Here is a 57,049-nt window from a genome sequence, read left to right on the forward strand (position 1 = left end):
GATATGCAGGATGGTCTTGAACGGCTTACCCGTCGCGCCGACGATCTGACCGCTGCGGATACCATCGGCGTAAGCCTTCATGGCGTCGCGCGCTGTCTTGACGTCGGCGGTGATCTCCGCGCCGCGCAGGCGGGCGTTTTCGCCGTCGGAATCGCGCAGCGCGACGTGCAGCACGGCGCGGTTTTCCGAGACGTTGATCGCCTGACCCGTCCACATGCGCTCACGCGCGGCCGGCAGGTCGGCGGCTTCGAACAGCTTCAGCGCCGCCTGAAAGCCCGCGTCAGACCACGACTGCTTCGACACATCGACATAGAGCCCGGCCACCGACAGGGACTGCGCCCCCAGACGGTCGGCTTCGTATTCAAAATGCGCCACGATGGGGGTTTTGGCGTCGATGGCGGCCTGGGTTTTGAGGGCGGTAAAGGCTTCGGAAAGGCTCATTTCGGGCTCCGTAGGTCCAGGCCGCGCCGCAGGATCAGGCGCAGGTCCCAGCTAAATTGAGATAATAAATCGGTTGAACGCAAAAGACGGGTACTTTGTAATTGGTGGCGGTCCCGCATCACCGCGCCCAAGCCGCCAATGGCTTCCCTCAGGGCGCGACCGACGACCGGGCCGCGTCCCTTCAATACATCCTTCAGCGCCCCTGACAAGCTAAACAAGAGGTGCGGCACCAGCATCAGCCACAGGACGGGCGCGGGCGTGTTCTTGACGAACAGCCACAGCCGGTTGCGATAGCCGTGGAACAGGGCGAAGTCCGAGCGCGCGCCCAGCGTGGCCGAGCCGATATGATCGACGCGCGCCTGCGGGATCAGCAGCGTGCGCTCTCGCCGCAGCCGCGCGCGATAGCCCAGATCGGCGTCTTCGCAATACATGAAAAAGCGCTCGTAAAAGCCGCCCAGCGCCTCAAACAGTGAGCGTTTGATGAGGAAGGCGGCACCGCAGGGCGAGAACACCTCACTGACCGGAATGTGCGCGGGGCGCGCGGCGCGATAGCCCATGCGGAAGGGAAAGCCAAAGAAGCTCATGCCGTCGCCGGCCCCGTCCAGTACGCCCTGATCCTGCGGGTCCAGTTGCAGGGAGGTGAAAATGTGCGTGTGCGGATAATCCTGAATAGCCTGCGCCATTTCACTGAGCCAGTGGGCGTGTACAAACACATCCGGATTGATAAAGCCCAGCCATTCGCCCTTGGCAAAGCGCACGGCGGCATTGTTACCGGCGGCGAAACCCAGATTGCCGCCATTCTGGATCAGGCGCACCTGCGGAAATTTCGCCACCACGGCCTCCGGCGCGCCATCGGTTGAGGCATTGTCGGCCAGCAGGATTTCAATATCATCCGTAGTCTGAGCAAGTAGCGCCTCTATACAGCGCTCAAGATAGGCACCGCTCTGATAGGACAGGACGATGAGCGAAAACCTAGGCGACATGGCGGCTCCATTCGCTCCACACGTCGGGATCGTCCTCCTGCGGCAGGTGCTGCGCGCGCAGGGCCCGGAAGTCTTCGGCGCTCAGGCCGCGCGACAAAGCCCAGACGGCGGAACCGCGCACCACCGGGCTGTCGTGGTTGAGGTTGCGCGTTAAAACCGCGACCTTGTCCGGGTCCACCAGATCATCAAAGCTGTTGCCCAGCGCATAGTGCACATTGCGCAGGAAGGTGGCCAGACCGATGCGCTTGATCGGCGACTTGCTGAACAGGGTGCGGAACGCCGCGTCATCCAGTTGCGCCAGTTCGACCAAAGACAGGGCGTTGAACCCTTCGCGCGCTTTCAGCTTGGCTTCGGAGGCCTCCACCGCGAACTTGTTCCACGGACAGGCGGCCAGACAGTCATCGCAGCCATAGACACGGTTGCCCATGGCGGCGCGGAAGCGGTCGGGCCAGTGGCCGCGAAATTCGATGGTCAGATAGGACAGACATTCGCGGGCATCCAACTGATAAGGCCCAACAAAGGCGTCGGTGGGGCAGGCGTCGAGGCAGGCCCGGCACGAACCGCAATGGTCGCGTTCGGTCAGGCTCTGCGGCAGCTCCATATCGGTCAGAATACTGCCCAGAAACAGCCAGGAGCCAAATTCGCGCGAGACGAGGTTGGTGTGCTTGCCCTGCCAGCCAAGCCCGGCCAGTTGCGCCAGCGGCTTTTCCATCAAAGGCGCGGTATCGACAAACACCTTCAGCTCGCAGCCATAGGCGGCCACGATGTCGCTGGCCAGTTGCTTGAGCTTTTTCTTGATGACGTCGTGATAGTCGTCGCCGCGCGCATAGACGCTGATATTGGCCAGATCGCGCTCGGAAAGCCCCAGAAGCGGGTCGCTGTCGGGGCCGTAGTTGAAGCCCAGCACGATGGCGCTTTTGGCGCCGTTCCACATGTTTTGCGGGTGCAGACGCCGCTCCAGCGTCTCTTCCATCCACGTCATTTCGCCGTGAAAGCCGGCGGCGATAAAGGCCTTCAGGCGCTGCGCCGCGTCCCAGGCCTGCGGCAGGTTGGTAAAGCCGACGCTGGAAAAGCCGAGCGCCTTTGCGCGCGCCGTGATGTCTGCCTTAAACCCCGTCTCCCTGTGCGCGGCGGGGTTGTCGGGTGGCGCGTCCATCAAAAATCCAGTTCGCGGTAGTGCGCCGACGGGGCCACGCCCGGCAGGGTGTCGGCCAAAAGCGGCCGGAAGGCCGGGCGCGACTTGACCACCATGTACCAGGTTTTCAGGTGCTTATAGCGGTCCCAGTTCATCTCATCGACGTAATCAATGACGCTGAGGTGCGAGGCCAGCGCGAAATCGGCATAGGACATGTGCCGCCCGGACAGCCAGTTGCGCGCCTCAAGCAGGCTTTCGAAATAGAGCAGGTGGTCGCGCAGCGCGTCGCGCCCGGCGCGCAGGGCTGACAGATTCGGGGCCCCCATGCCCATCAGGCGCTTTTCCATCTTTTCGTGCAGCAGAAGCGCGTTGACCTCGTAATCAAACTTGCGCTCGAACCAGCCGACCAGACGCCTTGCCTCACCGCGCTCCTGCGGGTCGGTGGGCCACAGCCGCACCTCGGACGCAGTCTCATCGAGGTGTTCGAGGATGGCGCGGTTCTCACACAGGGTGACGTTGCGCCCGTGGTCGTAGCTTTCGACCAGCACGGGCAGCAGGCCCGACACGTTCAGGCGCAGAAACTCATCCGTCGGCTCCCAGTATTTGACCGGGGCCTCCTCAAAGGCCAGCTTCTTTTCGCCAAGCGCCAGCCGGACCAGCCGCGAATGCGGGTCGAAGGCGAAATGATAAAGGGTGCGCAGGGGTGTGTTCATGTCAGATCTGATGCACCCGGTCGTGCGCTTCGGCAAAGACGCCGCCATGCGGCTCCGACGCGCCGTCCGGGTCGGGATGAATCAGGATGTCGGCATTGGGAAAGGCCGACAATATACGTTTTTCAGCGCTTACGATTATTTCATGGGCTCTGACAAGGGTCAGGTCGGGCCGCAGCGCCATGTGCATCTGGATAAGCACGTGCGGGCCAGAAATGCGCGTGCGCAGACGGTGGACATTGAGCACTTCGGGGTCATCAGACGCCAGTTCGTGAATACGCGCCTGATCTTCCTCCGACAGGGCGCGATCCATCAGGCTGTCGGCGGCGTCCTTCAACACGTGCAGCGCCCCCCACAAAAGCCATAGGGCAATCGCGCCCCCGGCAATGGCGTCGATATGCGGCACGCCCAGCGCACCGGCCCCGACGCCGACCAGTGCGATACTGTTCCCGGCAATGTCGGTCAGGTAGTGGGCGCGGTCGGCGGACACGGCCACCGACTGCGACGCTTTCAGGGCGGCGTTTTGTGCAACGATCAGAAGCCCGGTCAGCAGCAGCGACACGATCATCACCGCTACGGACAAAAGACCACCGCTGACCGGCTCAGGCGCGCGCAGATGGTCCCAGGCGTCGCGCAGGATCAGGGCCGCCGATGAAAAGACCAGCGCCGCCTGAAACAGGGCCGAAAAGGCCTCGGCCTTGCCATGACCGAACGGGTGCTCTTTATCAGGCGGAGTGCGGGCAAATCGTACCGCGAAAAAGGTGATCAGCGAGGCCAGCAGATCCAGCCCGGAATCGGTCAGCGAGGCCAGCACCGCTACCGATCCCGACGCCATCAGCGCCAGCGACTTCAGCCCGATCAGGGTCAGGGCGACGAACACCGACAGGGCCGACACGCGCAGGATCATCTCCTGCGGCGTCAGGCCGCTGAAGCTGAACGGGTTGATCAGGCGCGTGAAGGGCAGGGCCATGGCGGGAGCCTTAAAATAACCAGAAACGGCATCTGTATACGCCTTGGAGCGTTTTTCGCTCAAGTGGATACCGGTTGAGCGTAAAAACGCGACAAAACAAAAATTTAGAGCACGTTTGCGATTCAGCCCGAACGAAACGTGCTCTAATCTACCACGCTACAAAAACTTTAAGCCCCTGTTAAACATGGCTGGATTTTAAACCCGGCTGTGTTTAAAGTTCCTGATAATCAATCTTGATTATCAGCCCCATTTCTGAGGGTGAACCTATGTCGCGCCAGTGGATCAGCCGCGCCGAAGCCTTGCAGCGACTGGATGTCAAGCCGCAGACCCTCTACGCCTATGTCAGCCGTCAGCGCATCGCCGCGCGGACCGACCCGGACAATCCGCGCCGCTCGCTCTATGCCCTCGATGACATTGAGCGCCTGACGCAGCGCGGCCCGCGCCCGGCCGAAGATGCCCCGGCGGTTCTGCCGGCGCTCAGCGGCAAATCCGCCCTGCGCGGTGAGGCGACGATCGATTCCGACATCTTTATCGCTATCGACAACCGCCCCTTTTACCGCACGCACGACAGCCTGGCGCTCAGCGAAACCGAGAATTTCGAAACCGTCGCTGCCCTTTTGTGGAAGGACGAAGCCGCCAACCCCTTCGGGCCGTTAAAACCGCGCCCGGACGTCAACTTCACCGGCGGACCTCGCGCCCGCGTGTGGGGGATGCTGTCGCGGCGTCTGGACGAAGACGCCCTGTCGGAACAGGCCACCGAACGCCACCTGCGCCTTGAGGCGGCGGGCATCCTGAATGAGCTGTTCGACGCGGTGACCAATGGCGGACCGCGCCTGTATTTCCATCAGCGTCTGGCCCGCGCGTGGAAGGTCAATGACCTGCGCGACGTCGATCTGATCCGCCGGGCGCTGGTGCTGTGCGCCGATAACGGGCTTGATGCCGCCACCCTGTCGGCGCGTGCCGCCGCCGTGTCGCAGGGGCCCTTGTCGTCGCCGGTGATGGCCGGTTTCGCCACGCTGAGCGGTCCGGCTATGGGCGGGCGGGTGTCGCGCGCCGAAGCCTATGTGACGCAGGTGCGGCGTCAGGGTAATCCGCGTCTGGTCGCCGAAACCTTCCTGCGGCAGGGCGTCGAGCTGCCGGGCTTTGAAGCCGAACAATCGTCCTGCGATGCCCTGCGCGCCGAAGCCCTGATGGCCGCCGCCCCGCACATCGGCGAAGACCTCAAGACCATCCGTGCCGTCGGTGAGGAGCTGACCGGGCGGCCATTAGGGTTTACTTTGGCGCTGGCCCTGATCGGGCGACACCTCGACCTGCCCAAGGACGCGCCGTTTACGCTGATGGGGCTGGGGCGCTCGGCCGGCTGGCTGGCCCACGCCATCGAACAGACCGAAACCGGCACCGCGCCCAATGTGCGGCTGCGCTATGTCGGCGAACATCCTTTGGCCGCAAAGCCCTGACATTATAGCATATTTCGTTCATTTAAGCCTTTTTTTTGCGGACCGATTTTATGGACTATTTGATTGCCTTGTTTCTCGGTTTCGTCGAAGGCCTGACCGAATATATTCCTGTCTCCTCGACCGGCCACCTGCTGCTTCTGTCGCATTTTCTGGGCTTTGAGTCCCCCAGCAACACCTTCGCCGTGCTGATCCAGTTGGGCGCCGTTTTGGCCCTGCTGAGCCTCTATTTCAACAAGCTGTGGAACGTGCTGATCACCCTGCCGACCTCGCCGGAATCGCGTGGGTTTGCGGTGTCTATCCTTGTGGCCTTCTTTCCGGCGCTGGTCATTGGCGTGCTGGCCCACGACTTCATCAAGAGCGTGCTGTTCGAAAGCCCGCGCCTGATCTGCCTCAGCCTGATCGTCGGTGGCATCATCCTGTGGCTGGTGGACAGGTACGCGCCGGTGCCGGACAAGGGCGACGCCTTCCGCATCGATTTCAAAACCTCGCTGATCATCGGCGTGTTTCAGTGTCTGGCCATGATCCCCGGCATGTCGCGCTCAGGCTCGACCCTCATCGGGGCCATGCTGTGCCGCGTCGAAAAGAAGGCGGCGGCGGAGTTTTCCTTCTTCCTCGCCATGCCGACCATGCTGGGGGCCTTTACCTATGACGTGTACAAGACCCATAACCAGATGAATTTCAACGACATGGGTCTGGTCGCCGTAGGCTTTATTGCGGCCTTTGTGACGGCGCTGATTGTGGTCAAGGCGGTGCTGAACTTCGTGGCGAAGAACGGTTACGGCATCTTCGCCATCTGGCGCATTGTGGTCGGCGGCCTCGGCCTGATCCTGCTGTCGCTGGGGTATTGATCCCAAGATTTTGCTTTACAGACTTCCGTTTTTTTGTGTCCACTCTGTATCAAACGTCGCTATCTGTACCCCGCACGGGCAGCGGCCAAAAAAACAGACGAGGACGCTCACCGTGCTGGAAATCGACATAGACCCTGACCGCAAGCTGATGACCTTTCGGGTCCTTGGCGAAATCGACAGTGCGCGTCTCACCGACCTGATCATCGAGGGCTATAAGGCCAACCGTTCCGCCTGGACCTATCGCCGAATCTTCGATTACCGCCGCGCGACGGGGCTTTATGATTATGGCGAGGTGGAGCGGCTGCTGGCGTGGTGGCACGCCGAAACGGCCGGCATGGACATCTGCAACAAGGTGGCCGTCATCACCAACGAAGTGCTGTTTGAAGTGCGCGCCCGCGTCTTTGACGAAGCCTATACGCACGGGCAGATCCTGACCTTTGACCGCACCTCCAAGGCGCTGGAATGGCTCGATTCCGTAGCGCCTGCGCAGTCGCGGCCATAAAAAAACCCTCCGGCGCAACCGAAGGGTTTTTCTCAAACTATCCTGTGACCGCCTCAGCCCGCGTATTCGGCGAACTGACCGTTCTTGCGGAAGCGCCACAGATAGGACGGCACCACCGACTCGACCGCCGTCGGCACGATGCCCAGCTCACGCAGGCCCGGCAGCTTGCCCGACGCCACATTGTCCTTTTGCAGCAGCAACACCTGATCCGACGTCAGCAGCGGCTTGATCAGCAAAGAACTGAGGTCACCGACCAGACCGATCAGGCTGGCCGCCGCAAACGGCATCCAGACGAGGGCGCGCGGCGACTGAATCTCTTCGCCGACATATTTGATCAGCTCATTGAAGGTGAAGGTTTCCGGCCCGCCCAGCTCAAAGGTCTGCCCCGCAAAGGCCGGATTGCCCAGCGTATCGGCAATGGCGCGCGCCACGTCGCCGACATAGACCGGCTGGAACTTCGTCTTGCCGCCACCGATCGAGGGCATGACCGGGAAGGTCTTGATCTGCTCCGCCAGACCGGTGAAGAAGCCGTCCTGCGGCCCGAAGATCACCGACGGGCGCACGATCACGGCCGACGGAATGGCAGCGCGCACGGCCTCTTCGGCCTTGCCCTTGGTTGAGGCGTATTTGGATGAGGATTTGGCATCCGCCCCCAGCGCCGACATCTGCACAAAGTCCGTGATACCCAGCTTCGCGGCCCCTTCGGCAATGGCTTTCGAAGCGGCGCGGTGCACGGCGTCGAATGACGCGCCCGGCGTCTGATACAGAATGCCGACCAGATTGACCACCGCCGACGCGCCGCTAAGCGCGGCCTGCACCTCGGCCTCCTTGCGCACATCGCAGCGCACGACCTGAATCTGCCCCACGGTCCCCAGCGGCTTGAGATCGTAGGCATAGGTCGGCTTGCGCACGGCGACGCGCACGCGCCAGCCCTTTTGCGCCAGCGCGCGGACGACCTGCTTGCCGACAAAGCCCGACCCGCCGAACACGGTGACCAGTCTGGAGGACAGTTGAGACATGATGGAAACCTCGGATGCGCGGATGCCTTTGGGGCGGCACCCGTTTGTAAACCCTCAATTAGCGCATGGGCTTGTGCGTCGCAATCCCTGACGGGCACAGCGCCCGCCATTTTCCGCGCAGTCATCTGTGGAAATGTAAAAAACTTTCAAAAAGGCCATTGACCTGCCCCGGCCTTCTCTGTATTTCACCGGCCTCCGGTCGCAAGATCGGAACGCAGCCTGATTATAAGTGCCCAGGTGGCGGAATTGGTAGACGCGCTGGTTTCAGGTACCAGTGGCTTAACGGTCGTGGAGGTTCGAGTCCTCTCTTGGGCACCAATCAGCTTCAAAACCCGCCGCAAGGCGGGTTTTTTGCGTTTAAATCCAATGATTTGCGAATATGCCCCTCAAAGGCAATCAACTACGGCTACACCACCCTGCTCCATCAAACGATAATTCCACGTCTTCGGAACGGTTTTGGACACCATGTCGGGAAGCTTGATGATCGTTCTAGTGTCCTGAATCTGAAATTCGCATGCGCTTGATATCGCCCTCTGGCGAATTTCAGATTCAACAGGACACTAGCAAATTATTGTATCTAGTATCGTTTTTGAATTTGAAGTTCGCCCGGCTCTCGATATCAGAATGAAGCGAACTTCAAATTCACGATACTAGGGGCAAACAGTCACCCGGTGGTTGAATGCGCCATCGACCTCTGAGACCACCTCCAGAGCCTCCCGGAGGAACAACGAAAGTATCGCTTCCAACATCCCACTCATGAAAACCCGCTTATTGGGTCCGGACCTCAGGGCTGGATTGAATCTCATCCCGCAAGACGTCATTAAAAGTGACGTCAATCTATCCCCCTCGCTGAAAGCCGGTGCATCCTGTGGGCATGGCTTTGGACACGCACAGCACAGAGGAGAGACTAAGCCCGGAGGCTCGGCGCCGCCGTTTGCGCGCCTTTGCCGACCGGATGCTGCTGCGCGCCGAGGCTCTGGACGATCCCGAAGACATGCAGGGCGTTGAGCGCGCGGTGCGCGTGGCGGCGGTCATTGAGCGCATCTATAGCCGCTGCGACCGCGCCGAGACACAGGCTCCTGATCCGCGCAAGCTGGAGGCCGAACGGGCGCAGCACTACAACGAAGCGCTCAAGGCGCGCGTCTCACTGGCCGGAACGCTGAAGTGGACGCAGGCGCGCCGCACCGAGCTGGGGCCGTGGTGGGAGGCGGCGAAACGCGAAGCCACCTCGCCGCGTCCTCAAGCCGACGCGGTGCCAGCGCCTGCGCCACGAGGGGTTACGCCTGAGGCGGCGAAGGCTTCGCCTGTGGCGAGCCCGTCGGTGGCAACCAAGGCCGCGAAGATGGTCTCCAAGGTGGTTGATCGTCCCCTGCCTGTGCCGGGGGTGACGCCGGTAGCGGCTGCGGGGCCTGGGTTTCAGCCGAACGCGCCCCGCGCTCCGGCGGCTCTGCCCGGTCTGACGCCGCAGCCGTCGAAAGCGGCGCAACTGGTGGCGCAATTGCGCCAGCAAGGGACGCAGACACAGCCCCCAACTCCGCCACCGTGAGTGGGGCCTGACGCGGGGTTTTGCAAATGTCAGCGGGCGGGCTTTGGGAAAGAAAGACCCCCACCACCGCATCTCACCGCGTAAACGCGGCTCGTGCGGTCCCCCTCCCCAACAAGTTGGGGAGGTGTAAGAAAGTGGAACCTTCCCCGCAACGCAGGGACCGAGGGCAAGAAAAGCCACCGTCCCGCGCCACCCGGACACCCGCCTGCCAACCTTGGGGGATCGCCCTTCCTTATACCTCCCCAGTTTACTGGGGAGGGGGGACCGCACGAGCCTGTCTGAGCCTAAGCGAAGACAGGTGATACCAAGGGTCATTGAAAATGACTCTTGGTATTCCATTCGAGAATTTCTCATGTCACTGACACATATGAGAAATTCTCGCTTCTTCAACGGCCGGATGCGGTCAGCATCTTCGGCCGTTGGTATGAGATGTGGTGGTGGGGGGGCTTTCTGAGTTTCAACACCGGCGCGGGTGGACGTTGCGCCTCACCCCACCCCCGCATCGCCTTCGCTGCGCTCAGTTGTGCGGTCCCCGGCACCGGCCGCCCGGCTCCCCGCACTGAAGTGCAGGGAGGTGTAAGGGAGGCGATCTGACCGCGGGCGCCACACCGCGCAAGCCGAAAGGTGTAAGGGAGGGCGGTTCCGTACATCGCTCCAAACAGGGGGGAGACAATTAAAAAGGCCCACCTTCGCAGGCGGGCCTTCCGGGGTGGCAATGTGTGTCAGACGACTACACGCGCGTCAGGCGTTTGATCACGCGGTCGCGGCCCATCGCGGCCATGACCTCATGCAGGTCGGGCGTTTGCGGCTGGCCCAGAAGCAGGACGCGGAAGATCTTGGCCACGTCGGCGACCGTGCCTTTGTAGAGTTCGGGGTTGCGCTTGTAATCGCCGGCCTTTTCGGCAAAGCCGCGGTCGCGGGCAATGGTCTTGACCTTATCGAACCACGCTTCCTTGCTGTCGGCTTCGTCATAGACGCCCATGAAGTCGCTCACGATCTCACGCACCTCTTCGGCGGTGCGATGGCCCAGAACGCTCAGCGCGTCTTCGGCCGTGGAGGTAAATTCGGAATCGAAGAAGGGGGCCATCAGGGCCCTGGCGTCCTGCCATTTGGCGATGTCCTTGCGCGCATTGGGGCCGCCGCGCTCGATCGACAGGATGGCGGTGGCGTAGGCCTTTTCGGCCTCCAGCACCGCCGCGAACGGCGCATCGTGCTGTTTGGCCCATTCGACGATCTGCGCATAGACCTCGTCGGCGCTCAGGCGGGCCACGATGTCGCGGCTGATGTTATCGAGCTTGGTGAAGTCGAACAGCGGTCCGTTGCTCTTGGCCAGACGCTCGAACGACAGCGGGAAGCTGCGGTAATCGGCGGTGGGGTTTTCCTTGCGCCAGTCTTCGAAATTGGAGTTGGCCAGGTTGAGCAGGTATTCGATCAGGGCGGCGGGGGGATAGCCGTGATCCATGAAGTAGATGACGCTGGCTTCCGGGTCCTTGCGCTTGCTCAGCTTGCGCTTGGACGACCCGTCCAGCTTGTTGATCGGCGCGATATGGGCATAGGTCGGGGGCGTCCAGCCCAGCGACTGAAACAGTTGCAGGTGCGTCGGCAGCGAGGCCAGCCACTCATCGCCGCGGATGACGTGGGTGGTGCGCATCAGGTGGTCATCGACGGCGTGGGCGAGGTGGTAGGTCGGCAGGCGGTCGGACTTCATGATGACGATGTCCTGATCGCTTTCCGGGAAGGTGCGCTCACCGAAGATCAGATCGGTGACGGCGACCTTTTCGGCCGGATTACCGGGCGAGCGGAAGCGGATCACATAGGGCTTGCCCGCCTTAAGGGCCTCAAGTGCCTCTTCCAGCGGCTTGTGACGCCAGATGGCCCAGTCGCCGTAATAGCCGGGGGCGACGCTGCGCAGTTGCTGGCGCGTGCGCAGTTCGTCCAGTTCTTCGGGCGAGCAGAAACAGGGATAGGCCTTGCCCTGCTGCATCAGGTGGCGGACATAGGCCTGATAGAGGCTCATGCGGGCGCTTTGGGTATAGGGGCCATAGGCACCGTGTTCGATGCCCTGAACGTCGCGGCCTTCGTTTACGACGACGCCGAAATGCTCAAAAGCGCTGGAGATAAAGTCCGTGGCGCCTTCGACCTCACGCTTCTTGTCGGTGTCTTCGATGCGCAGGAAGAAGACGCCGCCGCTTTGTTGCGCGAAGCGTTCCGAGAGCAGGCCGACATAGAGGGTGCCAATGTGCATCATGCCCGTCGGGCTGGGGCCGACGCGGGTGACCATGGCCCCTTGCGGCAGGTCGCGCGGAGGGTAACGGGCTTCCAGCTCGGCCGGGGTCGGCAGGGCGTCCGGGAAGATCAGGTCGATCACTTCGGACAATAGCTCGGCATGGGGGGCAGGGGTCATGGGGTTCTAAAAATCAAGAGGCGTAAAAAAGGGTTCGGGTAGTTACATCACATTCGACAGGATGGCTACCCGTGCCAGGGATGCGAGCGACAGCCATGCATAGATTTTTTGAAGAAGAAGGTGGTGGTTGGAGGCGGGATCGAACCGCCGACCTGCGGGTTATGAATCCGCCGCTCTAACCATCTGAGCTACCCAACCAGCCGGGTTTCCGCAGGCGGACAAAGGTCCACGCCTTGGGAAGGCGCCCGCTATATCCAAATTGAGCCGGGGGTTCAAGTGCGCTTTTTCAGTTTTCCGGGTGAAATGAGTTGATAAGGCTTTTGAGGCGCGCGCGACCGGCGATCAGGCCGTAGGTTTCCAGCGCGTGAGCCTGAGCCTGAAAAGCGCGGTCGAGGATGGGCAGCCAGTCCTGCAGGACGGCCTCAAGGGCGTCGGCCAGAGCCTGCGGGTCTTCGGGCGGGATCAGGGTGGCCAGTTCGCCGTCCTGAAGGATATGGCGCGGCCCGTCGATGCGGGTGGAGACGATGGGGACGCCGGCGGCCATGGCTTCGGCGACCACCAGACCGAAGGGCTCGACGCGCGACGACAGGACGAACAGGTCAAGCGACGCCAGAAAGTCATGCGGCGGTTCGATCCAACCCAGAAGGGTGACGCGGTCTTCCAGCTTCAGTTCGGTGATCAGCGCCTCCAGCGCCGCCTTTTCCGGGCCGTCTCCGGCGATGCGCAAGGAGACCTCAGTACCACGGACGCGCAGAAGACCTGCGGCGCGGATCAGCACGTCAAAGCCTTTGTTGACATGCAACCGCCCCAGCGAGCCGATACGCGGCGCATCGAGGGGAAAGGTCTTGACCGGGTGCATGACCAGCGGTGTGAAGTTTTCCAGCAGGTAGGTCTCAAGTCGCGGGTAACGGGCGGTAATGGCGGCCTGAACGGCGGGCGACACGGCGATGGCGGCGCGCAGTTTGGTCAGGCCCGGCTTGAAGCGGAAATTGTGCACCACCCCCAAAGTCTGACGACCCAGCCCCGCCAGCGGGTGCCCGGCCAGAGCGATGGCGCGGTTGCCGTGGGCGATGATCAGATCGGCCTGAAAGCGTTTGGCCAGCGCTTTCAGGCGCAGCGCCGCCAGCGGGTCACCGGTAAAGCCGCTGTTGAGGCGGGCGAACTGTTCGGGTTTGACCTTTTCGGCCAGCACGCCCCTGGTGTGACCGATGCTCAGCACCTCAAAGCCTTCGGCCACCAGCGCCTCGTGATAGCGCACGGCCATGCTTTCCAGCCCGCCGCGTCCCTTGGCCAGCATCAGATTGACAATACGCATGAGTGGCTCCCTTTGCCCCGGTGTACTCCGGTGTGTGTGCCACGAAAAGGCCTCGCACCCGAAAGGGACGGTTTTCTCGTCGCGCAGACGGTCAGTCAGCGGAATAAGGGTGGATTTTTTTGCACAATGCGCTTTTATGGAAATGACTTTTCACAAAATGCAGGCGAGGGGGCAAAGGTGTCCGCTGATATCGACGAACTGGATGCGCGGATACTGACCCTGGTGCAGGAAGATGCCAACCTGTCGGTGGCGGAGATTGCCGAGAAGGTCAATCTGTCGCCCTCGCCGTGCTGGCGGCGTCTGAAGCGGCTGGAAGATATAGGCGTTATCCGCAAGCGGGTGACGCTGCTGGAGCCCGATCAACTGGGGCTGGGCTTTGAGGTTTATGCGGCGGTCAAGCTGTCTTTGCCGTCGCGCGAAAACCTCGAAGCCTTTGAGGCGCGGCTGGCCGAATGGCCGGAAATCGTCTCCTGCGCCACGGTGACCGGGCGTGAAGACTACATGCTGCGTATCGTGACGCGCGACATGCACGCCTATGACGACTTCATGCGCGACAAATTATTGGCCTCTGACCTCGTTTCCGCCATAGAAAGTCGTATCGTCATCCGCTCGGTGAAAACCACGACCGCCTTGCCGTTGAAACTTGTCGTCCCCGGAGCAGACGGTTAGGTTTTCGTCGGGTTGAATGGATGAGAGAGGACCGGATGAAGACGTCCCTGATCGCGTTGGCGGTATTGGCCGCGGTAGTGGCGGGCCCCGCCGCCGCGCAAAAGATTGACCCGGCCTCTGACCTTGGCCGCTTTCATGCCCTGCGCGCCGAAGGCATGGCCGCCCTGCAAAAGGATGATCGTCAGACCGCGCTCGACCGCCTGACGAAGGCCGGTGAGATTTTGCCGGATTCGCCGTCGGTCCTGCTGCTGAAGGCGCAGGCGGCGCTGGAACTGAAGCGCAAACCGGCGGCGCGGGCGGCGCTGATCGACTATCTGAAGCGGGGTCTGGTGCTCGATCTGGGGCGCTATCCGGAATTCAACGCGATCTGGGACGCCGATCTGGAATCGCTTCAGGCCGCCAATACGGCGCGCATCGGCAGCCTGAAGACGCTCAACCGCCTGACCGGCCTCAATCTGGTCGAAGGGGTGGCGGTGCTTGACGACGGGACGCTTTGGGCCACCAGCCTGCGCAACGGCGTCGTCGGGCCCATTACCGACGCGGGCATAGACAAGCGCCTGTCGTTGCGGGCGGGTGTGGCCGCCAATGCTATCGCGGTCAGGGATGGCGTTCTGTGGGCCTCGACCTCGGCGTCGCGTCAGACCGTGGGCTATGCGCCCGATGCCAGGATTGTCTCCAAGCTGATCAAGGTCGATCTGGCCACGGGCAAGATACTGGCGCAGTTCGAAGACAAGCGGCCGGACCGCCGGCTGGCCGACCTGTATGCCGGTAAGGAAGACCTCTATGTGTCCGATGGCAATACGGGGGAGGTGCTGCGCCTGACCGGCTATCAGGGCAAGCTACAGGTGCTGATCCCCGAAGGCTATCTCGGCTCACCGCAGGGGCTTGTGGAGAATGCTGACGCCAGCGCGCTGATCGTTGCCGACTATGCGTCGGGGCTTTACCGCGTCGATCTGGGCAAGGGGACCCTGACGCGGCTGGTTGCGCCTGCGGGGGCGGCGCTTCTGGGGATTGACGGGCTATATCGTTACGGCAACGACCTGATTGCCGTGCAAAACGGCTTTAAACCCAACCGTATCCTGCGCCTGCGGATGAGTGCCGACTGGAGCGCGGTGGAAAAGGCCGAGGTCCTGCTGCGCGGACACCCCGACCTTGAGGAGCCGAGCGGCGGTCAGGTGATCGGTGACCGCTTCGTCTTTGTCGCGCGCAGTCAGTGGTCGGAGTTTGACGATAAGGGCAATATCCGCCGCGATACCCCGGCTCCGGTGGTCATCGGCGAAATCCCGCTCAAGCCGTAAATCCGGACAAAGGACGTGCAACACGTCCCTGCACGGTACACACAGCGTTAACCGCGTTGCGTCGTATCAGAGCGGGATGATCTTTTTGGGATCATTCCGCTCAAGCCGCCATTGAGGCGGCGGCCAAGGTGGCGCAAGCCACCGCCCGGCGAGGGGCTAAACAAATCCGGATCATTATGTTTCGACCAGAAATCATAATGATCCAGCGAAAAACCTAATCGTCTCAATCCCGTGTTTGGTTAACGAAAGGTCTTTACCGCCGTTAACCTTTGTGGCAGTGGTTGGCACCGTTCCTGCTTGGAAGCAGGACACGCAGCCCATCCTGTACCCATACGGGATAACAGCGCTGCACAGAGGCGGAGACGATGATGCGGGCACTGGCAGTCGCGATGGTGGGTATGATGTTAGCGGGCACTGCGGGTGCCGCCGATCTGCGCACCGATGTGTCCAAGGCCCCCTTTAACGGTCTGTCCACCTCGCTCAAGGGCGACTTTGACGGTGATGGCCGTATCGACGACGTGGTGTTCAGCGCCGAAGAGGGCGACCGTCAGGCCGTCTATATGCGTCTCGGTCGTGGCGAAGAGGTCAAGGTGATCAGCCTGGATGCACGTCTGGCCGCACAGGTGCAGCGTGCCCCGGCGGCGACCTATGCCGTCGATTGCGGTAGCTTTGCCGACCACTGCAACGGCGATATCGAAACCCACACCGACGGTTTGATCCTGTCTCTGGACGACGGCGTAACGGTACTGGTGCACTGGAACGGTCAGGCCTTCGATCAGGACTTTGTCCACAGCGATGAGGTGCGTTTAAGCCGCGCCGTGGCGACCCTGTTTGCCTTTAATCCGTAAGCAAAAACAATGCTCTGGTGCCTAAATACCGGTACGCTTTAGATAGTCCCGTTTTTTAGATTTAATCGCATTCTCAGGCCTTGTTAGCCCTGAATTTTAGGTTTTCATCAACCCCCTGTCCGTAAGCCTTTGGACATGGGGTGTGGCGACGTCGTGGCTGATGTCGCACAGAAGAAAAGACACAAATTATGGGACGATCGGCTGACTATTCCGGCGAAAGGTGCGCCATTGCGGCGGCCATAGACATTGTCGGAGAACCGTGGACCCTGCTCATCGTGCGCAATGCCTTTCTGGGGCATAGCCGCTTTGAGCAATGGCAAAAGAGCCTGGGCGTGGCGCGCAATGTGCTGGCGGCGCGGTTGAAGCGTCTGGTGGCGCTGGGCCTGATGCAGGCCGTGGTGTATTCCGAACGCCCGCTGCGCCACGAATATGTGCTGACCGAAAAGGGGCGCAGTCTCAAGGGCGTTCTGGTCGCGCTCTATGGCTGGGGGCGTCAGCACGTCTATGATGACGACGACGGTCCCTTCTTTGAACTGGTTCACGACGACTGCAAGGGCCTCTTTATCACCCAGCCCAAATGCGAGGCCTGCGGTGAGATGATCGGCGAACACAGCGTGCTGAAGGCGCGCGAAGACGGCCGGGGTATGACCCTGTCGGAACTCTATGCCCGTAAAGGTATGGCTGTCGATTAGAGCGGAATGATTTCTACAGGAATCAGTCCGCTCAAGCCGCCATTGAGGCGGCGGCCAAGGTGGCGAAGCCACCGCCCGGCGAGGGACTAAACAAGGTCTAGATCATTATGTTTTCATCAAAAAAACATAATGATCTAGGGCGCTAAGTCTACCGCGCGGGTGCGCTCGATAAAACCGCCGCCCAGCACGCGGTCCTCGTCCGCCGGATCATAGAGGACGCAGGCCTGACCGGGGGCGACGCCTTCTTCCGAAGCGTCAAACACCACCTCGACCTGACCCTCATGCAGGTTGAGCCGCGCCGGGACCGGCGGGCGGGTCGAACGCACGCGCGCCAGCACCGGCAGGTGGGCGGCGGCGGCGGTTTCCAGCGTCTCGTGATCACCCAGCCAGTTGGTTTCCTTCATGACGAGGGCAGCCGTGTTCAGCGCTTCACGCGGGCCGACGATAACCCGGCGCGTCCCGGCATCGAGCTTGATGACAAACAAGGGCTCGCCCACGGCGATATTGAGCCCGCGCCGCTGACCAATCGTATAGCCGGTAATGCCCTGATGCCGCCCCAGAACGCGCCCGTCGAGGTGCACGATATCGCCGGCTTCGCGGCCCTGCGGGCGCAGCCGGTCGATCAGGGTGGTGTACTTGCCTTCCGGCACAAAGCAGATGTCCTGCGAATCCGGCTTGGCGGCGACGTTAAGCCCCATCTGACGGGCAATGTCGCGCACCTGCGGCTTGGGGATATCGGCCAGCGGAAAGCGCAGGAAATCGAGCTGCTCGCGCGTGGTGGCGAACAGGAAATAGGACTGGTCGCGGTTGCGATCGACGGCGCGGCGAAGTTCGGCGCGGTTGCCTGTGTCGCGGCGTTCGACATAGTGGCCGGTGGCCATGGCCTCAGCCCCCAGATCGCGGGCGACGTCCAGCAGGTCGCGGAACTTGACCGTCTGGTTGCAGCGGATGCATGGCACCGGGGTTTCGCCGCGCAGATAGGAGTCGGCAAACTCCTCGATCACTGAGTCCTTGAAGCGGCTCTCATAGTCCAGCACGTAGTGGGCAATACCGATCTTTTCGGCGGCGATGCGGGCGTCGTGGATGTCCTGCCCGGCACAGCAGGCGCCGGTCTTTTTCAGCGCCTGTCCGTGGTCGTAAAGCTGAAGCGTGACGCCAATCACCTCATAGCCGGCGGCGTGCAAAAGGGCGGCGGCGACCGACGAATCCACACCGCCTGACATGGCCGCGACGACGCGCGCGCCTTGCGGCAGGCCGACGCTGTGGCGCACGCGCGCAATCGCTTCGCCCAGATCGGCGGTATCAAAAACGGGCACAGGGCAGGCGGGTATAGAGGCGGTCATGGCTCGCTAAATAAGGCTTTTGCCGCCAAAAGAGTAGGGGGCGGTGCAACTATTTGAGCGGAATGATTCCATCAGAAATCATTCCGCTCAAAACAGAAGGCCCCGCCGGAAGACGGGGCCTTTTTGCTTTCATCCCGAATGGGCGGCTCAGGCGCGGGTGCGAAGGCTTTGGGGCGACGATCCGGCGGGAGGGCGTCCCGGGTTTTCATCTCAAGGCCTTCAGACCCAGGCGTAAACGGCACAACATTCAGATGGCCCCGCGCGGGGTCTTTGGATGTGGCTGACCACGTCCTTATAATAGACCCTGCGGCCTTGTGGATAAATTCACAAAGCGGTGAGCGCGCCTATCTCAGCAGGTCGAGCAGGGACACCGACTTGAGATTGGCCACCACCTGCGACGCCGCCTGCACCGTCAGGTCCGCCTGTTCCAGCTTGGTATAGGCTTCGGCCATGTTGATATCGGTTTTATTCGAGATGAGATTGCTCAGGCTGCTTTCCTGACCTTCCAGCGACTTCAGGGTATTTTCGACGCGATTCTGGAACGTACCGTTGAGCGCCGTATGGTCCACCATCTTGGTATAGGCGGCATTCATGCGTGTCGCGAAGCCCTGAAGCGTGGCCTGCTGCGCATCGGTCATCGTGCCCTGCATGGGGGCATTGGCATCGATAAAGGCCTTCATTTCGCGAAAGAGGGTAACGCCTTCGGCGCCAATTTCGCTGGCCAGCATACCGGTTTGCAGGGTGGTGGTGGCATCGATCTTTGAGGCTTTTTTCACGCTGCCGTTTTTGAACGTATCGGCCGAGGCGGTCGCGGCCAGATCACTCAGCGAAGTGGCGGCCAGCGGGGCTTCGTCCTCATTGCCGCCACCGAACAGGTAGGTGCCCTGATGTTTGTAGTTCAGACCGTCGGCAAAGGCCATATAGCTCGATTGCAGCACCGTGGTCAGCCCATCCAACGACTTGCTGGCGATGGCGTCCATGAGGCCATCCTTACCGGTGGCAATGCCGTCGCTGGCGCGTTCCAGCGCGACATTCTGGCTGTCGAGGCGGTCAGACACGCTTTGCGCCACCTGGCTGTAGCCGGTGATGCGTTCCAGCGATGACTGATAGGCGGCGATGATTTCCGCCCCGCGGCCATAGCCGGCGAAATCGGTCGCCACCTTTTGCGTGGATAGCTGATTATTGGCCTCGTCCTTGCGGATTTGCGCCTGCATGAGGTTCGACAGGGCGTTGCCCCATATCTGACCGGTAGAGATACGCATCAGTATTTACCTCAGAACATGTTGAACAGGACATCGTACATCTCCTTCGCCGCCTGAATGAGGCGCGAGGAGGCCGAATAGGCCTGCTGATAGGTGGTCAGGTTGATCAGTTCTTCATCGAGGTTGACGCCTTCGGCGGCGCTGCGACGTGAGGTGGCTTCGGCGGCGAGGGCGTTGGCCCCGTCCATGCGCGACTTGGCCGTCGCGGCGGTGGCCCCCACCTGTCCGGCGAGGTCGGCGGCATAGCGGGTGAGGGTCGAACTGCCGCCCGCATTGGTCCCGGCCGCTTTGAAGGTGACGCTCTTGGTAGCGATGGCCGCCAGACGCTGAGCCCCGCTGCCGTCCCCGGCCACCAGCGCCGGTGTTCCCGAAGCCGCCGAAAGGTTCAGCGTCGCCATCGACAGGCGGTCGAGATTGTTGGCGATGGTCGGGTCGAGCGCTAGGCTGTCCGTGCGTTCAGCCGCCAGCCCGCCCAGCCCGAACATCTGGCTGAACGAGGCGCCTGTGCCGAGGCGCGTCGTGGAGTCTTCGGCTATCCCAAGGCTGTTGGCCGGATTGCCAAAGCCGCGGAAGGTCAGTTCGCCCGAGGTGCTGAGCGAGAAGGTGCCATAACGGCCCAGCCCGCTGGAGGTGTCGTTCAGCGTATTGACGAGATCCGCCATAGTGCCACCCGCCGGGAAGGCGATGTCCACGGTTTGCACGCGCGACCCCGAGCTGTTCATCACGTTGAACGTCACGCTGCCGCTGTCGAAACCGTGGGCAGAGCTGGCCGTCAGACCGGTGGCGTAGTCTAAGGGCACGTCGCTGCGCACCAGATCGTTCAGGCCGAAAAAGTGCGAGAAGCCCTTGCCGTTTTTGAGGGCCGGGCTGGTTGGGTCGTCGCCGATGGCCACGCCATAAGTGCTGTTGGTAGCGGCGAAGCTCAGCTTGCCGTCGGCGAAGCTGAGGGTTGCGGTGCCATTCAGGGCCGTATTGATTTGCGACAGCAGGGTCGGGTCGGAGGTCAGCACCGCCGTCCCGCCATTGATCGACACCTGACTGTTGCCGGAGGCGTCGCGGCTGAAGGTCAGGGCGACCTTGCTGGCAATCTTGTTGGTGTTGTCGAGCACGGTCAGATTGGTCGTGCCGCTGCCTGTACCGGCGGCATTGGCAAAGCCGTTGAGCGCTTCGGCCAGCGTCTGGTTCATCGCCTTTCCGGTCAGTGAGTTCGGGGCGGGCACAGCGGAGGCGGCGTTGTGCGCGGCGTTGAGCTGATCGGCATAGACCGACATATATTCGGACAGTTGCGCGCTGACGGCGCTGGACTCTTTGTCGCGCACGTCCAGAAGCCCGCGCAGTTCGCCGGACTTGATATGCTCGGAGAAATCGCGCTTTTCGCCGTTCGGACCGGTGACGATGATCGGGTTGAAGTTCGTCGCGGCGGTGACGGGGTTGGTCGGTTGATAGGACAGGGCCGCCCGCTGATCGCCCGCCAGCACCATGCCTGAGGTGGTGCGGACCGTCACGCCGCCATTGCTGTTGGTGCTGACCTCGACATCGATCAGCTTCGACAGTTCGTCGATATAGCCCGTCTGTTTGGTCTGCGCCCCCGAAGCGTCGCTGCCGTTGACATTGGCCTGCGAAATGGTCGGGTTGAGGTCCGAAATGTTCTTGATCAGGTCATTGATCGCCTTGATCGTCGTGGCGACGCGGCTGTCGGCATTGGCGCGGGCGTTCTGGATTTCTCCGGAGATACGCTGGCTCTCGTCGAAAAAGCTCTCAAGCGCCGACAGCACTTCCTGACGCGCCGCGCTGGACGCTGGCGTTTCTGCCGCGGTACCGGCCGCCGACAGGGCCTTGTCGCCGAGATTGAACAGGCCATTCTTGTCGGTCAGGTCGCCAAACTGCGACTGAATCTGGTCGAACAGATCGTGGAAAACCTCGGCCTGCGAAGCGGAAGAATTGGCCCGCACGGCCGCCTGTTGCAGATATTTGTCGGCGGCCAGCGTGACCTGACCGGCCATGACACCCGCCCCCTGAGCGCCGATGACGCTGGCCTGCTGGGTGCCCACCTTGCGGATATAGCCCGGTGTATTGACGTTCGAGATATTGTCCGAAACGACGCGCAACTGGCTTTGCGCCGTCATCAGGCCGGAGGCACCGATATTGAGGATCGAGTTGAGCGACATGATCAGGCCTCCCGCTGAGGCGGTTTAGGCAAGCCTTGCCCGACGAGCGGCAGAATTTGCCGTCCTTTTCGGACCAGGGTGAAAAATTTATTCATACTTTTCATTGACTTGCTTTTTTCCGCGCGCGGCGCAATGCGTAAACTAAAAGTAAGGTTTCAAATAGGATGCCACTCTGATCTGGCGGTTCTGGCAGGCGGCAGAGAGTGCGCGTCCCTCGGCAAGTTTGTTCCGGCTGCGGGGGCATCGCCCCGGCAAAATACGCCGGGCGCCATTTATTAAAGTCAATAAAAGCAATTATTTAAGCTCTGGCACGACCTTTGCGATCAACGGATGACGATGTCCGGACGCAAAAGGCGTTCGCCTGATCTCAGCCGCAGCCCCTGAACGGAGGCGACGGCCCTCAGCGAAGATTCTCCTTTTGTCCGCAGACCTGCTGCCTTCGAATGCGACCCCTCTGCCGAGCGCCCCCATGGTGGCGACGGGTGGCACGGCTGCGCCTTCTGCCGAGGCGGAGGCGACGCTGGCGACCCTGTTCACGCAGGCTTTGGCGGCGGTGCAACCCGACGAAGGCGGGCCGCTGCCGCAAACCGTGTCTTCGGAAACCGCTGACGATACGGCGGAACCGGCAAAAGGGACGGGGGAGCTGAGCCCCGACCTGCTGGCCGTGCTGCTGGGGCAGCAAGCGCCTCAGCCCGCCTCTGCGGAAACCGTGGTCGCCGAGGCGCTGGTCGCGACCGCCGTGCCTCAGGCACTGGGCGAAGGGAGTCTGACCGCGCCTGCGTTTCAGGACGCGCCTACGCTCGCTACTGCGGCCTCGGCGTCAGCCTCCCACCTCGTCAAGGGCGCGCTGCCCCTGCCGACCCTGACCGGAGAGACCACACCCCAGACAAAGGATGAGGGGACCGAAGACACGGCGTCCGATGAGCTGATGCCGACGGCGGATAAGGATAAGGCCCCTGAAACCTCTGTGACGTCGGCGACGAAGGCCGAGGCCCGGTCTTTGTCCGACACGCTGCAAACCCTGTCCGGCGCGCTGAAGGGCGCCTCAGAGACCAGCGCCCCACCGGCGACGACGGCGCAGGCCCAGCCGCCCTCACAGGCCGCCAATCCGGCGCTCACTCAGATTCAGGCCCAGACCCTGCCGCAAAACGACAGTGGGGTGCGTTTCACGCCGCCCGCGCCGACGCCGCAGGACACTGTCCGCACCTATAGCCAGTCGGCCCACGCCGCCGAAAACATCGCCGCCCTCAGCGCCCAGATCACGCGGCGACTGGGCAGCAAATCGACCAGCTTCGATATGGAGCTGCGCCCCACCGATATGGGTAAGGTCGAGGTGAAGCTGGAAATCGCCCACGACGGCAAGCTGACGGCGCATCTGCGCTTCGACAGCCCGGTGGCCGAGAGCGAGTTCAAAGGCCGTCAGGACGATCTGCGCCGCCAACTGGAGCAGGCAGGCTTTCAGATGGATGACGCCTCGCTGAGCTTTACCTCCGGCGATCAGGGGCGCGGTCGTCAGTACACGGCCTCGCAATCGTCCGACTACGAATTACCGGTGCCGGAGGCCGATACCACGGTCGCCGATGCCCATAGCCTCATCGACGCGCAGCTTCTGGCCGCATCTGCCGATCCCACCTCTTATGCCCGCCTGTCTGCCGATGGCTACGGCCCGGCGCGCACCCTTTCGCTCAGTTTGCTCGTGTAAGGAACTGTCATGGTCACGTCTGTATCCAATACGTCCGGCACGAATACCAGCGGGACATCCTCTACCCCCTCAACAACCGGTGGGCTGGCCACCACCTATGAGACGTTTCTGGGCCTGCTGACGGCGCAGATCAAGAATCAAGACCCGCTGTCGCCGATGGATTCCACGCAATGGACCAACCAGCTTGTCCAGTACACCAGCGTCGAACAGCAACTGAAAGCCAACGAGTATCTGAAGTCGCTGGTGGGCCTCGGGGCGGGCAATATGGCCAATTCGGTCAATATGATCGGCAAGACCGCCGTGGCCGATATCGACACCCAGACCTTCAAGGACCAGCCGCTCACCTGGCATTACGACCTGGCCAACTCAGCGTCACAGGTGGCTGTCGAGGTGCTCGATGCCGATGGCAAAACCGTCTGGAAAGGCACCTCTGACCAACTCAAAAAGGGTGACAACAGCTTCACCTGGGACGGCAAGGATTCGACCGGCGCCACGGTGAAGGAGGGCAATTACACGCTCAAGGTCACCGCCACCGGGGCCAATGGCACGGCCATTTCCAATGCCGTTTCCGTTCAGCAGCGTGTCGATGCCACCGAACTGATCAATGGCGAGATCGTCCTGCGTATGGGCTACTCGCTGATCCCCATGTCCTACGTCACCGGCGTGCGTGAAACCGCCGATGCCTGATCCCGTCCTCTCCCTTTCCCTGCGTTTTTGTCTGGAGACTGAACTATGAGTCTGAGCGCCTCCATGCAGGCCGGCGTTGCCGGTCTGGCCTCCAATTCCAATGCCCTGTCGGCGATTTCCAACAATATCGCCAATTCCAACACCACCGCCTATAAGCGCGTGCGCACGGATTTTCAGTCGATCGTCACGGCGTCCTCAACGCCCACGGGCTATAATGCCGGCGGGGTGACCTCAACGACCCGTCACATGATTTCGACGCTCGGCACCCTGCAAAAGGCGTCGAGCCAGCTCGATCTCGGGATCGACGGTCAGGGCTTCTTCATCACCACACAGTCGTCCGTTCCGAGCGACGAAGACGCCCGCCTCTTTACCCGCGACGGCTCCTTCTTTGCCGATGAAGATGGCTATCTGCGCAACGCCTCTAACCTCTATCTTCAGGGCTGGCCCATCGCGGCGGGCGGCAGCCCCACCCTGTCGGCGGCGGACCTCAGCCAGTTGCGCACGATCAATGTCGAAAACATTGCGGCACAGATCGAACCGACCACCTTTGCCGAAATTGTCGGCAATCTGAATGCCAATCAGGCGGTTTCGGATCGTGCCGATGAATACGCGGCCAGCCCGACCACCCTGCCGATGGCGGCCTACGACGCCTCTGCCCCGAATACGACCACCTCCACCCGTCCGGACTATGAAATCACCATTCCGGTGTCGGACAGTCAGGGCGGCGAGCGCAAGCTGACCGTTTCGATGATCAAGCTGGCCGCGGACCCGACGGCGACACCGCCCATCGCCGCCAATACCTGGGCCTATGAAGTGTGGTCGCCGGATGTAAAGGACTCGACCGTGACACCGGCGACCGCCGCGTCCACCAACGGGATCGTTTCACGCGGGCGTCTGGTTTATAATTCGTCGGGTAAGCTGAGCGATATTCTGGATTCGACGGGCACCTCCACGGGCTCCACCGCTCTGAACCTCAGCTTCAACTGGAACAGCGCCATCGGCGTCGCCGCTCAAACAGTCAAGGTCGAATTCAATGGCGAGCAGGGGGGGCTGACGCAGCTCAACTCTGCCAGCACCAATCGCGTTGATGCCAATGGCACGCCGTTTTCTGGTCTCGACAAGGTGCAGATCTCGAAGGAGGGGCTGGTTACGGCGATCTTCAAGAACGGATCGACGCGCGACATCGCGCAACTGGCTCTGGCGACCTTCGTCAATGCCGACGGCCTGACGCCGGTGTCCGGTAACGCCTACACCGTCTCCAATGACTCCGGTCCCCTGACGCTGAAGGTGCCGGGCGTTTCCGGGGCCGGGCTGCTGGGGGTGGGGACGCTTGAGGCCTCAGACGTCGATCTGTCCGAAGAATTTACCAACCTGATCGTCACGCAACGCGCTTATTCGGCAAATTCCAGAACGATCACCACGGCCGATGAGATGATGCAAGAGTTGCTGAACATCAAGCGTTAAGTATTGAGTTTGATTAACTTGTAATAATGAGCGGTAAAGCATGGTGAATGGAGTGTTAATATCCTGATCTGCCGTTATTAGTAATATATTTACTAAGGCAATTAAGCGGATATTAGATTCCATGCGTTATCTTGCTATCCATGGTGATGGTAAGAAAGGCGTGAAGAATCATGCTGCAAGAACAACGCCGCGATAGCAAAGGCGAAAAATACGTGATTGGACCAACCGGTGCCAAATTAACCCTGAACGACCTGCCGCCGCCGGGAACGGAGCGTTGGGTTATTCGGCGCAAGGCCGAAGTCGTGGCCGCTGTGCGCGGGGGCTTGCTGACCTTCGAAGAGGCCTGCGAACGCTATGGCATTACCTCCGAGGAATTCCTCGGCTGGCAAAAGGCGATCGACAGCCACGGTATGGCGGGCTTGCGCACCACGCGCATCCAGCAGTACCGTTAAGGATACAGGGACCCGGTGAAAGCCGGGTCTTCCTGCCTCACGACCTGGATCATCATGATTTCTGTTAGAAACATAATGATCCAGATTTTTGTTTAGCCCCTCGCCGGGTGCGGGCTCCGCCACCTTGGCCGCCGCCTCAATCGCGGCTTGAGCGGAATGTTTCCATTTGAAGTCATTCCGCTCTGGCTTTAGGCCGGTCGTTGTTAAGAATTTATCCGTTTACCCGATCCCTTAACGGCTCGTTTACGCTTCACTGGGAAATTACTGCCTAGTGACCCGCAAACGGGTCCGTAGTTGTGTCTGATGGCAGGGTATCGGGGTCGTGGATTTCCTTAAACAGTTTGGGCTTAGCCGTCTGGCCGTCATTATCGGCGTGTCTATCGGTGTGGCTGCCGTGCTGGCGGCGATTGCGCTGAACATGACGGGCAAGCCGCAAGCGCTGCTCTATTCCAATCTGGATCTCAAAGAAGCCTCTGAAATCACCGCTGCGCTCGATCAGGCGGGGATCAAGTATCAGGCCAAGGGCGACGGTTCGACCCTGATGGTGGACCGCGACACGGTGGGGGAAACCCGCCTGATGCTGGCGTCCAAGGGGCTGCCGACCGCCGGTTCCGTCGGCTATGAGCTGTTCGACAAGGCCCCGGCGCTGGGCCAGACCGAGTTTGTGCAGAACCTCAACAACCAGCGCGCCCTCGAGGGCGAACTGGCGCGCACCATCGCCTCGTTGAAGGGCATCAATTCGGCGCGCGTGCACCTCGTCATGCCCAAGCGCGAACTGTTTCAGGAAGAGGCGGCAGCCCCCACGGCCTCGGTCGTGGTAGGGCTGAGCAATACCGAACTGAGCGGTGATCAGGTGCGCGCCATCCGCAATCTGGTCGCCGGTGCGGTGCCGAACCTCAAGGCCAATGCGGTGACGCTGGTCGATGACAAGAATCGTCTGCTGGCGGCCGGTGGCGAAGATGACAACCTGCTGGGGGCCGGAGGGGCCGAGCGCAAGACCGAGATCGAGGAAACCCTGCGCAAGCGGGTGAAGGATATTGTCGAAGGCGTGGTCGGCCCCGGCGCGGCGCGCGTGACGGTGACGGCCGACCTCGACCTCAACTCGCTGACGCGCGAACAAACGCAGTATGACCCTGACGGTCAGGTGGTGCGCTCAACCCGCACGGACACTTCGACTGATTCGTCTACCGACAACGCCAATAACGGCACGGTGACGGCGCAGGCCAATATCCCCGGCGGCGCGCCGGCCCCCGGACAGGGCGCGACGGGTAATCAGAGCGAGACGACCGGCGAACTGACCAACTACGAAATCTCCAACACCAAGACGACCGAAATCATCGCGCCGGGCGCCATCAAGAAGCTGGCCGTGGCGGTGGTGGTCGATGGCACCTGGACTCCGGCCGCCGATGGCAAGTCGCCCCCGACCTATGCCCCGCGCTCGGCGCAGGACATGCAACAGATCGAGGAACTGGTGCGTGCCGCCATCGGCTATACGGATCAGACCGCGACCAACCCCAATGGCCGCAAGGATGAGCTTAAGGTCACCAATATCCGCTTTGCGCGCGACGCGGCGGGTCTGGGCGGCACCGCGGCTTCGGCCGGCATGTTTGATTTCACCAAGGACGATATCGTGACGGCTATTCAGTGGCTGATCCTGTTGGTGGTGGCGCTGCTGGTGCTGTTCTTCGTCGCCCGTCCGCTGCTGAAATTCGTCAATAACGGCGCGGTGGCTGGGCCGGGCGGTGTGCCGGCGCTGGCCGGTGCCGGTGGCCCGGTTCAGATGGTGATGGGGGCCGATGGGGTGCCGGTCGCCGTGCCCGCCGGGGCGCTGGATTATCAGGGCGCGCCGGGCACTGGACTGGCACTTTCGCCGGTCGATAGCCGCATCGACATCGCCAAGATCGAGGGCCAGGTGAAGGCCTCATCGGTCAAGCGCGTATCGGAATTCGTGGAGCGGCACCCGGAGGAATCGATCTCGATTCTGCGGTCGTGGCTGCACGACAGTTAAGGCGTAACCTATGGCGAAGAACATCATAGACGACCCCAAACGACTGAACGGCGTGGAAAAGGCCGCCGTGGTCATGCTGGCGCTCGGCGAAGAGCATACCGAGTTGTGGCGTCAGCTCGACGAGGAAGAGATCAAGGAAATCTCTCAGGCCATGTCGTCGCTCGGCACGGTGTCTTCGAACGTGGTCGAGGAACTGCTGGTCGAATTCGTCGCAGGCCTGTCGAATTCCGGCACCATCATGGGGTCTTACGAACAGACCCAGCGCCTGCTGCAATCCTTCCTGCCGGCTGACAAGGTCGATGCCCTGATGGAGGAAATCCGCGGTCCGGCCGGTCGCACCATGTGGGACAAGCTGGGCAACGTCAATGAAGCGGTGCTCGCCAACTATCTGAAGAATGAATACCCGCAGACGGTCGCCGTCGTCCTGTCCAAGATCAAGTCCGACCACGCGGCGCGCGTCCTGTCGGCCCTGCCCGAAGACTTTGCGCTGGAATGCGTGCAACGGATGCTGCGCATGGAGCCGGTGCAGCGCGAAATCCTCGACAAGATTGAACAGACCCTGCGCGTTGAGTTCATGTCGAACCTGGCGCGCACCTCCAAGCGCGACTCGCACGAACTGATGGCCGAAATCTTCAACAATTTCGACCGTCAGACCGAAAGCCGCTTCGTCGCCGCGCTGGAAGAACGTAACCGCGAGTCGGCGGAACGTATCCGTGCTTTGATGTTCGTGTTCGAAGACCTGTCGAAGCTCGATCCCGGCGGCGTGCAGACGCTGCTGCGGGCGGTGGAAAAGGATCAACTGGGGCTGGCGCTCAAGGGGGCGTCGGACAGTTTACGCAACCTCTTCTTCTCCAACATGTCCGAACGCGCCGCCAAGATCATGCGCGACGACATGAACTCGATGGGACCGGTGCGCCTGAAAGACGTCGATTCCGCTCAGATGGCCATGGTGCAGGTCGCCAAGGACCTCGCGGCCAAGGGCGAAATCATGCTGGCCGGTCAGGGAGGCGATGATGAGCTTATTTATTAAAGCGCATCCCAAAAAGTGGACACCGGTTTTTGGATCTGGATGCGCGCCGCAATCCATCAGCGCCGACAGGGCGCAGGCGCGCCCCAGCGACTCACAGGGGGCCTTCGCATGACCCACACCCCGCCCCGATACAAAAAATTCGACTTCGGCACCGTCTATGGCGACGGCGGGCATGTGCTGGCCAGCACGCCGAAGGAGAAGAAATTCTTCACCCCCGACGAGGTCGAGGCCATTCGTCAGCAGGCCTATACTCAGGGCGAGCTGTCGGCCATGGCGCGGGCTCAGGCGGCGCAGGCGCAGGCCGTGCAGGCTCTGGCCGAAGCCGCCGGGCACGGGCTGGAGGCGCTTAATGCCGTGCTGATGAGCCACAAGGCCGAATGCGTGGAGTTGGCGCTGGTCTGCGCGCAAAAGATCGCCGCTCAGGCGCTGGAGCTGTTCCCCGAAGCGCCGGTCAAGGCGGCGCTGGAGGCGCTGAGCGAAGAAATTTCCGGCGCGCCGCGCCTGACCATCACGGCCTCATCGCCGGACGCCAATCTGCAAAAGGCCGCGCGCGAAGCCGCCGCCCTGACCGGTTTTCAGGGGGCGATTCAGTTCCGCGAAGCCGGTGGTCGCCACGTCGGGGCGTTTGAGATTCAGTGGCCCGAAGGGCGCGCCGCCTATGATCCGGACCGCATCACCGAAGCGCTGCGCGCCGCGCTCAAGGAAGTCTTGCTGGCCGAAATGGCCCACAGTCAACACCCGGCCCATACGCCGGCAACCCGAGAGGCATCATAGCCATGTCTGAGAATTTCCAACTGGAAGAGTTCGGCGAAGGTCAGGCCATGGTGCCCGGCGGCGACGACGAAGGCACCAAGGCGGCGGCCGATCTTGCGCCCGTCTTCGATGTGCCGGTCAACATCTCCGCCGTTCTGGGCAAGGCCTATATGTCGGTGTCGCAGCTTCTCAAGCTGGGGCAGGGCAGCGTGCTGGAGCTGGACCGCAAGGTCGGTGAAGCCATTGATATTTACGTGAACAACCGCCTGGTCGCGCGTGGCGAAGTGGTGGTGGTGGATGAACGTCTGGGCGTGACCATGACGGAAATCATCAAGTCTGAAGATTCGGCCGGGTAAGGAGTAGGGATATGAGACTGCTGGTTGTTGGACGCCTGAGCGGGCAACTCTCCGCCGCCGTGAAGATGGCTATGGATGCCGGGGCCAAGGTGGCACACGTCGAAACCGTGACCCAGGCCACGGACGCCCTGCGTAAGGGGCAGGGCGCGGACCTCCTCATGGTCGATTACGAGCTGGATATCGGCGCGCTGATCGAAGCCAATGAGCGCGAACGCATCCACGTTCAGGTCGTCGCGTGCGGCGTCAATCCCGACCCGCGCAAGGCGGCGCAGGCCATTACCGCCGGGGCCAAGGAATTCATCCCCCTGCCGCCCGATGCCGAGCTGATCGCCGCCGTGCTGGCCGCCGTCGCCGACGATTCGCGCCCGATGATCTCGCACGATCCGGCCATGCAGGCGGTGATCAAGCTGGCCGATCAGGTGTCGGCGTCGGACGCCTCGATCATGATTACCGGCGAAAGCGGCGTCGGTAAGGAGGTCATGGCGCGCTACGTCCATGAAAAATCGAAGCGCGCGCAAAAGCCGTTTATCTCGGTCAACTGCGCCGCCATTCCGGACAACCTGCTGGAGTCCGAACTGTTCGGCCACGAAAAAGGGGCTTTCACTGGCGCCATGGCGCGCCGCATCGGCAAGTTTGAAGAGGCCGATGGTGGCACCCTGCTGCTCGACGAAATCTCGGAAATGGACGCCCGCCTTCAGGCCAAGCTGCTGCGCGCCCTGCAAGAGCGCGTCATCGACCGCGTCGGCGGGGCCAAGCCCGTGCCGGTCAATATCCGCGTGCTGGCGACCTCGAACCGCAATCTGGCGCAGGCGGTCAAGGAGGGCACCTTCCGCGAAGACCTGCTCTATCGCCTCAATGTCATCAATCTGGCCATCCCGCCGCTGCGCGAACGCCCGGCCGATATCGTGGTGCTGTCGGAATTCTTCGTGAAGAAATATTCCGAAGCCAATGGCATCCCGCTCAAGCCCATCGGTCTGGAGGCCAAGCGCCGGCTTCAGGCGCACGGCTGGCCCGGCAATGTGCGTGAGCTGGAAAACGCCATGCACCGTGCGGTGCTGCTGTCGGCGGGGGCGGAAATCGACGCGGAGGCCATCCGTCTGCCGGACGGTCAGCCGCTCAATCCGGTGGCCCCGATCGGCATGGACTACATCAACCGCGCCGCTCAGGCAGCCGAAAGCGCCGCGCGCTCTTTCGTTGGCTCTACCGTGGCGGAGGTCGAGCAGAAGCTGATCCTCGATACGCTGAGCCACTGCCTCGGCAACCGTACCCACGCGGCCAATATCCTCGGCATCTCGATCCGCACCCTGCGCAACAAGCTGAACGAATACGCGGCTCAGGGCTTAAGCATCCCGGCCCCGCAATCGGGCGCTTCGGCGGCGTAAATGTCGGTCTTCAGCCTGTCCGGACGTATCAAAAGCTTTGTGTACGCCTTTGCCGGTATAGGTTTCATGCTGCGTACCCAGCATAATGCCTGGCTTCATGCCGTGGCCTCCGTAGGGGTTGTGGGTGTTGGATTGTGGCTAAGGGTAACACCAGCCGACTGGCGCTGGCTGATTGTAGCCATGGCTATGGTCTGGGTGGCGGAGACCTTTAATACCGCGGTCGAACATGTCTGCGATGTGGTGTCGCCCGGCTATTCCGAGAGCGTAAAACGCGCGAAGGATATAGCCGCAGGGGCGGTTCTTCTGTGTGCCTTTGCCGCGGTTCTGATCGGCGGTTTCACCTTGTGGCCCTATCTCAGGTCGATAGGGTAAGAAGTGGCCACTCCTGCCTGATCCGGGTGCAGGGGCCGTGCCCCTGCCCGCCGGAGGCTCTTTAAAAGCCTACTCACTAATCGGCCTTAACTCTTTCTTCACCACGGCATAGGTAATTTTTGCCTAATGCCAGGAGTTTATCTTCTGCGCGAAGGTACAGGCTTTTGTTTCGGGGACAGTGAGTGGCGGACGCGGCAACAGCCAATACAGGGGTTCAGCCCTTCAAGCTGTCTGAGGTCGCGGGCTGGTTGAAGCGCGGTGAAGTCGTGATGGCCGTCGGCATCATGATGATCATCGTCTTCCTGATCATCCCCATCCCGGCCATCCTCCTCGATCTTTTGCTGTCCATCTCGATTGCCACCTCGGTGCTGATCCTGATGACGGCCATCCTGATCAAGAAGCCGCTGGAATTTTCCGCCTTCCCGACGGTACTGCTGATCACCACCCTGTTCCGACTGGCGCTGAACGTCGCTTCGACGCGCCTGATCCTCAGCCACGGCCACGAAGGTCACGCCGCCGCCGGTGCGACCATTCAGGCCTTTGGCCAGTTGATCATGCAGGGCAACTTCATCATCGGGCTGATCGTCTTTGCGATCTTCATCCTGATCAACTTCGTGGTCATCACCAAGGGGTCGGGCCGCATCGCCGAAGTGTCGGCGCGCTTCACCCTCGACTCGATGCCGGGCAAGCAGATGGCCATTGATGCCGACCTGTCGGCGGGCATCATCGACATGGAAGAGGCCAAGCGCAAGCGCAAGGAAGTCGAGATGGAATCGAACTTCTTCGGCGCCATGGACGGTGCCTCGAAGTTCGTGCGCGGCGACGCGATTGCCGGTCTGATCATCACCGGCATCAATATTGTCGGTGGTATCCTGATCGGCATTCTGTCGCACGGTATGCCAGCGGGTGAAGCGGCTTCGACCTATATCCAGCTCACCGTCGGCGACGGTCTGGTGACTCAGATCCCGGCCCTGATCATCTCGATGGGCGCGGGCTTTCTGGTGTCGAAGTCGGGCGTCGATGGCTCGGCCGACAAGGCGCTGGTGACGCAGTTGGCCATGAACCCGGTCGTGCTCGGCATGGTGTCGGCCACGGCGGGCGTGCTGGGCCTTGTCCCCGGTATGCCGATCATTCCCTTTGCCGCCATTGCCATCGGGGCGGGCTTTCTGGCGTGGAAGCTGGGGCGCAAGCCCAAGGAAGACCCCGCCGCGGCGGCCGCCGCACTTGAGGCCGCCCCTGCTGCCCCGACCGAAGAAACCATGGCTGAAACGCTCGCGATCGACGATGTGAAGGTCGAGCTGGGGCTGGGGCTTCTGGGCCTGATCAATGACAATGACGGGCGCAAGCTGACCGATCAGATCAAGGCGCTGCGCCGCACTCTGGCGCAGGAATACGGCTTCGTCATGCCGTTTGTGCGCCTGATGGACAATATGCGCCTGCCGACACAGGGCTATGCCATCCGCCTCAAGGAGATGGAGGCCGGGGCCGGTGAGGTGCGTCTGGGGCAACTGATGGTGATGGACCCGTCCGGGCGTCAGGTCGAACTGCCGGGAGAGCATATGAAGGAGCCGGCCTTCGGGATTCCCGCTACCTGGATCGACAATGCCCTGCGCGAAGAAGCGACCTTTATGGGCTATACGATTGTCGATCCGGCCACCGTCCTGACCACGCACCTGACCGAAATCCTCAAGGACAATATGTCGGAGCTTCTGTCCTATTCGGAGGTGGCGAAGCTGCTGAAAGACGCGCCGGAGGGCCAGAAGAAGCTGATCGACGACCTGATCCCGTCGGTGGTGACGGTGGCGACGCTGCAACGGGTGTTGCAGGCGTTGTTGAAAGAGCGCGTTTCGATCCGCGACCTGCCCGCCATCCTCGAAGCGCTGGGCGAAGTGGCCCCGCACACCAAGTCGGTGACCCAGATGGTCGAGCATGTGCGTTCGCGTCTGGGGCGGCAACTGTGCTGGCAAAACCGCGCCGAAGATGGGGCCCTGCCCATTGTTACCCTGTCGAACGACTGGGAAAACGCCTTTGCCGGATCGCTGATCGGGGTGGGGGAGGAGCGGCAGTTGTCGATGGCCCCGTCGCAGCTTCAGGAATTTATCCGCGCGGTGCGCGATACGTTCGAGCAGGTGTCGATGTCGGGCGAGGTGGCGGTGCTGCTGACCAGCCCCGGAATCCGCCCCTATGTGCGCTCGATCGTCGAGCGCTTCCGCGGCAATACCACCGTCATGAGCCAGAACGAAATCCATCCGAAGGTCCGCCTGCGGACGGTGGGACAGGTGTAGTATGACGAATGCACTCGATAGGGACGATAAGGATTTCAGCGATTACGAGCGTAAGATCGTTCGTTGCGTGCGGGAATATGGCTGGTTCGCGACAAGTGTGTTAGCGGACCAGGAAGGTCCGGATTTCACCTATTCTATTGGGTTTGAAGCCACTGTTTCGCAGCCTGAAATCATCATGTTCTCTATCAAGCATGGGCATGATTTTCTTGGCGATATCTACAGCCTTATGAAGAACGGAAAAACCTTTGAACCCGGCATCAGGGTTCCCGAAATTTTGCGAAATCTCGATGTTGTTTTCCTTCCGGTTGATAAGCGCTTTTATTCTGAATACCCCCTATCTGCCCGTTGGTTTTACGGACATGAGAATTTTGCACTTTGGCAAATGGTATGGCCTGATCATAGCGGGTTTTTCCCGTGGCAGGACGGCTTCGCCCCTGAGTTCGCGGAGTCTCAGCCTGACCTGAGTTCTGGCAATTGGGGTGGCTTGAAAGCGGAATAGTTTGGCTCTTATGCCGTTAGCGATTCTCCGCTATCACTTGACAGAAGAGGCCGTTTTCCGGTTTTAGAACCAAAAAACGCACCAGCGTTTCAAAGGAACCAATATGGGCGTGATCAAAAAAGCCTTCGGCAGCACGAAGCCGAAAGACATTGTCGTCGATCTGATGACCTTTGACCGCCTGCTGACCAAGCCGGTCATCCATATCATCTACTGGGCCGGTCTGGCGCTGGTGGCGCTGGGGCTGTTTGCCGTGGTGGGCGGCACCGTCGGTATTGCCATGCGCGAAGAAATGCCGTGGGGGATTTTTCTGGCCGTGCCGTTCCTGATCGGTGGGCTGCTGTTCCTCGTGGCAGCGCTGCTGCTGTGGCGGTCCTTCTGTGAATTTTACGTCGCCATTTTCCGCATTGCCGATGATCTGCGGGCCCTGCGCGCGGTGACCGAAGGCGCGAAGCCGGTGGTGGCCGAACCCGCCGCCAATCCGGTATTCACCGCTCCGGTCGAGGCCCCGGCCGCCGAAACGGTCGAAGGCGATGTGCTGGAAAACCCGTTCTTCGTCGCCAAGAAGGCGGACTGAGTTACAACGCCTTGACGAAGGCCTGACCGACGGGTTTGAGCTGCCCCGCATCATCGAACAACAGCGGCTCGTCGGCGATCAGCCCCCTGTCCTTGCGGTTATACCACGAGTCCTTGTCGCGCAGGCCCCAGATGGTCAGGCCGAACTGCTGCGCCGAAGGCAGGGCCGCATAGGCTTCGGCGGCCTCTTCATAAAGGGCACGTTGGGCATCGCGGTAATCTTTGAAATCGAGCGCGTTTTTCGCGGCCTCTTTCAGGCTGATGTCGAGTTCCGACAGATGGATTTTCAGCCCCGTCGCCGCCAGATCACGCAGGGTCTCACGGATCGCGCCTCTGGGGAGATCAGCGGCGATATGGGTCTGCGTACCCAGCACATGCAGAGGCACGCCGCGCTTCAGCATCCCCTCGACCAGAGAGAGGAAGCGTTTGCGCTTGGCCGGGTAGTATTCGAGGTTGTAGTCGTTGAGGATCAGCGGGCAGGCCGGGTCGGCCTCATGCGCGGCCTGATAGGCCATGTCGATATAGGCGTCGCCCAAAACCTCGCGCCACAGGCAGTCGCGCAGGTCCGACCCGTCGTCGAGAATGGGTTCATTGACCACGTCCCAGCCATCGACATGGCCTTTGTAGTGGGTCATCACGTCGCGGATATAGGCGCGATAGGCGACTTCGAACGCCGGGCGGTTGCCTTTCAGCCTCTGGAAAGAGTCGCCGTCCTGCGCGTACCAGATCAGGGTGTGCCCCAGAACGGACTGACCATAGTTGCGGGCCTGCTGCACGATGCGGTCGGGCGCGTCGAAGCGCAGGCTGCCGTCGGGCTGGAGGATATATTCCATCTTCATTTCCCATTCCGGCGTGAGGCGGTCGAAATGGGTGGCGATCATGGCGGCCCATTGCGGGTCGCCCATCTGCGCGGTCATGGCGCAGACGCCGAGCGGAAAAGGCGCGTGCGATTTTAGAGGCGCGATGGCACCGGTGGCCGCTTCGCCGCGCCCGCAGGCGCTGAGCAGGGCGGCGCCCATACCGGCCCCCAATGCGGCCAGAGCCGTGCGGCGGGGGAAATCTTGGGGTTTTGTCGTCACCTGTCCCCCCGCGATAGTTTTAGCCGGCGAAGCGCAGACGCAGGGCGGCTTCGTCCATAGCCGCACTTTCGCGCTTCAGTTCAGCCGCTACCTTCGACAGACGGGTCGTTTCGGCGACGTGCTCAAACTTCTTCAGTTCTTCAAAGGCCCCATTCAGCGAATCGCGAATACCGGCCTCTTCGTGCGCGATCAGCTCCAGTTCCGAGACGCACTGTTCGCGGCGCTGGGCCCAGCCCTTTTTATAGGCGGTCAGGTCGAAATTGAAGGCGGGTTCCTGCGCGGCGCGGGCGATTTCAAGCGCCAGTTCGGCATCGAGTGTCGAAATCTTCATTTCGACGTGGGTGCGGCGGGTGGCGACCTCGGCCAGACGTTTCTGTAACGTCTCCACCTCGAAAGTCGAAATACGGATCAGAGACTTTACCCACGAGGCCATCACGCTACTCCCTTATTGAGAGCTGAGAATCTGGCCCAAAAGGGTAAAGGAGTCGTCAAGACTTGTGGCCTCATCGGGGCTTTGCGACAGAAATTGTTCGATGCTGGGGTTGAGCTGAATCGCCCGATCGACCAGCGGATCGGCCCCCGTGCGATAGGCCCCGATGCGGATCAGTTCTTCCATATTGGTATAGGCTGACATGACGGCGCGGGCATTGCGCACCACCTCCCGTTCGGGGAGGGTCTGACAGCCTGGCATGGTGCGGCTGATGCTTTTCAGCACGTCGATGGCCGGGAAGCGGCCGCGTTCGGCAATCGAACGGCTCATCACGATGTGGCCGTCCAGAATACCGCGCACAGCGTCGGCAATCGGCTCATTGTGGTCATCGCCATCGACCAGCACGGTGAACAGCCCGGTGATCGGGCCGGTTTGCGTACCGTCGGGCAGCATCGGACCGGGACCGGCGCGCTCAAGTAGCTTGGGCAACTCAGCAAAACAGGTGGGGGTGTAGCCCTTGGTCGTTGGCGGTTCACCCGTGGCCAGACCGATCTCACGCTGGGCCATGGCAAAGCGCGTCACCGAGTCCATCAGGCACAGGACCTCAAGCCCCTGATCGCGCAGAAACTCCGACAGGGCCAGCGTCATATAGGCCGCCTGCCGCCGTTTCAGGGCGGGTTCGTCCGAGGTGGCGACGACGACTATGGCGCGCGCAATGCCGGCCTCGCCAAGCGTTTCTTCGACGAATTCGCGCACTTCGCGGCCGCGTTCCCCGATCAGCCCGACCACCACCGCGTCACAGGCCGCTTCGCGCGCCAGCATGGACAAAAGCACCGACTTGCCGACGCCGGAACCGGCAAACACCCCCAGGCGCTGACCGCGGCAGCAGGTGGTAAAGACGTTCATCGCCCGCACGCCGAGGTCGAGGCGCTCCCCCACACGGGCGCGCGAATGGGCGGGCGGCGGCGCGGCCTTCAGCGGGTAACCGATGCCGCCCTTGGGCAATGGCCCCAGCCCGTCGATGGGCTCACCGAAGGCGTCAATAATCCGCCCCAGCCAGGCCGTCGAAGGATAGACCTTGGCCCCTTCGTTCGAAATGCGGATTTCGGCACCGGGGGCGACGCCTTCGACCGGGCCAAAAGGCATCATCAGGGCGCGGTCTTCGCGGAAACCGACCACTTCGACAGGCAGGGGGGCATCGTGGCGGCGCATGATCTCACAGCGCGAGCCCACCTCCATGAACGACATGCCGCCCTTGGCTTCGATCAGCAAACCATTGACCACGGCCACACGGCCATAGACCTGCATCGGGTCGATATTGCGAGCGGTATGGAGAAGGTCCTGCATGGCCGTAAGTATGGTGAACGGGGCCTTAAGAAAGGTTAACGTTTAGACCTTACTGAGCCAACGTAACGCCAAAAAAACTTACCCCTTGCAAGCAGGCTTGCAAGGGGTGGACGATCTAACTTACGGAATGGCTACCGTTGACATGCGACATTTAGCGACTTTGTCAGGATTTGTCAATTTAAAAGTGAAAGTCACGGCCTCATCAAGCTTTGGTGCAAGCACCCAATAGCGTCACTCGGCGAGGGGCGATATGTTATAAATTTGACACCAATGTGCTCATTGCAAGTGCGTGGAGAACCACTTTTCTAACTTCTTTTAGATCTTCAGGAGAAATCTTTACAGTCTCTCTACGCCCAGCGACATAGGGGCGATCCAAGCGTTGATTGCTTACCGTTGTGATAAGGTCACCCTTTACCCAATTATCATCCCTTGGGTCGAGGAAAGGGTATGTGCCGGCTGCAATCTTGTGATGAATTTTTGTAGGCGTTTTTGGCGCAACGGTAGATAGCGGAACAACTGTGGTCAGTTCTGTAGTGGAATTTATCACAATAACCTGACGCTGTTTATAGATTTCCGGTTTTACGGCCAATGGCCCCTTCATTATGCCAGGTGCTATAATTTGGTCTGGGTTAGGACCAAATTCGCACATTAATACTTGGCCAGGTGACGGGCGTATCCCTTGTGGCAAAGGCATTGTTTCCCCCAATTTGCCAACTCGTTTGTGTATTATAGAAACAAAATACAAGCTTATTGCAAGTGGGAGTGTGGACTTATAAATTATTTAGAGGGGGAAACAGATGCACGCCTATTATACCGCCGACCGGGAGAAATTCTTCAGCAACTCTGATGATCAGATTCTCGGTGAACTGGCGCGCGCCAATACCTTTGCGCTCGATCTGGAACAGAAGGGCGCGTGGCTTCAGCAGATACGCATCCTGCGCAATGCGCTGACGGCGATTGACGTCTTCACCCTCTATTTCGAGTTCACCATCCCGCGCATGGGCAAACGCGCCGATGCGGTGGTGGTCATTGGCGACTGCATTTTCATCATCGAATTCAAGGTCGGCAGCGAAGGCTTTGACCGCCACGCCATCGAGCAGGTCGAAGACTATGCGCTTGATCTGAAAAACTTTCATGCGGGCAGTCATCATCTGTCGATCGTACCCATTCTGGTGGCGACGCGGGCCAAGACGTCGCCAATGTCGCAGCCGGAACTGGCGCTTGATCAGGTCTCTAAACCGCTGCTGTCCAATGTCATCGACCTTGGTGACATTCTCCGACACTCGGCGGCGCAGCACCGTCACCGGCAACTGGATGTGGCCCAATGGGCCTCCAGTGGTTATCGCCCGACACCGACCATTATCGAAGCGGCGCGGGCGCTTTATGCCCGGCACGATGTCAGGGATATCGCGCGCTCAGATGTCGACGCCATCAACCTCAGCCGCACGCAGGATTTTATTGCCGCGGTGATTGAGGACGCCAAGTCGCACCAGCGCAAAACGGTCTGCTTCGTCACCGGCGTGCCCGGAGCGGGTAAGACCCTGGCAGGACTTAATATCGCCACTCAGCGCAGCGAATCTCATGCCGACGAACACGCGACCTTTCTGTCAGGGAACGGGCCTTTGGTCGATGTGTTGCGTGAGGCGCTGGCGCGCGATCAGAGTGCGCGCACCGGGCGTTCCAAAAAGCATGTCGAACGCGATGTCCGCGCCTTTATCCAGAACATTCACCATTTCCGCGACGACTATGCGGGCAGTGCGACCATCCCCAGCGAACACGTGGTGGTGTTTGATGAGGCGCAGCGGGCCTGGACCCGCGCTCAGGCCTCAAAATTCATGCAGGCCAAACGCGGCATGGCCGATTTCGACATGTCCGAGCCGGAATTTCTGCTCAGCGTGATGGACCGTCATCCCGACTGGTGCACGGTGGTGTGCCTGATCGGCGGCGGGCAGGAGATCAATACGGGCGAGGCCGGCTTGTCCGAATGGATGGCGGCCATCCGGGCGCGCTTCCCACACTGGCGGGTCTATGCCTCGGCGCAGATTGTGCAGCCGGACTATGATCTGAACCACGATGCGCGCCACTTTATCCAGCAGGATCAGGTGACGCTGAGCGATGACCTGCACTTGGGCGTGTCGATGCGCTCTTTCCGCGCGGAAACTTTATCCGGCTTTGTTGCGCATCTGTTGAACGGTGAAGCCGAGGCCGCCCGTACCGCCTTTGCACAACTGACGGCCTATCCCATTGTCATCACCCGTGATCTGAATGCCGCGCGCCGCTGGTTACGCTGCAAAGCCCGCGGCACAGAACGCTATGGTCTGGTGGCCTCCTCAGGCGCCTACCGTCTTAAGCCCGAAGGCCTGCACGTGAAGGCCAGTATCGAGCCAGCCAACTGGTTTTTGAATGATCGCGAGGATGTGCGCTCGTCCTGGTATCTGGAGGACGTGGCAACCGAGTTCGACGTGCAGGGGCTGGAACTGGATTGGGTGGGTGTTTGCTGGGATGCCGATTATCGTTACTCAGACGACGGCTGGCAGCACCACAAATTCGCCGGGACCAAATGGCGCCATGTGAACGATGCGTTTGCGCAGCTTTATCTGAAGAACGCCTATCGCGTTATTCTCACCCGTGCGCGGCAAGGTATGGTCATTTTCGTACCAAAGGGCGATGCCGATGATCCGACCCGTCCGCCAGGCTTTTACGACGCCACCTATGCGTTTTTGAAAGCCTGTGGATTGCAGAATTTGTGATCTAATATTATCTATTGGTCTCAGCAAACGGAGGTCATGATGTCGTCGATGAGCGTGTCCCTTTCGGAAACCATGCGCGGTTTTATTAAATCGCGGGTGAGCAGTGGCGACTATCATAATGAGAGCGAATATATCCGCGATCTGGTGCGGCGTGATCAGGAGCGCTTGTCTCAGGAACTGCGTCTCACCAAACTTCTGGAAGAGGCCGAACAAAGTGGCCTGAGTGACAAATCGTTGCCGGACATCATGCAGGCGGTCAAACAAAAGCTGAAGGCCGATGGCCGTCTATAGATTATCGGCGGCCGCAGAGCGCAAGCTGGCTGAAATCTATGCCTATTCTCTGCTTAATTTCGGAGAGGCACAGGCCGATGACTACTTTTATGGCCTGCACACCGTGTTCGATCTCCTGGCGCAGAACCCGCAGATGGGGCGGTCTTTTCGTCAGTATCGACGCCATGAGCACGGCTCGCACACAGTCTTTTATGCACAGACGGATTACGGTGTCCTGATCGTGCAAATCTTTCACCATAACGAAGACATAGACAGCAGGCTGGATTGATGACGTGGGATGTGCGGGCGTTCGGTGCCACGGGCACGGGGGAGGCGCTGGATACCTCTGCCATTCAGACGGCGATTGAGGCGGCGGCGGTAGATGGCGGTGTGGTGCGGTTTCCGGCCGGGCGGTATCTCAGTTTTTCGCTCCATCTCAAATCGGGTGTGACCCTGCATCTGGATAAGGGCGCGGTACTGATCGCGGCTGATCCGGCGCGACACGGCGGGCGATACGATCTGCCCGAAGACAACCCTTTTGACCTCTATCAGGATTTTGGCCATTCGCACTGGCGCAACAGCCTGATCTCGGCCGAAGGGGCGGAGGGCATCGCCATCACCGGCGAAGGCACGATCGACGGTGAAGGCCTGACCCGAGAAGGGCCGGGCTCTCAGTGGCAAAAGCAGGCCGGCGAATTTCCCCTGTCCATGCGCGGCCTGTCGGCCGAGGTCATGGCCGAACTGGCCCCCGAAGTGTCGGCCATGCAGGGGCTGGGCAACAAGGCCATTGCGCTGAAAAACTGCCGGCAGGTGACGCTGAAAGACTTCACCATAAAGAACGGCGGGCACTTTGCCCTGCTGGCTACCGGAGTCGAGGATATGGAGATCGAGGGCTTAAGCCTTGATACCAACCGCGATGGGCTGGATATCGACGCCTGCCGTCGCGTGACCATCCGTCGTTGCCGCGTCAACACGCCCAATGATGACGCCATTGTGCTGAAATCGAGCTTTGCCTTGGGCGCGGCGCGGGCCTGTGAGGACGTCACCATCGAAGACTGCACCGTGTCGGGTTATGATCTGGGGACTATGCTCGACGGCACCTATGGCCGCACGCAGGACCGCGCCCCGGATCAGGACCGCGTTACCGGGCGCATCAAGATCGGCACCGAATCCAATGGCGATTTCCGCCGCATCCGCATCCGCAACTGCCGCTTTGAGCGCTCGCGCGGGCTGGCGTTGGAGACGGTTGATGGGGGTATCATCGAGGACGTGGTGTGCGAAGACCTCAGCCTGTCTGAGATCACCACGGCGCCGATCTTCCTGCGTGTGGGCGCGCGCTTGCGCGGGCCGGAAGGCACTAGGGTCGGCGGCATCCGTAACGTGACCATCCGCAACCTGACGGCCACCGACATCCTGCCCGACTATTGCGCCCTGATCATGGGCCTGCCCGAAAGTCCCATTCAGAATGTGACGCTGCAAAACGTCGCCCTGACCTATCGCGGCGGTTTGAGCCCGACGGTGGTTGCGCCTTTTGTTGATGATCTGCCGAGCGCCTATCCGGAGCCGTCCATGTTTGGGGTAACGCCCGCCTGGGGCCTGTGGGCGCGGCACGTTGACGGGCTTGAGCTAACGGGTCTGGAGATGGCGACGCAAACCCCGGACGCACGACCACAGACCCTGTATCACGCCGTTTCGCTTAAGCGATAATTTTTCGCATGTGCGAAATTATACAAAAAATTCAGTGTGTTAATTTTGTGACGATTGTCGCCAAAACGTCATAAATTGACGGTGGGTCACACTTGTCATTCCCGCCAAACGGGCATTCCCTCCTGTGCATAACATAAACTCCGTACAGGGCGGACCCTCACATGAAACGCACCAGCCTTATCGCGCTGACCTCCCTCCTTGCCTTGTCGGCGGGGGCGGCCTCGGCCCAGACCTATGATCGCGTCATTAGCTTTGGTGACTCGCTGAGCGATTCTGGCAATCTCTATGCCGTAACGGGCGGGACACAGCCGCCGGCGCCGTATAATCGCCGCTTCACCAATGATAAGGTGTGGGTCGAATATCTGGTCGGCACGATGAACGGCTATACGACCACGGGCGCGCTGACCGGCAATGTCAACTTCGCCTTTGGCGGGGCGCGCACCGATACGCAGGCCAACCCGCCGGGCACCGCGGTGCAGCTTCAGGCCTATCAGGCGCGCGGCGGCACCTTTGGGGCGCGCGACGTAGTGACGATGTGGGCGGGGGCCAATAACCTGTTTCAGGGCCTGCCGGTCGCGGCGACCAACCCCTCGACGGCGACGGGCGTGATGGGCAGCATTGCCACTTCGGCGGCTGGCGATATCGCGTCTCAGGTCAATACGATCGCCGGGGCCGGTGCGGGCACGGTGCTGGTGCTGAACCTGCCGGACCTCAACAATACGCCGCAGTTCAAAGGCACCGCGGCGCAGGATCTGGCCGGGTTCTCCAGTTCGTCCTTCAATTCAGCGCTGAACACGGCGGTGAAGACCGTCGCCGCCAACCGTCCCACCACCAATATTGTGCAGGTGGACATCAATACGGCGTTCAAGCTGATTATCGCCAATCCGTCGGCCTTTGGGCTGAGCGATGTGACCTCAAGCTGCGTGGCGACCACGGCCTGCGTCACCAGCGGGGCTTCGGTGCAGAATAATTACCTGTTCTGGGACGGGGTGCACCCGACCGCCGCCGGGCATAAGCTGGTGGCGGCTGTGGCGACGCAATACCTCTATACGCCGACCCTGTCCGAGGGGGTGAGCCTGTTTGCCGATGTGTCCTATGCGGCACGGCGTAACGCCATGCTGGGCTTCAATCAGCGTCTCTATGAAGGTCAAAAGGGCGTCTTCGTCGAAGTGATCGGCGATCAGGCGCAATCGGACCGCACGGTGAACCTGCAATCGGCCCCCGGTGCGACGGCGGTGGGTTTGAAAACCAAGGCCTATGATTACGACCTGACGGGGCTGCGCTTCGGCACGGTGTTCGGGCACGGCGAAGCCACTACCTTTGGCGCGGGCGTCACCCTGCTGAAAGGTGACGCCACGGGCTATCTTTTGAGCGCCAAGCCGACGGTGATCAGCTTCGATGCCGGGGCCAAATGGGATAAGGGCCCGCACTTTGTCACCTTCGGTCTGGGCATGGGTTATGAGGAGTTTGAGGACTATCGCCGTCAGACGACGCTGGCCGCCGTCACCATCCAGCAGGAAAAGGTGCAGGGGTGGTCGGCCTCAGCGCAGGTCGAAACCGGCTGGCGGCATGACATAGGCACGCTGTCCCTGACGCCGGTGGCGCGCCTGTCGTGGGTCAGCGGCCATATGCGCGGCTTTGACGAAAACTACACCGTCGGGGCCGTCAGCTTTGACGGGCGCAAGGTGTCGGCGCTGTCCGGGGCGCTGGAACTGCGGGCGCAGGCGCGCCTGAGCGACAAGACGCGCCTGACGGGTTCGCTGGGCTATGAAGACGTGCTGAGTGGTGAGACGGACCCGCTGAAAGGTCAGTTGATCAACAACACCGCCCTGCCGTTCAACCGAGAGATGGACAAACGTCCCACGGAAGGTGTCATCGCCGGGGTCGGCCTGACGACCGAGGTGATGGGTTTTGGCGTCACGGCGCGCTATGCGGGAAGCTTCGGCAAGGACGATCACAAGACCCAGTCGGCCCTGATCACCCTGACCAAGGCCTTCTGATACCAACGGCCGAAGATGCTGATCGCATCCGGCCGTTGAAGACACGAGACTGTCTCATATGTATCAGCGACATGAGACAGTCTCGAATGGAATACCAAGAGTCATTTTCAATGACTCTTGGTATGAGCCGACATTTAAAAACTTTGCGGATACAGCGGAGGCTTCTTGCGGAGGCCTCCGTTTTCTTTGCCGGTAAAGGTCGCCGCGCATTCAGGCGTACAAAAACATCTTGAAAATCAAAAATATAAATCCGCGCCTTGCCGCATTTCGCCCTGACCGTGTGCGAAAAAAGACTCTTTCTTAAAAAAGAATGAAAAAAGACCTGGGGAAAAGCCCCCCTCTTGACTCGCGACTCTTGTCAGCGATTCGCAAATCAGCGTACCCCTTTTTGAGATTTTGTTAGGCTTAACTAATCTTAAGGGATTTGCGGGCTAGCCTCCAATTCTCACCATCGGGGGCGTTCGCGCCTTCACCTTTGTGTTTGCCATAGCCGGGAGGGGCTACATGCGCGTACTGCTGATTGAAGACGACAGCGCGACTGCTCAAAGCATTGAGCTGATGCTGAAATCCGAAGGGTTCAATGTCTATACGACGGACCTGGGCGAAGAAGGCGTGGATCTGGGTAAGATCTACGATTACGACCTGATCCTGCTCGACCTGTCGCTGCCTGACATGTCCGGCCTCGAAGTGCTGCGTCAACTGCGCGTCGGCAAGGTCAATACCCCGGTCATGATCCTGTCGGGCACCTCCGAAATCGAAACCAAGGTCAAGACGCTCGGCGGCGGTGCCGACGACTATATGACCAAGCCCTTCCACAAGGATGAGCTGATCGCCCGCATTCATGCGGTGGTGCGTCGCTCCAAGGGCCACGCCCAGTCGGTTATCAAGACCGGCGACATCATCGTCAATCTCGACGCCAAGACGGTCGAGGTCGCGGGCAACCGCGTGCACCTGACCGGCAAGGAATACGAGATGCTGGAGCTTCTGTCCCTGCGCAAAGGCACGACGCTGACCAAGGAAATGTTCCTCAACCACCTCTATGGCGGTATGGACGAGCCGGAACTGAAGATCATCGACGTCTTCATCTGCAAGCTGCGCAAGAAGCTGGCCGTGGCGAACGACGGCAACTCCTATATCGAAACCGTCTGGGGCCGTGGCTATGTGCTGCGCGACCCGCAAGAGCAGGGCGGCATCGTCGCCGCCTGAGCCTCACGGTTCTAAGACTACGAAAAAACGCCTGCCGTCCTCTCACGGCAGGCGTTTTTTGTTATATGAATGACCGGGGACTGGTGAAAGCAGGAGTTGGGGGCTTATGACGCGCAAGTCTGTTCTATGGGCCGCCGTTTTGATAGGCGCAGTTCTGCTGATCGCGACACTGTTTATGCCGTTCAGCGAACCGCTTAAGTTTTCCATTACGTTTCCGCCGCCGGGGGCGTCAGTCCGCTAAGCTCTGGCCAGTTAATCCGTTACGCACTGGGTCGGCATCTTTTTGCCGACGGTCCAGGTGGCGTCGCGGCCTTTGCCGCGGAAATCGTGCTTGCCCGACGAATACCAGATGCCAGAGGCCGCCACCTGCTGCGGCAGGTGCAGTTTTGTGCCGTCTTTCAGCGTCACGGTCGCCGCCTTTTCGCTGAAGGCGATGCGGAAGGTCGTCCCGTCCTGACAGGTATAGAGCGCGCCCGTTGGCGCTTCGACCACAGGCGGCGGCGGAGGGGGAGGCGGGGGCGGCGGGGCCATGCCGCTATCGGTCGGGGTGGTCACGCAGCCCGCCAGGGTCAGGGCGAGCGCGGAAAGAGCGACGATAGACAGGCTGCGACGCATAGGGTCCTCCACATTTGTCGGCGACAGCATAACCCGTTTCCGGGGCTTGCGAAATAAGCTCACGATAAGGTTTACCGGTTCTTTTTGTCAGGACTCTCTTAACCGTGTCTGTAAACCGCAAACTCATGAAGCTTTGATAACGTGGTTTCGGGAAGGGCGTTTTCCTCCCACCTGCAGACGGCCGCCGGGGTGTGGGGCCGGGGAGAGCCTTAGATGTTTCACCGTCCGATCCATGTTCTGTTCCTGGCCGAGCGTAACTCCTCACGTTCCATTCTGGCCGAAGCCCTGCTCAACCGTCTGGGGGCCGGGCGCTTTGAGGCCTATTCGGCGGGTGTGACGCCGGCCGTGGCCATCAGCCCCTATGCCATCGCGCTGTTGCACCGCATCAACTACAATATTCAGACCCTCGTGCCCAAGGGGATCGAAGCCTTCGGGGCGGCGGATGCGCCGGAACTCGACTTTGTTTTCCGCCTGTCGCACCACCTGCCGCAGGGCCGCCTGCCGCAGTTCAAGGGCAATCCGCGCCTGATCGACTGGTTCCTCCCCGATCCGGAAGATGTGATGGGCTCCCCGGCCATGATCGCCACCGCCTATGCCGACCTGTTTGGCGCTCTGTGCTCGCGAATCGAAACGCTGAGCCAGATGAGCCCGGCCTTTCTGGCCGGTGAAGCCGCTCCGGATCGATTGGAGCGCATGGGCGAGGCCTATATCCGTCTGGCCGCTTAATACCAACGGCCGAAGATGCTGACCGCATCCGGCCGTTGAAAACTCGAGACTGTCTCATATGTGCCCTCGACATGAGACAGTCTCGAACCGAATACCAAGAGTCATTTTCAATGACCCTTGGTATACCTGTTTTATACGTTTCTCCCTGACCTTGGGGCGGTTGTCATCGGCAACCGCCCTTTCTTTATGCGTTCCTTACGTTCAATGGCTGAAAAACCCGGCGAATTCGTTTGCAAATTCCCGCGTCGGGGGTTTTTACCCACATCGCTTTCATGTATGGTTTTCGCATGGAAATGGATGATGCCGTCGTTGCCTTGTTCGCCCTTGCCCATCCGGGCCGGTTGGAAGCCTTTCGCACCATCGTGCGCGCAGGTCCGTCCGGTATGCCCGCCGGTGAGATTGCCCGCGCGATCAAGGCCCCTGCCAATACCACCTCGACCCACCTCAGCATTCTGACGGGGGCGGGCCTGCTCAAGGCTTATCGCAGCGGTCGATCGATCATCTACAGCGCGGAGCTGACGCATCTGTCGGGGCTGGCCGACTATCTGCTGAACGATTGCGCGCAGGGCAAGCCGGAGGCGTGGAGCCAGTTGACGGTTCCGGAACCCGCCACCAAAAAGACCGCCTGATCGTCAATATAGGCAACAAAAAACCCCGCTGGTTTCACAGCGGGGTTCTTCATGTCAAGGGTTTGAACTCAGCTACCGAACTTGCGCACCGGCTGGGCGCCCACGGCCTGATTCTTGATATAGAGGCCGCGCATCCCCGCCATTGGCTTGAAGACATCGGTGATGCCCAGCACGGTTTCCGCCGCGCCGAGGAAGAGGTAGCCGTCATCGGCCAGCAGGGTGGCCATCTGCTCCAGCACGCGCTTCTTGGTTTCTATATCGAAATAGATCAGCACGTTACGGCAGTAGATCACGTCCTGACGACCGACGGAGCGCAGATCGTCAAGCAGGTTGAGCTTTTTGTAGCGCACGGCCTGACGGATCTTGGGCGAGATGCGCCACATTTCGTCGATCTTCTCGAAATGCTTGACCATCATCTGGATGGGCAGGCCGCGCTGCACTTCAAACTGCGTATAGAGGCCGGCCTGCGCCTTTTCGAGGCAGCGTTCGGAAATGTCGGTGGCCATGATGTCGAGATTGACGCGCGGGAACTGGGCGCGCGACTCTTCCATCATCATGGCCAGGGAGTAGGGCTCCTGACCGGTCGAGCAGGCGGCGCACCAGATCTTGATGTCGCCGCTGCGGCTCTTGGCCAGCGCCGGCAGGACGTCGGATTTGAACTGATCAAACGGCGTCTTGTCGCGGAAGAAGAAGGTCTCGTTCGTCGTCATCGCGTCGGTGACGGTATAGATCAGTTTCTCGTCACGCTTGGTGCGCAGGGCCGTCAGCAGGGCGGCGACATTGGCATAGCCTTCGCGACGCGCCACGGGGGCCAGACGGCTTTCGATCAGATAGGTCTTGTCCGAGCCGAGGATCAGGCCGGAGCGTTGCTTCAACAGGGCGGCAAGGTGTTCGGTATCTTCCGGGGTCATATTATTCTCTCACCTTTGGCGATGGCCCGGCACGTCTGCGCCAGACCGTCGATGGGTTTTATAAATTCGGCCAGACCGGCTTCGGCGACGGCACCGGGCATCCCCCAGACAACCGACGACTTTTCGTCCTGTACCATCACGGTGGCATTGACATCGACCAGAGCCCGCGCGCCGTCGCGGCCATCGTGGCCCATGCCGGTCAGGACAACGGCGACGACGTTCTTGCCATAGAGTTCCGCGCCGGATTTAAACAAAGGATCGACCGCCGGGCGGCACCAGTTGACGGGGGCTGACTGATCGAGTCGAAGCGATGGCTGACCGGGCGTGCCTTTCAGCGTCATGTGGAAATCGCCGGGCGCGATATAGATGTGGCTGCCTTTGAGGCCCATACCGTCCTGCGCTTCGACCACCTTCTGCGGCAGGGCCTTGTCGAGGTGTTCGGCGAGGATGGTGGTAAAGGTCGAGGGCATGTGCTGAACGATCAGCACCGGGATGCGCCAGTCGGGACCAAGACCCGCGAGGAAGTTGCGCAAGGCCGGGGGGCCGCCCGTGGAGGCCCCGACCAGCAGGATGTCGCAGCGGCGCGGGCCGGTCATGGTTCGCACGCGCGGTGCGGCGGCCACGTGGCCGTTCGGCGTTGCCGGTGCCGGTGAGCCGGTCGGACGGTCGATGCGGCGGATCGGCGCGACGATACCGGGGGTGGGGGTATTAAGGTTAACCGGTGCGCTTGGGGCCGTGGTTGAGGCACCGGCGGCCGCGGCATTGGGCCAGGCGCGCGTACGACCACACAGGGCACGCACCTTGGTCAGAAGCTCGCTTTTGAAGCCGTCTGCCCCGCCGATACGGGCGGAGTCGGGCTTTGGCACATAGTCGGCGGCGCCCAGTTCAAGGGCGCGGATGGTGACCGAGGCCCCGCGCGTCGTCAGGGTCGAGGCCATCAGGATTTTCAGGCCCGGCTTGGCCGCCAGCATCTTGGGCAGGGCTTCGAGGCCGTTCATGTTCGGCATCTCGATATCAAGGATCAGCACATCGGGCTGAAGCTCCTTGAGTTTGTCGATGCCCTTCTGGCCGTCCGTGGCGGAGCCGACGAGCACCATGTCGCTTTCCGCTTCGATCCAGCGGGTGACAAGGCCGCGCACGACCGCCGAGTCATCAACGATCATCACCCGCAGGGGGCGCAGCGATACCGAGGGATTGGGGTTAAGCGACATACGCTGGGGATACCTTAGATAAGGCCGACTTCGGTGAACTTGGCTTCGAGGATTTCACCGTCGAAGGGCTTCATGATGTATTCCGAAGCGCCTTCGGTCAGGGCTTCGGTGATGTGGGCCAGATCGTTTTCCGTGGTGCAGAAGACCACGACGGGGTCGGTACCGCCCTCTTCCTTGCGCAACTGACGCAGGAAGGTGATGCCGTCCATGACCGGCATGTTCCAGTCGAGCAGGATGGCGTTGGGCATGGACGACTTGCAGTAGTTGAGGGCTTCGAGGCCGTCATTGGCCTCGGCCACTTCAAACTGGAGGTTTTCCAGAATGCGACGCGCCACCTTGCGGATAACGCGGCTGTCATCAACGACGAGGCAGGTTTTCATATCGCTTTTTCCTGAGCCCGTAAGCGCAATCCGAAAAGTGGGCACCGCTTTTCGGAGTCAATCGCGCACCAAACCTTAGGCGGCCTTGAGGTGGGCGGCGTCCAGAAGGGTGTGCGGGTCCAGAACTATCAGAAGTTCCTTTTCCAATTGATAAACGCCGACGATAACTTCGGCCCAGCGCGGCGGCAGGTTGCCCGGCGGGGCGTGGAACTTTTCGTCATCCAGCTTCAGCACCTCATCGACCGAGTCGATGACGAGGCCGTAGGAATCGCCATGCACTTCGAGACCGATGGCCAGCGGTTCCGGCGCATCGGCCGGGCGTGGCGACAGGCCCAGGCGGCGACGGGCGCAGACGGCGGTGACGATACGGCCGCGCAGGTTCAGCACGCCGGCGATTTCGGTGCGCGACAACGGTACGGGCGTCAGGCCGCGCGGATGGAAGACATCATGGACGCGGGCGGCATCGACGCCAAACAACTGGCCACCGACACGCAGGGTCACGTAATCACGGATACTCATAATGAACCTCAGGCAGCTTCGGTGATAAGGTCTTGGGCGGGCTGACGGCGGGCGTGTTCGGCCAGACCGCGCAGCAGGTAGTGATCAACATCGAGGATTTCGCAGGCGCGACCGGTGATGACGGCGGTGCCGCGCACGCCCGGACGATCCGGCGACAGTTCGATATTGAGGAAGTCTTCGACCACATCGACGATCTCATCGACGGCCAGAGCCATGGCATAGCCTTCGCCGGTGAAGACCAGCAGCGGCTGGATGTCCTGCTCCTTGAAGCCGTAGGTATCGGCGACGTTGAGGATCGGCATGAGCTTGCCACGGTATTGCAGCGCGGCGCGGCCATCCATGCGCTCGATCTTTTCGGCTTCGATGTGTTCGAGGCGCGTGATGTGCTCCAGCTCGACCGCCTTCGGGGCCCCGCCACCGGCGCGGAACAAAAGCATGGCCACCTTCTGGCCCTGTGCGCTTTCGGCGACGGCGTCTTCGGTGGACTCTTCGACCTTTTCTTCCAGCATGTTGCCGGCGCGCTCGGACAGGGCGTTCGGATCAAGGATCAGCACCACCGAGCCGTCGCCCAGAATGGTCGCCCCGGAGAAGATGTCCACGTCGCGCAGGATGGAGGCCAGCGGCTTGACGACGATTTCTTCGGTGTCCAGAACGTCATTGACGACCAGACCGTAGCGGCGCTCACCCACCTGAATGACCATGACGAAGGTGGGGTTTTCTTCGGTAGCGGCTTCCAGTTGCAGCGTCGGCCCAAGCTGGACCAGCGGCAGCAGCTTGTCGCGCAAACGCAGGACGAGGGCGTCGTTGATCTTTTCGATCTTGTGCTCGGCATTGGCGCCGGTGCGGACCAGTTCCATGACCGAGGTTTGCGGCACGGCGAACTTCTGACCACCGGCACCGACGATCAGGGCCGAAACGATGGCCAGCGTCAGCGGGATTTTGATGGTGAAGGTCGTGCCCTGACCGGCGATCGAGTTGAGGTCGATCTGACCACCGATCTGCTCGATATTGGTGCGCACCACGTCCATGCCGACGCCGCGACCGGACAGGTTGGTGACCTTGGCCGCCGTCGAGAAGCCCGGCGCGAAGATGTAGCGGTGGATCTGCTGGTCGCTCATGCCTTCGACTTCGGCACGGGTCGCCAGACCCTTTTCGACGATCTTTTCGCGGATGCGGGCGGTGTTCAGGCCGCGCCCATTGTCCGAAATGCGGATGACGATATAGCCGCCTTCGTGGAAGGCCGCCAGCTTCACCTGACCATTGGCGGGCTTGCCCAGCGCAATGCGTTCTTCGGTGGGTTCCAGGCCGTGGTCGGCCGAGTTGCGCACCATGTGGGTCAGAGGGTCGCGGATCAGTTCCAGAACCTGACGGTCCAGTTCCGTGCCTTCGCCTTCCATGATCAGGTCGATCTTCTTGCCCAGTTCGTGCGACAGGTCGCGCACCAGACGGGGCAGCTTCTTCCACGCCGCGCCTATGGGCTGCATACGGGTCTTCATCACGCTGTCCTGCAATTCGCCGGTCAGGGTGGACAGGCGTTGCAGCGGGGTGGCGAAGGCCGAGTCTTCGCGGTTACGCGAAATCTGCAGAAGCTGGTTGCGGGTCAGAACCATTTCCGACACCAGCGTCATCAGGCCTTCAAGCACATCGACCGACACGCGGATCGACTGGGTGGTGGCGATGCCGCCGTTTTCGTCGCCGAGCGCCGCCGCCAGCGCACCGGACGCTGCCTCGACCGGTTCGGCCTTGGGGGCCACAGCGACGGGCGCTTCGACCTTGGGTTCGGGCTTGGTTTCGGGCTTCGGGGCCTCGGCCTTGATTTCGGCCACGGGCTCCGGCTCCGGATCGCTCATCCAGTCGGGGGCTTCGGCGGCGAGGAAGGCGGCTTCCAGCTCGTCGAGCGACACTTCGCCCGGACGTAAGGGGCGTTCCAGCTCCGGCTTGACTTCGGCGATCACGACTTCGGGGATATCGGCATTGATCGGACGGTCTGGGACCTGAACCGGCTGAACGGTCTCGATGGCCACTTCGCGACCTTCGGCCATGGCCTCCAGTTGCGAAATCAGGTCATCATCGTCGCCGTCGGGCTCATTGCCCGTCTGCTCAAGACCATTGAGGATCAGCTTGATGCGGTCGATGGAGTGCAGAACCAGCGTCACCGCCGTCGGCGTGACCTCCAGCTTGCCATCGCGGAAGCGACCGAGCAGGGTTTCACCGGCGTGGGCCACGGCTTCGAGGCGGCCAAGCCCCAGGAAGCCGCAGGTGCCCTTGATGGTGTGCACTAGCCGGAAAATGTTATCGAGCGTCTTTCGTTCGTTCGGGTTGGCCTCGAACTTGACCAGTTCACTATCGACCACCTCAAGGCTTTCGGCCGTCTCGGTCAGGAATTCCGCAATCAGATCGTCCACTTTACACCCCGTCAGAACACTATGGCCGACCCTGAAATGAGGGCGTGGGTCGGACCTTTGACCGCCCATCATCAGATGGTTTGGTTAAAGGAGTGTTTGCAGAAAGAGCTGGAAACGTGAACTTTGTTATTTTTTTGGTAGAACGATCTTAATGCCGAGTGAATCGGGCTCCAGAGTGACCGCAAGCGTGCCGCCGGCCTCCTGCACGACGCTGTGCAGCCAGAAGGGCTGTATCCATTGCCCGCTCAGGCCGTCCGACAGGGGCTGACCGTTCAGGCCTTCAACCGCTTCGGGTTTGAGGCGCGCGCGCGGGCCATTGGATTGCGCCGTCAAAATAATGGCCTCGTCCGTCTCTTCGCGACGAAGGGTCGCCGTGCCCCCGGTCGGCAGGGCGTTGCCAGCGATATAACCCAGATTCATCAGGGCGCGGGCTGCCGGCTTTTCGAACACGACCTCATCGGCCACGTCGAAAGCGAGCGTGGCGCGCATGGTCGAAAAGACGTCAGACAGGGTCTTGTTCAGTTCCTTGGCCGAAAAGGCTTCGGCCGAGGTCGCAGCCCCGAAGGCCACGCGAGCGAAATGGACCAGCGTGACCAGCTTGGTCGCCGAGGTCTGGATCAGGTTGACCGCATCGTCGCGCATGTCCTGCGCCGACGGGTCGCTGAGAAGGTCAAGGCCTGATATAATGGCCCCGGTCGGCGAGATGAAGTCGTGGCACAGCTTGGCCACCAGTTGCGTCGCCAGTTCGTGCGGATTGGGCAGGGCCGCGACCTTTGCCGGAGTTTCGGTTTCGGAACCCTGTTCAGGCGTCGTCAGCGAAAGGTCATCCATGGTCTTTAAAGTCTCTGCGTTGGGATCGGGGGTTTAGGCAGTTTAGTTCTGATCGCGCCATGTGTGAGGTGATTTGCCTTATCAGGAAACACCCTTGCGGCTATAATCTATAAAATTCGCATGACGAAAGGCGGTGCGACCTCGCGCCACTGGTCAGGCGATCCCATCTTCTGTAGGGCTGGACACTTTGGATTACGTGCCCGCTCACTGCGCCGGTCAGCCCATGCGGGACGCCACGCCTTATTTCTAAAAACCGTTACGGAGGTTTCCCATGCCCGACACGCAACCGCAATCGACGGCCCCGCGCTATGCCCGCAAAGGCCGCGGCAAGGTGTTTGAATCCATTCTCGACACCATCGGCGATACGCCGCTGGTCAAGCTGCCGCGTCTGTCGGCCGAATACGGGGCCAAGGCGACGGTTCTGGCCAAGCTGGAATTCTTCAACCCGCTGGCCTCGGTCAAGGACCGCATCGGCGTGGCTATGATCGAAGCGCTGGAAGCGACGGGGCAACTGAAGCCCGGCGGCGTTATCATCGAGCCGACCTCAGGCAATACCGGCATCGCTCTGGCCTTTGTCGCCGCCCAAAAGGGCTATGAACTGATCCTCGTCATGCCGGAATCCATGTCGCTGGAGCGCCGCAAGATGCTGGCGCTGCTGGGCGCCCGCCTTGAGCTGACCCCGGCGGAAAAGGGGATGCGTGGGGCCGTCAACCGTGCGCAGGAACTGGTCGCCGCCACGCCGGGTGCGGTCATGCCGCAGCAGTTTGAAAACGCCGCCAACCCGCAAATCCACCGTATATCGACGTCCGAGGAAATCTGGAACGATACGGACGGCGCGGTCGATGTGCTGATCTCCGGCGTCGGCACCGGCGGCTCGATCACCGGCATCGGTCAGGTGCTGAAAGAAAAGAAGGCCTCGGTCGAAGTCGTCGCGGTTGAGCCCGAAGCCTCACCGGTCCTGTCGGGCGGTGAGCCGGGGCCGCACAAGATTCAGGGGATCGGCGCGGGCTTTGTGCCGGGTATTCTGGACAAGGGCGTCATCGACAAGGTCGAAAAGGTGTCGAACGACGACGCTTTCGCTACCGCGCGTCAGGCGGCGCAGCTCGAAGGTCTGCCCGTCGGTATTTCGTCGGGCGCGGCGCTCAAGGCCGCCTTCCGTCTGGCGGCACAGGACGCCTATGCGGGCAAGACCATCGTGGTCATCATCCCGTCGTTTGCCGAGCGTTACCTCTCGACCGCTCTCTTCGACGGACTGTAAAAAGCGTGCCGCTCCTCTGATTACAGGGGAGCGGTCGACTAAAGAGGCGTTCGGGGTCGGCTTTAACCTCTTTTAATATCTCGCTAGGCATAGTGCGCCCATGAGCACGCCGCCTGACTCGCAAGCCTTAAGCCCGGAAGACGAAATGTCCGTTGATGACGGCCTGATCGCGGTGGGTGCGCGTGCCGATGAGGCCCCTGAACAGGTCTTTCCGGCACGTCAGACCCTGCTGAAACGGCTCGCTGACGTGGTCTGTCTGCCGGAAACGCGGGTCAATGCCTTTGAGCGCGCCGTGACCGCCGACCTGCTGGTCGAAATGCTGCGTGAAGCACAAAAGGGCGAGCGCCTGCGCGTGGCGCGCCGTCTCAGCAAGCTGAGCGAAGTGCCGCACACCCTGGTGCGTCTGCTGATTACCGATGAGCCGGAGATCGCCCGCTTCCTGATCGAGGATTGCGACTCGCTGGCCGAAACCGATCTGCTCTATTGCGTTCGCCGCGGCACGCCGACCCACTGCCGTCTTCTGGCGGGGCGTAAAAATATTGGGCCTGTGGTGGCCGAAGCCCTGACCGACACCGGCGATATCGACACGGTCGAGCAGTTGTTAAAGAACCGCACCTCCACCCTGTCGCAGGGCGCCATCGAGGCGGCGGTGTCGCTGAGTCAGGACGCGCCGCGTCTGGTGCCGCATCTGATCCGGCGGCTGGAACTGCGCCCCAGCTCGGCCTATGTGATGTTCTGGTGGGCCGATGCCGATGTGCGTCGCGTCATCCTCAGTCGGTTTGCCGTCAACCGCGAAGTCATGCAGGATTCCGCTGGTGACGTATTCGCTATGGCGGCGAAAGAAGGGTGGGGCGATCCGCTGGCGCGCAAGGCGCTGCAATTTATCGAACGCCGTCAGCGCAACCGCGAGGCCCTGAAAAAAAGCCCGTTCGCCAGTCTGGAGGCCGCCATCGCCGAGGCCGCGCGCAGCGGCATGACGCGCCACACGGCCGAGGAAATCTCTTATCTGTCCGGTATCAAGCCTTCGACCGGGGCCAAGATCCTGCGGGATGGCGGCGGTGAGGCGCTGGCCGTTCTGTGCAAGGCAACGGGGCTGAAAAAGGCCGATCTGCGCAACCTGTGGCGGGCCCTGCGCCGTCCGGGGCAAAAGGACGGGGAGGTGCATCCGGACCTTGAGCGGGTTCTGGTCGTCTATGACACCCTGGCTGTGGATCGCGCCCAGACGGTGTTGCGCTACTGGAACTGGTCGCTCTCTTCGGCCCTGACGCCGATGATGATCCGCGCCCTGTCGCAAGGGGAGTCGATGGAAATAGACGCCCTGTCCGTACCGCAACGTGCCGCCATGCTGGCCTTCGCGCAGGACCTGAAGCGGTAAGCCCCGAAATCAGGCTGGTGATAAATATAGAATCGCTTCACGCGACCTGCGGCACAAGACTCGCCAAAGTACCAGACGGCTCAGAATCTGAGATTTTGCCGCTTTATTGGCTCTATAAGCAGATACGAGCGGCATTTTGTCAAAAACCGCACAGCGTGATGAGAACAAAAGGAGTCTAAATCCTGCAGGCCGTATCCTTAAGCCCGCATCTGTGGATAGGCGGCGGC

At 61.2% G+C, this 57,049-nt stretch carries 53 protein-coding genes and 2 tRNA genes (1 of these 55 cut by a window edge); 32 read left to right on the forward strand and 23 right to left on the reverse strand.

Annotated elements, in window-relative coordinates:
* The 5 genes in view from pgi to EM6_RS10500 are tightly spaced (at most 1 nt apart) and all read right to left on the reverse strand, a layout consistent with a single transcriptional unit that may run on beyond the window.
* A protein-coding gene (gene pgi, locus EM6_RS10480) for a glucose-6-phosphate isomerase (RefSeq protein ID WP_126422578.1) crosses the window boundary here: on the reverse strand, positions 1-441 show its start. It extends 1,173 nt beyond the left edge of the window; the window shows 441 of its 1,614 coding nt (coding positions 1-441); its start codon is at positions 439-441; its stop codon lies beyond the left edge, outside the window.
* A complete protein-coding gene (locus EM6_RS10485; protein ID WP_126422580.1) occupies positions 438-1,424 on the reverse strand; it encodes a glycosyltransferase family 2 protein in 987 nt (328 codons plus the stop codon). Before EM6_RS10485 ends, pgi begins: the two co-directional genes overlap by 4 nt.
* Complete coding sequence (gene queG, locus EM6_RS10490; protein WP_126422582.1) at positions 1,414-2,580, reverse strand: tRNA epoxyqueuosine(34) reductase QueG; 1,167 nt, start codon at positions 2,578-2,580, stop codon at positions 1,414-1,416. Before queG ends, EM6_RS10485 begins: the two co-directional genes overlap by 11 nt.
* Positions 2,580-3,272, reverse strand: a complete 693-nt coding sequence (locus EM6_RS10495; RefSeq protein ID WP_145987686.1) for a glutathione S-transferase family protein — start codon at positions 3,270-3,272, stop codon at positions 2,580-2,582. The genes queG and EM6_RS10495 overlap by 1 nt, the downstream gene beginning before the upstream one ends.
* Before the next feature lies 1 nt (position 3,273).
* Positions 3,274-4,239 carry a cation diffusion facilitator family transporter gene (locus EM6_RS10500; RefSeq protein WP_126422586.1) on the reverse strand — a complete coding sequence of 322 codons (966 nt, stop codon included), beginning with the start codon at positions 4,237-4,239 and terminating at the stop codon, positions 3,274-3,276.
* A 266-nt stretch (positions 4,240-4,505) separates the two neighbouring features.
* Between EM6_RS10500 and EM6_RS10505 the strand changes: the two genes are divergently transcribed.
* From EM6_RS10505 to EM6_RS10515, 3 genes are all read left to right on the forward strand, one after another.
* The gene (locus EM6_RS10505) at positions 4,506-5,696 is read left to right on the forward strand and encodes a citrate/2-methylcitrate synthase (RefSeq protein WP_126422588.1); all 1,191 of its coding nucleotides are present in this window, start codon (positions 4,506-4,508) and stop codon (positions 5,694-5,696) included.
* Positions 5,697-5,746: 50 nt separating this feature from the next.
* A complete protein-coding gene (locus EM6_RS10510) occupies positions 5,747-6,544 on the forward strand; it encodes an undecaprenyl-diphosphate phosphatase (protein WP_126422590.1) in 798 nt (265 codons plus the stop codon).
* A gap of 112 nt (positions 6,545-6,656) precedes the next feature.
* On the forward strand, positions 6,657-7,046 hold the full coding sequence (locus EM6_RS10515) for a hypothetical protein (RefSeq protein WP_126422592.1): 390 nt from the start codon (positions 6,657-6,659) through the stop codon (positions 7,044-7,046).
* A gap of 53 nt (positions 7,047-7,099) precedes the next feature.
* Here EM6_RS10515 and EM6_RS10520 read toward each other — a convergent pair whose 3' ends face one another.
* Positions 7,100-8,065, reverse strand: coding sequence for a complex I NDUFA9 subunit family protein (locus EM6_RS10520; protein ID WP_126422594.1), 966 nt, complete (start codon positions 8,063-8,065; stop codon positions 7,100-7,102).
* Positions 8,066-8,296: 231 nt separating this feature from the next.
* Here EM6_RS10520 and EM6_RS10525 point away from each other — a divergent pair.
* Both EM6_RS10525 and EM6_RS10530 read left to right on the forward strand, forming a co-directional pair.
* Positions 8,297-8,383 (forward strand) — tRNA-Leu (locus EM6_RS10525).
* A gap of 616 nt (positions 8,384-8,999) precedes the next feature.
* A complete protein-coding gene (locus tag EM6_RS10530; protein ID WP_126422596.1) occupies positions 9,000-9,611 on the forward strand; it encodes a hypothetical protein in 612 nt (203 codons plus the stop codon).
* Between the two features lie 730 nt (positions 9,612-10,341).
* Here EM6_RS10530 and gltX read toward each other — a convergent pair.
* The 3 genes from gltX to EM6_RS10545 all read right to left on the reverse strand — a co-directional run bounded on the left by gltX (position 10,342) and on the right by EM6_RS10545 (position 13,330).
* The gene (gene gltX, locus EM6_RS10535) at positions 10,342-12,015 is read right to left on the reverse strand and encodes a glutamate--tRNA ligase (RefSeq protein ID WP_126422598.1); all 1,674 of its coding nucleotides are present in this window, start codon (positions 12,013-12,015) and stop codon (positions 10,342-10,344) included.
* Positions 12,016-12,136: 121 nt separating this feature from the next.
* A tRNA-Met gene (locus tag EM6_RS10540) sits at positions 12,137-12,213 on the reverse strand.
* 88 nt (positions 12,214-12,301) lie between these two features.
* Complete coding sequence (locus tag EM6_RS10545) at positions 12,302-13,330, reverse strand: glycosyltransferase (protein ID WP_126422600.1); 1,029 nt, start codon at positions 13,328-13,330, stop codon at positions 12,302-12,304.
* A gap of 177 nt (positions 13,331-13,507) precedes the next feature.
* Between EM6_RS10545 and EM6_RS10550 the strand changes: the two genes are divergently transcribed.
* The 4 genes from EM6_RS10550 (at position 13,508) to EM6_RS10565 (ending at position 16,837) form a co-directional block, all read left to right on the forward strand.
* Positions 13,508-13,999 (forward strand): Lrp/AsnC family transcriptional regulator, encoded by a 492-nt coding sequence (locus tag EM6_RS10550; RefSeq protein ID WP_107877430.1) that lies wholly within the window; start codon positions 13,508-13,510, stop codon positions 13,997-13,999.
* Between the two features lie 35 nt (positions 14,000-14,034).
* Positions 14,035-15,297, forward strand: a complete 1,263-nt coding sequence (locus EM6_RS10555; protein WP_126422602.1) for a hypothetical protein — start codon at positions 14,035-14,037, stop codon at positions 15,295-15,297.
* A 398-nt stretch (positions 15,298-15,695) separates the two neighbouring features.
* Positions 15,696-16,145 (forward strand): hypothetical protein, encoded by a 450-nt coding sequence (locus EM6_RS10560; protein WP_126422604.1) that lies wholly within the window; start codon positions 15,696-15,698, stop codon positions 16,143-16,145.
* Positions 16,146-16,333: 188 nt separating this feature from the next.
* Complete coding sequence (locus EM6_RS10565) at positions 16,334-16,837, forward strand: winged helix-turn-helix transcriptional regulator (protein ID WP_126422606.1); 504 nt, start codon at positions 16,334-16,336, stop codon at positions 16,835-16,837.
* 134 nt (positions 16,838-16,971) lie between these two features.
* Here the strand turns inward: EM6_RS10565 and mnmA are convergent, their stop codons facing one another.
* The 3 genes from mnmA to flgK form a co-directional block, all read right to left on the reverse strand.
* Complete coding sequence (mnmA, locus tag EM6_RS10570; protein WP_126422608.1) at positions 16,972-18,180, reverse strand: tRNA 2-thiouridine(34) synthase MnmA; 1,209 nt, start codon at positions 18,178-18,180, stop codon at positions 16,972-16,974.
* A gap of 344 nt (positions 18,181-18,524) precedes the next feature.
* Positions 18,525-19,442 carry a flagellin gene (locus tag EM6_RS10575; RefSeq protein WP_126422610.1) on the reverse strand — a complete coding sequence of 306 codons (918 nt, stop codon included), beginning with the start codon at positions 19,440-19,442 and terminating at the stop codon, positions 18,525-18,527.
* Positions 19,443-19,453: 11 nt separating this feature from the next.
* Positions 19,454-21,610, reverse strand: a complete 2,157-nt coding sequence (gene flgK / locus EM6_RS10580) for a flagellar hook-associated protein FlgK (protein ID WP_126422612.1) — start codon at positions 21,608-21,610, stop codon at positions 19,454-19,456.
* Positions 21,611-22,028: 418 nt separating this feature from the next.
* Here flgK and EM6_RS10585 point away from each other — a divergent pair, with 418 nt between their 5' ends.
* From EM6_RS10585 to EM6_RS10645, 13 genes are all read left to right on the forward strand, one after another.
* Positions 22,029-23,312 carry a flagellar hook-length control protein FliK gene (locus EM6_RS10585; protein WP_126422614.1) on the forward strand — a complete coding sequence of 428 codons (1,284 nt, stop codon included), beginning with the start codon at positions 22,029-22,031 and terminating at the stop codon, positions 23,310-23,312.
* A 9-nt stretch (positions 23,313-23,321) separates the two neighbouring features.
* Entirely contained in the window at positions 23,322-23,999 is a 678-nt protein-coding gene (locus tag EM6_RS10590; protein WP_126422616.1) for a flagellar hook assembly protein FlgD, read from the forward strand.
* A 45-nt stretch (positions 24,000-24,044) separates the two neighbouring features.
* Positions 24,045-25,463 (forward strand): flagellar hook protein FlgE, encoded by a 1,419-nt coding sequence (locus tag EM6_RS10595; RefSeq protein ID WP_126422618.1) that lies wholly within the window; start codon positions 24,045-24,047, stop codon positions 25,461-25,463.
* 170 nt (positions 25,464-25,633) lie between these two features.
* Positions 25,634-25,915 carry a DUF1153 domain-containing protein gene (locus EM6_RS10600; RefSeq protein WP_013478113.1) on the forward strand — a complete coding sequence of 94 codons (282 nt, stop codon included), beginning with the start codon at positions 25,634-25,636 and terminating at the stop codon, positions 25,913-25,915.
* 322 nt (positions 25,916-26,237) lie between these two features.
* Positions 26,238-27,923 carry a flagellar basal-body MS-ring/collar protein FliF gene (fliF, locus tag EM6_RS10605; RefSeq protein WP_126422620.1) on the forward strand — a complete coding sequence of 562 codons (1,686 nt, stop codon included), beginning with the start codon at positions 26,238-26,240 and terminating at the stop codon, positions 27,921-27,923.
* Between the two features lie 10 nt (positions 27,924-27,933).
* Positions 27,934-28,953, forward strand: coding sequence for a flagellar motor switch protein FliG (fliG, locus tag EM6_RS10610; protein WP_126422622.1), 1,020 nt, complete (start codon positions 27,934-27,936; stop codon positions 28,951-28,953).
* 108 nt (positions 28,954-29,061) lie between these two features.
* On the forward strand, positions 29,062-29,727 hold the full coding sequence (locus EM6_RS10615) for a flagellar assembly protein FliH (protein WP_126422624.1): 666 nt from the start codon (positions 29,062-29,064) through the stop codon (positions 29,725-29,727).
* A 2-nt stretch (positions 29,728-29,729) separates the two neighbouring features.
* Positions 29,730-30,062 carry a flagellar motor switch protein FliN gene (gene fliN, locus EM6_RS10620; RefSeq protein WP_013478118.1) on the forward strand — a complete coding sequence of 111 codons (333 nt, stop codon included), beginning with the start codon at positions 29,730-29,732 and terminating at the stop codon, positions 30,060-30,062.
* 11 nt (positions 30,063-30,073) lie between these two features.
* Positions 30,074-31,444, forward strand: coding sequence for a sigma-54-dependent transcriptional regulator (locus EM6_RS10625; RefSeq protein ID WP_126422626.1), 1,371 nt, complete (start codon positions 30,074-30,076; stop codon positions 31,442-31,444).
* Positions 31,445-31,816 (forward strand): diacylglycerol kinase family protein, encoded by a 372-nt coding sequence (locus tag EM6_RS10630; protein ID WP_126422628.1) that lies wholly within the window; start codon positions 31,445-31,447, stop codon positions 31,814-31,816.
* A 182-nt stretch (positions 31,817-31,998) separates the two neighbouring features.
* Positions 31,999-34,101, forward strand: coding sequence for a flagellar biosynthesis protein FlhA (flhA, locus tag EM6_RS10635; RefSeq protein ID WP_126422630.1), 2,103 nt, complete (start codon positions 31,999-32,001; stop codon positions 34,099-34,101).
* A 1-nt stretch (position 34,102) separates the two neighbouring features.
* Positions 34,103-34,600 carry a DUF4262 domain-containing protein gene (locus tag EM6_RS10640; protein WP_126422632.1) on the forward strand — a complete coding sequence of 166 codons (498 nt, stop codon included), beginning with the start codon at positions 34,103-34,105 and terminating at the stop codon, positions 34,598-34,600.
* Positions 34,601-34,703: 103 nt separating this feature from the next.
* Positions 34,704-35,174: a DUF4282 domain-containing protein gene (locus EM6_RS10645; protein WP_126422634.1), complete on the forward strand. Its 471-nt coding sequence runs from the start codon at positions 34,704-34,706 to the stop codon at positions 35,172-35,174.
* 1 nt (position 35,175) lies between these two features.
* On the opposite strand, the gene EM6_RS10650 is transcribed toward EM6_RS10645, so the two are convergent.
* The 4 genes from EM6_RS10650 to EM6_RS10665 form a co-directional block, all read right to left on the reverse strand.
* The gene (locus EM6_RS10650; RefSeq protein ID WP_232037050.1) at positions 35,176-36,252 is read right to left on the reverse strand and encodes an endo-1,4-beta-xylanase; all 1,077 of its coding nucleotides are present in this window, start codon (positions 36,250-36,252) and stop codon (positions 35,176-35,178) included.
* 19 nt (positions 36,253-36,271) lie between these two features.
* Positions 36,272-36,685, reverse strand: a complete 414-nt coding sequence (locus EM6_RS10655; RefSeq protein WP_126422636.1) for a flagellar export protein FliJ — start codon at positions 36,683-36,685, stop codon at positions 36,272-36,274.
* Between the two features lie 12 nt (positions 36,686-36,697).
* A complete protein-coding gene (gene fliI, locus EM6_RS10660; RefSeq protein ID WP_126422638.1) occupies positions 36,698-38,029 on the reverse strand; it encodes a flagellar protein export ATPase FliI in 1,332 nt (443 codons plus the stop codon).
* Positions 38,030-38,282: 253 nt separating this feature from the next.
* Entirely contained in the window at positions 38,283-38,618 is a 336-nt protein-coding gene (locus EM6_RS10665) for a type II toxin-antitoxin system PemK/MazF family toxin (protein ID WP_331876033.1), read from the reverse strand.
* A gap of 208 nt (positions 38,619-38,826) precedes the next feature.
* Between EM6_RS10665 and EM6_RS10670 the strand changes: the two genes are divergently transcribed.
* From EM6_RS10670 to ctrA, 6 genes are all read left to right on the forward strand, one after another.
* Positions 38,827-40,779 (forward strand): DUF2075 domain-containing protein, encoded by a 1,953-nt coding sequence (locus tag EM6_RS10670; protein ID WP_126422642.1) that lies wholly within the window; start codon positions 38,827-38,829, stop codon positions 40,777-40,779.
* A gap of 48 nt (positions 40,780-40,827) precedes the next feature.
* On the forward strand, positions 40,828-41,070 hold the full coding sequence (locus EM6_RS10675; RefSeq protein WP_172961195.1) for a type II toxin-antitoxin system ParD family antitoxin: 243 nt from the start codon (positions 40,828-40,830) through the stop codon (positions 41,068-41,070).
* On the forward strand, positions 41,057-41,338 hold the full coding sequence (locus EM6_RS10680) for a type II toxin-antitoxin system RelE/ParE family toxin (RefSeq protein ID WP_126422646.1): 282 nt from the start codon (positions 41,057-41,059) through the stop codon (positions 41,336-41,338). The genes EM6_RS10675 and EM6_RS10680 overlap by 14 nt, the downstream gene beginning before the upstream one ends.
* Complete coding sequence (locus EM6_RS10685) at positions 41,338-42,756, forward strand: glycoside hydrolase family 28 protein (RefSeq protein ID WP_126422648.1); 1,419 nt, start codon at positions 41,338-41,340, stop codon at positions 42,754-42,756. Before EM6_RS10680 ends, EM6_RS10685 begins: the two co-directional genes overlap by 1 nt.
* A gap of 161 nt (positions 42,757-42,917) precedes the next feature.
* On the forward strand, positions 42,918-44,756 hold the full coding sequence (locus EM6_RS10690; RefSeq protein ID WP_126422651.1) for an autotransporter domain-containing protein: 1,839 nt from the start codon (positions 42,918-42,920) through the stop codon (positions 44,754-44,756).
* Positions 44,757-45,260: 504 nt separating this feature from the next.
* Positions 45,261-45,962, forward strand: coding sequence for a response regulator transcription factor CtrA (gene ctrA / locus EM6_RS10695; RefSeq protein ID WP_013478129.1), 702 nt, complete (start codon positions 45,261-45,263; stop codon positions 45,960-45,962).
* 252 nt (positions 45,963-46,214) lie between these two features.
* On the opposite strand, the gene EM6_RS10700 is transcribed toward ctrA, so the two are convergent.
* Positions 46,215-46,577: an MliC family protein gene (locus EM6_RS10700; RefSeq protein ID WP_172961197.1), complete on the reverse strand. Its 363-nt coding sequence runs from the start codon at positions 46,575-46,577 to the stop codon at positions 46,215-46,217.
* 213 nt (positions 46,578-46,790) lie between these two features.
* Between EM6_RS10700 and EM6_RS10705 the strand changes: the two genes are divergently transcribed.
* A complete protein-coding gene (locus EM6_RS10705; RefSeq protein WP_126422655.1) occupies positions 46,791-47,303 on the forward strand; it encodes an arsenate reductase ArsC in 513 nt (170 codons plus the stop codon).
* A gap of 287 nt (positions 47,304-47,590) precedes the next feature.
* Complete coding sequence (locus EM6_RS10710) at positions 47,591-47,932, forward strand: ArsR/SmtB family transcription factor (RefSeq protein WP_049781677.1); 342 nt, start codon at positions 47,591-47,593, stop codon at positions 47,930-47,932.
* Positions 47,933-48,000: 68 nt separating this feature from the next.
* Here EM6_RS10710 and EM6_RS10715 read toward each other — a convergent pair whose 3' ends face one another.
* The 6 genes from EM6_RS10715 to chpT form a co-directional block, all read right to left on the reverse strand.
* The gene (locus EM6_RS10715) at positions 48,001-48,843 is read right to left on the reverse strand and encodes a CheR family methyltransferase (RefSeq protein WP_126422656.1); all 843 of its coding nucleotides are present in this window, start codon (positions 48,841-48,843) and stop codon (positions 48,001-48,003) included.
* Complete coding sequence (locus EM6_RS10720) at positions 48,840-50,054, reverse strand: protein-glutamate methylesterase/protein-glutamine glutaminase (protein ID WP_126422658.1); 1,215 nt, start codon at positions 50,052-50,054, stop codon at positions 48,840-48,842. Before EM6_RS10720 ends, EM6_RS10715 begins: the two co-directional genes overlap by 4 nt.
* A gap of 14 nt (positions 50,055-50,068) precedes the next feature.
* Complete coding sequence (locus EM6_RS10725; protein ID WP_013478135.1) at positions 50,069-50,434, reverse strand: response regulator; 366 nt, start codon at positions 50,432-50,434, stop codon at positions 50,069-50,071.
* A gap of 75 nt (positions 50,435-50,509) precedes the next feature.
* Positions 50,510-50,953 (reverse strand): chemotaxis protein CheW, encoded by a 444-nt coding sequence (locus EM6_RS10730; protein ID WP_126422660.1) that lies wholly within the window; start codon positions 50,951-50,953, stop codon positions 50,510-50,512.
* Positions 50,954-50,961: 8 nt separating this feature from the next.
* Positions 50,962-53,358, reverse strand: a complete 2,397-nt coding sequence (locus EM6_RS10735; RefSeq protein WP_126422662.1) for a chemotaxis protein CheA — start codon at positions 53,356-53,358, stop codon at positions 50,962-50,964.
* 126 nt (positions 53,359-53,484) lie between these two features.
* Positions 53,485-54,189: a histidine phosphotransferase ChpT gene (gene chpT, locus EM6_RS10740; protein WP_126422663.1), complete on the reverse strand. Its 705-nt coding sequence runs from the start codon at positions 54,187-54,189 to the stop codon at positions 53,485-53,487.
* 271 nt (positions 54,190-54,460) lie between these two features.
* Here chpT and cysK point away from each other — a divergent pair, with 271 nt between their 5' ends.
* Together cysK and EM6_RS10750 are read left to right on the forward strand one after the other, a co-directional pair.
* Positions 54,461-55,447 (forward strand): cysteine synthase A, encoded by a 987-nt coding sequence (gene cysK / locus EM6_RS10745; RefSeq protein WP_126422665.1) that lies wholly within the window; start codon positions 54,461-54,463, stop codon positions 55,445-55,447.
* Between the two features lie 100 nt (positions 55,448-55,547).
* Positions 55,548-56,822, forward strand: a complete 1,275-nt coding sequence (locus EM6_RS10750) for a DUF2336 domain-containing protein (RefSeq protein ID WP_126422668.1) — start codon at positions 55,548-55,550, stop codon at positions 56,820-56,822.
* Positions 56,823-57,049: the final 227 nt, after the last annotated feature.

It is taken from the genome of Asticcacaulis excentricus (assembly GCF_003966695.1).
In the GTDB taxonomy this organism is placed as follows: Bacteria; Pseudomonadota; Alphaproteobacteria; order Caulobacterales; family Caulobacteraceae; genus Asticcacaulis; species Asticcacaulis excentricus_A.

Bases quoted from the DNA above. Each gene is read 5' to 3' on its own strand.
- EM6_RS10485 (WP_126422580.1), bottom strand. From the start codon at position 1,424: ATGTCGCCTAGGTTTTCGCTCATCGTCCTGTCCTATCAGAGCGGTGCC.
- queG (WP_126422582.1), bottom strand. From the start codon at position 2,580: ATGGACGCGCCACCCGACAACCCCGCCGCGCACAGGGAGACGGGGTTT.
- EM6_RS10495 (WP_145987686.1), bottom strand. From the start codon at position 3,272: ATGAACACACCCCTGCGCACCCTTTATCATTTCGCCTTCGACCCGCAT.
- EM6_RS10500 (WP_126422586.1), bottom strand. From the start codon at position 4,239: ATGGCCCTGCCCTTCACGCGCCTGATCAACCCGTTCAGCTTCAGCGGC.
- EM6_RS10505 (WP_126422588.1), top strand. From the start codon at position 4,506: ATGTCGCGCCAGTGGATCAGCCGCGCCGAAGCCTTGCAGCGACTGGAT.
- EM6_RS10510 (WP_126422590.1), top strand. From the start codon at position 5,747: ATGGACTATTTGATTGCCTTGTTTCTCGGTTTCGTCGAAGGCCTGACC.
- EM6_RS10520 (WP_126422594.1), bottom strand. From the start codon at position 8,065: ATGTCTCAACTGTCCTCCAGACTGGTCACCGTGTTCGGCGGGTCGGGC.
- gltX (WP_126422598.1), bottom strand. From the start codon at position 12,015: ATGACCCCTGCCCCCCATGCCGAGCTATTGTCCGAAGTGATCGACCTG.
- EM6_RS10545 (WP_126422600.1), bottom strand. From the start codon at position 13,330: ATGCGTATTGTCAATCTGATGCTGGCCAAGGGACGCGGCGGGCTGGAA.
- EM6_RS10555 (WP_126422602.1), top strand. From the start codon at position 14,035: ATGAAGACGTCCCTGATCGCGTTGGCGGTATTGGCCGCGGTAGTGGCG.
- EM6_RS10560 (WP_126422604.1), top strand. From the start codon at position 15,696: ATGATGTTAGCGGGCACTGCGGGTGCCGCCGATCTGCGCACCGATGTG.
- EM6_RS10565 (WP_126422606.1), top strand. From the start codon at position 16,334: ATGGGACGATCGGCTGACTATTCCGGCGAAAGGTGCGCCATTGCGGCG.
- mnmA (WP_126422608.1), bottom strand. From the start codon at position 18,180: ATGACCGCCTCTATACCCGCCTGCCCTGTGCCCGTTTTTGATACCGCC.
- EM6_RS10575 (WP_126422610.1), bottom strand. From the start codon at position 19,442: ATGCGTATCTCTACCGGTCAGATATGGGGCAACGCCCTGTCGAACCTC.
- flgK (WP_126422612.1), bottom strand. From the start codon at position 21,610: ATGTCGCTCAACTCGATCCTCAATATCGGTGCCTCCGGCCTGATGACG.
- EM6_RS10590 (WP_126422616.1), top strand. From the start codon at position 23,322: ATGGTCACGTCTGTATCCAATACGTCCGGCACGAATACCAGCGGGACA.
- EM6_RS10595 (WP_126422618.1), top strand. From the start codon at position 24,045: ATGAGTCTGAGCGCCTCCATGCAGGCCGGCGTTGCCGGTCTGGCCTCC.
- EM6_RS10600 (WP_013478113.1), top strand. From the start codon at position 25,634: ATGCTGCAAGAACAACGCCGCGATAGCAAAGGCGAAAAATACGTGATT.
- fliG (WP_126422622.1), top strand. From the start codon at position 27,934: ATGGCGAAGAACATCATAGACGACCCCAAACGACTGAACGGCGTGGAA.
- EM6_RS10615 (WP_126422624.1), top strand. From the start codon at position 29,062: ATGACCCACACCCCGCCCCGATACAAAAAATTCGACTTCGGCACCGTC.
- fliN (WP_013478118.1), top strand. From the start codon at position 29,730: ATGTCTGAGAATTTCCAACTGGAAGAGTTCGGCGAAGGTCAGGCCATG.
- EM6_RS10625 (WP_126422626.1), top strand. From the start codon at position 30,074: ATGAGACTGCTGGTTGTTGGACGCCTGAGCGGGCAACTCTCCGCCGCC.
- EM6_RS10630 (WP_126422628.1), top strand. From the start codon at position 31,445: ATGTCGGTCTTCAGCCTGTCCGGACGTATCAAAAGCTTTGTGTACGCC.
- EM6_RS10640 (WP_126422632.1), top strand. From the start codon at position 34,103: ATGACGAATGCACTCGATAGGGACGATAAGGATTTCAGCGATTACGAG.
- EM6_RS10645 (WP_126422634.1), top strand. From the start codon at position 34,704: ATGGGCGTGATCAAAAAAGCCTTCGGCAGCACGAAGCCGAAAGACATT.
- EM6_RS10655 (WP_126422636.1), bottom strand. From the start codon at position 36,685: ATGGCCTCGTGGGTAAAGTCTCTGATCCGTATTTCGACTTTCGAGGTG.
- fliI (WP_126422638.1), bottom strand. From the start codon at position 38,029: ATGCAGGACCTTCTCCATACCGCTCGCAATATCGACCCGATGCAGGTC.
- EM6_RS10670 (WP_126422642.1), top strand. From the start codon at position 38,827: ATGCACGCCTATTATACCGCCGACCGGGAGAAATTCTTCAGCAACTCT.
- EM6_RS10675 (WP_172961195.1), top strand. From the start codon at position 40,828: ATGAGCGTGTCCCTTTCGGAAACCATGCGCGGTTTTATTAAATCGCGG.
- EM6_RS10680 (WP_126422646.1), top strand. From the start codon at position 41,057: ATGGCCGTCTATAGATTATCGGCGGCCGCAGAGCGCAAGCTGGCTGAA.
- EM6_RS10685 (WP_126422648.1), top strand. From the start codon at position 41,338: ATGACGTGGGATGTGCGGGCGTTCGGTGCCACGGGCACGGGGGAGGCG.
- EM6_RS10690 (WP_126422651.1), top strand. From the start codon at position 42,918: ATGAAACGCACCAGCCTTATCGCGCTGACCTCCCTCCTTGCCTTGTCG.
- ctrA (WP_013478129.1), top strand. From the start codon at position 45,261: ATGCGCGTACTGCTGATTGAAGACGACAGCGCGACTGCTCAAAGCATT.
- EM6_RS10700 (WP_172961197.1), bottom strand. From the start codon at position 46,577: ATGCGTCGCAGCCTGTCTATCGTCGCTCTTTCCGCGCTCGCCCTGACC.
- EM6_RS10705 (WP_126422655.1), top strand. From the start codon at position 46,791: ATGTTTCACCGTCCGATCCATGTTCTGTTCCTGGCCGAGCGTAACTCC.
- EM6_RS10710 (WP_049781677.1), top strand. From the start codon at position 47,591: ATGGAAATGGATGATGCCGTCGTTGCCTTGTTCGCCCTTGCCCATCCG.
- EM6_RS10715 (WP_126422656.1), bottom strand. From the start codon at position 48,843: ATGACCCCGGAAGATACCGAACACCTTGCCGCCCTGTTGAAGCAACGC.
- EM6_RS10720 (WP_126422658.1), bottom strand. From the start codon at position 50,054: ATGTCGCTTAACCCCAATCCCTCGGTATCGCTGCGCCCCCTGCGGGTG.
- EM6_RS10725 (WP_013478135.1), bottom strand. From the start codon at position 50,434: ATGAAAACCTGCCTCGTCGTTGATGACAGCCGCGTTATCCGCAAGGTG.
- EM6_RS10730 (WP_126422660.1), bottom strand. From the start codon at position 50,953: ATGAGTATCCGTGATTACGTGACCCTGCGTGTCGGTGGCCAGTTGTTT.
- chpT (WP_126422663.1), bottom strand. From the start codon at position 54,189: ATGGATGACCTTTCGCTGACGACGCCTGAACAGGGTTCCGAAACCGAA.
- cysK (WP_126422665.1), top strand. From the start codon at position 54,461: ATGCCCGACACGCAACCGCAATCGACGGCCCCGCGCTATGCCCGCAAA.
- EM6_RS10750 (WP_126422668.1), top strand. From the start codon at position 55,548: ATGAGCACGCCGCCTGACTCGCAAGCCTTAAGCCCGGAAGACGAAATG.